At 62.5% G+C, this 57,671-nt stretch carries 46 protein-coding genes, 1 pseudogene and 1 riboswitch (1 of these 48 running past the window's edge); of the genes and pseudogenes, 21 read left to right on the top strand and 26 right to left on the bottom strand.

All coding sequences use genetic code 11. The features are described from left to right. Window positions 1-40, top strand: the end of a protein-coding gene (locus D0550_RS00235; RefSeq protein WP_161965558.1) for a LytR/AlgR family response regulator transcription factor. It extends 344 nt beyond the left edge of the window; 40 of the gene's 384 nt are visible here — the last part of the coding sequence; the start codon falls outside the window, past its left edge; the stop codon is at window positions 38-40. 246 nt (window positions 41-286) lie between these two features. On the opposite strand, the gene D0550_RS00230 is transcribed toward D0550_RS00235, so the two are convergent. From D0550_RS00230 to D0550_RS00220, 3 genes are all read right to left on the bottom strand, one after another. Beyond that, window positions 287-529: a hypothetical protein gene (locus D0550_RS00230; protein ID WP_116807087.1), complete on the bottom strand. Its 243-nt coding sequence runs from the start codon at window positions 527-529 to the stop codon at window positions 287-289. A gap of 220 nt (window positions 530-749) precedes the next feature. Next, window positions 750-1,004 (bottom strand): EF-hand domain-containing protein, encoded by a 255-nt coding sequence (locus D0550_RS00225; RefSeq protein ID WP_116807086.1) that lies wholly within the window; start codon window positions 1,002-1,004, stop codon window positions 750-752. A gap of 55 nt (window positions 1,005-1,059) precedes the next feature. Next, window positions 1,060-2,703: a M28 family peptidase gene (locus D0550_RS00220; protein ID WP_116807085.1), complete on the bottom strand. Its 1,644-nt coding sequence runs from the start codon at window positions 2,701-2,703 to the stop codon at window positions 1,060-1,062. A gap of 115 nt (window positions 2,704-2,818) precedes the next feature. Here D0550_RS00220 and D0550_RS00215 point away from each other — a divergent pair, with 115 nt between their 5' ends. After that, window positions 2,819-3,328, top strand: coding sequence for a C40 family peptidase (locus D0550_RS00215; RefSeq protein ID WP_116807084.1), 510 nt, complete (start codon window positions 2,819-2,821; stop codon window positions 3,326-3,328). 36 nt (window positions 3,329-3,364) lie between these two features. On the opposite strand, the gene acs is transcribed toward D0550_RS00215, so the two are convergent. The 5 genes from acs to hrpB are packed head-to-tail and all read right to left on the bottom strand — an operon-like array spanning window position 3,365 to window position 9,521. Further along, window positions 3,365-5,392, bottom strand: a complete 2,028-nt coding sequence (gene acs / locus D0550_RS00210; RefSeq protein WP_116807083.1) for an acetate--CoA ligase — start codon at window positions 5,390-5,392, stop codon at window positions 3,365-3,367. 12 nt (window positions 5,393-5,404) lie between these two features. Beyond that, a complete protein-coding gene (locus D0550_RS00205; protein ID WP_116807082.1) occupies window positions 5,405-5,839 on the bottom strand; it encodes an HIT family protein in 435 nt (144 codons plus the stop codon). Between the two features lie 8 nt (window positions 5,840-5,847). Further along, window positions 5,848-6,117: a DUF4404 family protein gene (locus D0550_RS00200; RefSeq protein WP_116807081.1), complete on the bottom strand. Its 270-nt coding sequence runs from the start codon at window positions 6,115-6,117 to the stop codon at window positions 5,848-5,850. Window positions 6,118-6,153: 36 nt separating this feature from the next. Next, on the bottom strand, window positions 6,154-6,927 hold the full coding sequence (locus tag D0550_RS00195; protein WP_116807080.1) for a DUF4412 domain-containing protein: 774 nt from the start codon (window positions 6,925-6,927) through the stop codon (window positions 6,154-6,156). 47 nt (window positions 6,928-6,974) lie between these two features. Further along, complete coding sequence (gene hrpB, locus D0550_RS00190) at window positions 6,975-9,521, bottom strand: ATP-dependent helicase HrpB (protein ID WP_116807079.1); 2,547 nt, start codon at window positions 9,519-9,521, stop codon at window positions 6,975-6,977. Between the two features lie 52 nt (window positions 9,522-9,573). Here hrpB and D0550_RS00185 point away from each other — a divergent pair, with 52 nt between their 5' ends. The 6 genes from D0550_RS00185 to D0550_RS00160 all read left to right on the top strand — a co-directional run bounded on the left by D0550_RS00185 (window position 9,574) and on the right by D0550_RS00160 (window position 18,886). Continuing rightward, entirely contained in the window at window positions 9,574-10,827 is a 1,254-nt protein-coding gene (locus D0550_RS00185; RefSeq protein ID WP_116807078.1) for a serine hydrolase domain-containing protein, read from the top strand. Window positions 10,828-11,027: 200 nt separating this feature from the next. Continuing rightward, window positions 11,028-12,218: an efflux RND transporter periplasmic adaptor subunit gene (locus D0550_RS00180; RefSeq protein ID WP_116807077.1), complete on the top strand. Its 1,191-nt coding sequence runs from the start codon at window positions 11,028-11,030 to the stop codon at window positions 12,216-12,218. After that, on the top strand, window positions 12,215-15,394 hold the full coding sequence (locus D0550_RS00175; protein ID WP_116807076.1) for a multidrug efflux RND transporter permease subunit: 3,180 nt from the start codon (window positions 12,215-12,217) through the stop codon (window positions 15,392-15,394). The genes D0550_RS00180 and D0550_RS00175 overlap by 4 nt, the downstream gene beginning before the upstream one ends. Before the next feature lie 8 nt (window positions 15,395-15,402). Next, window positions 15,403-16,809, top strand: a complete 1,407-nt coding sequence (locus D0550_RS00170) for an efflux transporter outer membrane subunit (protein ID WP_161965557.1) — start codon at window positions 15,403-15,405, stop codon at window positions 16,807-16,809. Window positions 16,810-16,835: 26 nt separating this feature from the next. After that, window positions 16,836-17,525: a heavy metal response regulator transcription factor gene (locus tag D0550_RS00165; RefSeq protein ID WP_116807074.1), complete on the top strand. Its 690-nt coding sequence runs from the start codon at window positions 16,836-16,838 to the stop codon at window positions 17,523-17,525. After that, window positions 17,522-18,886, top strand: coding sequence for a heavy metal sensor histidine kinase (locus D0550_RS00160; protein ID WP_116807073.1), 1,365 nt, complete (start codon window positions 17,522-17,524; stop codon window positions 18,884-18,886). The genes D0550_RS00165 and D0550_RS00160 overlap by 4 nt, the downstream gene beginning before the upstream one ends. Window positions 18,887-18,889: 3 nt before the next feature. On the opposite strand, the gene D0550_RS00155 is transcribed toward D0550_RS00160, so the two are convergent. The 4 genes from D0550_RS00155 to D0550_RS00140 are packed head-to-tail and all read right to left on the bottom strand — an operon-like array spanning window position 18,890 to window position 23,893. After that, window positions 18,890-20,587, bottom strand: coding sequence for a phosphate ABC transporter substrate-binding/OmpA family protein (locus D0550_RS00155; protein ID WP_116807072.1), 1,698 nt, complete (start codon window positions 20,585-20,587; stop codon window positions 18,890-18,892). Window positions 20,588-20,627: 40 nt separating this feature from the next. Continuing rightward, entirely contained in the window at window positions 20,628-21,485 is an 858-nt protein-coding gene (locus tag D0550_RS00150; RefSeq protein WP_116807071.1) for a hypothetical protein, read from the bottom strand. Beyond that, on the bottom strand, window positions 21,482-23,137 hold the full coding sequence (locus D0550_RS00145; RefSeq protein ID WP_116807070.1) for an AAA family ATPase: 1,656 nt from the start codon (window positions 23,135-23,137) through the stop codon (window positions 21,482-21,484). The genes D0550_RS00150 and D0550_RS00145 overlap by 4 nt, the downstream gene beginning before the upstream one ends. Before the next feature lie 18 nt (window positions 23,138-23,155). Beyond that, complete coding sequence (locus D0550_RS00140; protein ID WP_116807069.1) at window positions 23,156-23,893, bottom strand: PspA/IM30 family protein; 738 nt, start codon at window positions 23,891-23,893, stop codon at window positions 23,156-23,158. Window positions 23,894-24,054: 161 nt separating this feature from the next. On the opposite strand from D0550_RS00140, the gene D0550_RS00135 reads away from it, so the two are divergent. Then, entirely contained in the window at window positions 24,055-24,951 is an 897-nt protein-coding gene (locus D0550_RS00135; protein ID WP_116807068.1) for an acyl-CoA thioesterase, read from the top strand. Here the strand turns inward: D0550_RS00135 and D0550_RS00130 are convergent, their stop codons facing one another. After that, complete coding sequence (locus D0550_RS00130) at window positions 24,952-25,815, bottom strand: pseudouridine synthase (RefSeq protein ID WP_116807067.1); 864 nt, start codon at window positions 25,813-25,815, stop codon at window positions 24,952-24,954. A 143-nt stretch (window positions 25,816-25,958) separates the two neighbouring features. On the opposite strand from D0550_RS00130, the gene D0550_RS00125 reads away from it, so the two are divergent. Together D0550_RS00125 and D0550_RS00120 are read left to right on the top strand one after the other, a co-directional pair. Continuing rightward, window positions 25,959-27,380 (top strand): GMC oxidoreductase, encoded by a 1,422-nt coding sequence (locus D0550_RS00125; protein ID WP_116807066.1) that lies wholly within the window; start codon window positions 25,959-25,961, stop codon window positions 27,378-27,380. A gap of 10 nt (window positions 27,381-27,390) precedes the next feature. Then, window positions 27,391-27,864, top strand: coding sequence for a hypothetical protein (locus D0550_RS00120; protein ID WP_153066984.1), 474 nt, complete (start codon window positions 27,391-27,393; stop codon window positions 27,862-27,864). Between the two features lie 3 nt (window positions 27,865-27,867). On the opposite strand, the gene D0550_RS00115 is transcribed toward D0550_RS00120, so the two are convergent. The 4 genes from D0550_RS00115 to D0550_RS00100 all read right to left on the bottom strand — a co-directional run bounded on the left by D0550_RS00115 (window position 27,868) and on the right by D0550_RS00100 (window position 34,558). Next, window positions 27,868-29,631 carry a hybrid sensor histidine kinase/response regulator gene (locus D0550_RS00115; protein ID WP_116807064.1) on the bottom strand — a complete coding sequence of 588 codons (1,764 nt, stop codon included), beginning with the start codon at window positions 29,629-29,631 and terminating at the stop codon, window positions 27,868-27,870. Window positions 29,632-29,658: 27 nt separating this feature from the next. Then, window positions 29,659-30,291 (bottom strand): response regulator transcription factor, encoded by a 633-nt coding sequence (locus D0550_RS00110; protein WP_116807063.1) that lies wholly within the window; start codon window positions 30,289-30,291, stop codon window positions 29,659-29,661. 143 nt (window positions 30,292-30,434) lie between these two features. Further along, the gene (locus D0550_RS00105; protein ID WP_161965556.1) at window positions 30,435-31,751 is read right to left on the bottom strand and encodes a tetratricopeptide repeat protein; all 1,317 of its coding nucleotides are present in this window, start codon (window positions 31,749-31,751) and stop codon (window positions 30,435-30,437) included. Window positions 31,752-31,840: 89 nt separating this feature from the next. Further along, complete coding sequence (locus tag D0550_RS00100; protein ID WP_206605999.1) at window positions 31,841-34,558, bottom strand: serine/threonine-protein kinase; 2,718 nt, start codon at window positions 34,556-34,558, stop codon at window positions 31,841-31,843. A gap of 327 nt (window positions 34,559-34,885) precedes the next feature. On the opposite strand from D0550_RS00100, the gene D0550_RS00095 reads away from it, so the two are divergent. Next, a complete protein-coding gene (locus D0550_RS00095; RefSeq protein ID WP_116807060.1) occupies window positions 34,886-35,983 on the top strand; it encodes a Gfo/Idh/MocA family protein in 1,098 nt (365 codons plus the stop codon). 1 nt (window position 35,984) lies between these two features. Here D0550_RS00095 and D0550_RS00090 read toward each other — a convergent pair whose 3' ends face one another. The 5 genes from D0550_RS00090 to D0550_RS00070 all read right to left on the bottom strand — a co-directional run bounded on the left by D0550_RS00090 (window position 35,985) and on the right by D0550_RS00070 (window position 43,442). Then, a complete protein-coding gene (locus tag D0550_RS00090; protein WP_116807059.1) occupies window positions 35,985-37,502 on the bottom strand; it encodes a DHA2 family efflux MFS transporter permease subunit in 1,518 nt (505 codons plus the stop codon). A 60-nt stretch (window positions 37,503-37,562) separates the two neighbouring features. Then, window positions 37,563-38,777: an HlyD/EmrA/EmrK family protein gene (locus tag D0550_RS00085; RefSeq protein WP_116807058.1), complete on the bottom strand. Its 1,215-nt coding sequence runs from the start codon at window positions 38,775-38,777 to the stop codon at window positions 37,563-37,565. A 23-nt stretch (window positions 38,778-38,800) separates the two neighbouring features. Continuing rightward, window positions 38,801-40,213 carry an efflux transporter outer membrane subunit gene (locus tag D0550_RS00080; protein ID WP_116807057.1) on the bottom strand — a complete coding sequence of 471 codons (1,413 nt, stop codon included), beginning with the start codon at window positions 40,211-40,213 and terminating at the stop codon, window positions 38,801-38,803. Further along, entirely contained in the window at window positions 40,210-40,707 is a 498-nt protein-coding gene (locus tag D0550_RS00075; protein ID WP_116807056.1) for a MarR family winged helix-turn-helix transcriptional regulator, read from the bottom strand. The genes D0550_RS00080 and D0550_RS00075 overlap by 4 nt, the downstream gene beginning before the upstream one ends. 74 nt (window positions 40,708-40,781) lie before the next feature. Then, window positions 40,782-43,442 carry a glycosyltransferase gene (locus D0550_RS00070; RefSeq protein ID WP_116807055.1) on the bottom strand — a complete coding sequence of 887 codons (2,661 nt, stop codon included), beginning with the start codon at window positions 43,440-43,442 and terminating at the stop codon, window positions 40,782-40,784. 138 nt (window positions 43,443-43,580) lie between these two features. On the opposite strand from D0550_RS00070, the gene D0550_RS00065 reads away from it, so the two are divergent. From D0550_RS00065 to D0550_RS00050, 4 genes are read left to right on the top strand one after another with little or no spacing between them, the layout of a single operon-like run. Then, complete coding sequence (locus tag D0550_RS00065) at window positions 43,581-44,255, top strand: outer membrane beta-barrel protein (protein WP_116807054.1); 675 nt, start codon at window positions 43,581-43,583, stop codon at window positions 44,253-44,255. A 25-nt stretch (window positions 44,256-44,280) separates the two neighbouring features. Further along, window positions 44,281-44,970: an ABC transporter ATP-binding protein gene (locus D0550_RS00060; protein ID WP_116807053.1), complete on the top strand. Its 690-nt coding sequence runs from the start codon at window positions 44,281-44,283 to the stop codon at window positions 44,968-44,970. Further along, window positions 44,967-47,522, top strand: a complete 2,556-nt coding sequence (locus D0550_RS00055) for an FtsX-like permease family protein (RefSeq protein WP_116807052.1) — start codon at window positions 44,967-44,969, stop codon at window positions 47,520-47,522. Before D0550_RS00060 ends, D0550_RS00055 begins: the two co-directional genes overlap by 4 nt. Further along, entirely contained in the window at window positions 47,522-48,598 is a 1,077-nt protein-coding gene (locus D0550_RS00050) for a lipocalin-like domain-containing protein (protein WP_116807051.1), read from the top strand. The genes D0550_RS00055 and D0550_RS00050 overlap by 1 nt, the downstream gene beginning before the upstream one ends. 6 nt (window positions 48,599-48,604) lie before the next feature. Here the strand turns inward: D0550_RS00050 and rraA are convergent, their stop codons facing one another. The 4 genes from rraA to D0550_RS00030 all read right to left on the bottom strand — a co-directional run bounded on the left by rraA (window position 48,605) and on the right by D0550_RS00030 (window position 52,607). After that, a complete protein-coding gene (gene rraA, locus D0550_RS00045) occupies window positions 48,605-49,087 on the bottom strand; it encodes a ribonuclease E activity regulator RraA (protein WP_116807050.1) in 483 nt (160 codons plus the stop codon). Window positions 49,088-49,149: 62 nt separating this feature from the next. After that, a complete protein-coding gene (locus D0550_RS35255; RefSeq protein ID WP_174842458.1) occupies window positions 49,150-51,288 on the bottom strand; it encodes a hypothetical protein in 2,139 nt (712 codons plus the stop codon). Window positions 51,289-51,464: 176 nt separating this feature from the next. Beyond that, window positions 51,465-51,551: riboswitch (cyclic di-GMP riboswitch) on the bottom strand. A gap of 153 nt (window positions 51,552-51,704) precedes the next feature. Further along, window positions 51,705-52,040 carry a hypothetical protein gene (locus tag D0550_RS00035; RefSeq protein WP_116807049.1) on the bottom strand — a complete coding sequence of 112 codons (336 nt, stop codon included), beginning with the start codon at window positions 52,038-52,040 and terminating at the stop codon, window positions 51,705-51,707. Window positions 52,041-52,307: 267 nt separating this feature from the next. Continuing rightward, window positions 52,308-52,607 carry a hypothetical protein gene (locus D0550_RS00030; RefSeq protein WP_116807048.1) on the bottom strand — a complete coding sequence of 100 codons (300 nt, stop codon included), beginning with the start codon at window positions 52,605-52,607 and terminating at the stop codon, window positions 52,308-52,310. 186 nt (window positions 52,608-52,793) lie between these two features. On the opposite strand from D0550_RS00030, the gene D0550_RS00025 reads away from it, so the two are divergent. The 5 genes and pseudogenes from D0550_RS00025 (at window position 52,794) to D0550_RS36710 (ending at window position 57,665) form a co-directional block, all read left to right on the top strand. Then, window positions 52,794-53,183, top strand: coding sequence for a hypothetical protein (locus D0550_RS00025; RefSeq protein WP_116807047.1), 390 nt, complete (start codon window positions 52,794-52,796; stop codon window positions 53,181-53,183). 192 nt (window positions 53,184-53,375) lie between these two features. After that, window positions 53,376-54,791 carry a circularly permuted type 2 ATP-grasp protein gene (locus D0550_RS00020; protein WP_116807046.1) on the top strand — a complete coding sequence of 472 codons (1,416 nt, stop codon included), beginning with the start codon at window positions 53,376-53,378 and terminating at the stop codon, window positions 54,789-54,791. 1 nt (window position 54,792) lies between these two features. Next, window positions 54,793-55,740: an alpha-E domain-containing protein gene (locus tag D0550_RS00015; protein WP_116807045.1), complete on the top strand. Its 948-nt coding sequence runs from the start codon at window positions 54,793-54,795 to the stop codon at window positions 55,738-55,740. 296 nt (window positions 55,741-56,036) lie between these two features. Further along, a complete protein-coding gene (locus D0550_RS00010; RefSeq protein WP_116807044.1) occupies window positions 56,037-56,846 on the top strand; it encodes a transglutaminase family protein in 810 nt (269 codons plus the stop codon). 133 nt (window positions 56,847-56,979) lie between these two features. After that, window positions 56,980-57,665, top strand: a pseudogene (locus D0550_RS36710) (proteasome-type protease). Window positions 57,666-57,671 lie beyond the last annotated feature (6 nt).

The raw sequence follows: 57,671 nt of genomic DNA, 5'->3' as shown, positions 1-57,671 counted from the left end.
CAAGGTCAGAGAGGTGTTAATGCAGATCGATGCGGCCTGAATCATCCGCTTGGGATTTGTGCAACTCCGTAATCGCCGAAGAAAAGCGCAGCTGAATCACGGAACATACTCAGGATCCTGCGCGTCTGGTCGTGCGTTCTGACGCAACTGAATCAAACCCTGCGCAACTCGTTACATGGACCTCCCCAGGACGATGGGGGCACCCGCTGAGAACCCATCGGACACCATGCCGACGGCTGCGCACTTCAAAGGCCGCGCCTCGTATGAAGCGCGGCCTTCTTTTCATTCAACGTTCGCGATCTTCGTGGCTGATGTTCCGGCTCCACTCGGCGCGGCTGCGCGAGGAGTCGTATTCGACGGCAGTCTCTGAATGAGTGCTGCGACATTCGTCCTGCCAGCGCACGACGACGTAGCGGCCGGTGCGCAATTGCCACACGTCGCCACGCAAATCCACGTCGCTGTCTTTGAGTCGGACCGGATCGCCGATACGCAGGCTGTTGCGCATCGACTCGCTCATTTCGCTGCTCATGATGTCTCCTTACTCACCGCTATCGGCACGAGCAGTGCAGTAGGGTAGGGGCATCGATGTTGATGTTCGACTAGGGGAAAGCAGTAAGCCCCCGGTTTGTGCGGGGACTGAGCATTACGTCACGTGGCTGGCGGACGGCGCGTGTGAGCGCAGTCACAAATGGCTGGCGGTGGCTTTTTAACAAAATGCGTTGTCGCGCAGGTGCGCGAGCAAGCAGCGGTCAGCGCGAGTCGGTCCACCAGCCCATGAACTCCTCGAAGCTGATCGAGCCGTCGCCGTCGGCATCGGTGAGCTCGAAGGCCAGCAGGCATTCATCTTCGGACAGATCCTGATCCAGGGCACGCAGCAGTGCGCTGAATTCCTGGTTGACGATCCAGCCATCGCCGTTGCTGTCGCAGACGTCGAAGCTTTGCTTCAGCTCGCGCAGATCGCCTGCGTCCACATCGACGTCCTTGACGTCATCCAGGTCTGCCATGGCGCGTTCATCCTTAGTTGCTGGCGATCACGGCCAGCTGGCCGCGGCGCGGATCTTACTTCACCGTGTAAAATTTCTCCGCAAAGAAATCACCGTTCGACCAGCGGGGTGCGGTGGTGGCATTGGCGATGCTGAGCGCGATACGCAGGTCGACGCGCGCCAGGTCGGCAGCGGTCGGGTAATCGATCGGTAACGTTAGATCGTCGCTCGGCTGGTGATAGTGCGTGGCCAGATACTGCCGGCGCAGCTCGTCCAGATCGGCGCTGGGATTTCTGGGCTGATAGCCCGCGCTCAGCACCAGCGCCGGAATGCCGCGACGGATGAATGAAAACTGATCGCTGCGAATGAATCTGACCAGCTCGGGTGCAGCATCGGCGCTGAGCCGATAACCCTGCGCGGCAGTAGCTTGTCTTGCTGCCGATCCTAGCGTCGAATGCTCTGCGCCCAGCGCTACGAAATCGAATACCGGCGCGAACGGCAGCGGCATGTCCACATTGAGGTTCGCGACTATTTTCTTTTCATTCGCCTGAGCCTGACGCGCAAAGAAGTCCGAGCCCAGCAGGCCCTTTTCTTCAGCAGTGACCGCGGCAAATAGCACCGAACGGCGCGGCCTCGCATTTGATTCATGCAACGCGCGCGCGATCTCCAGCATGATGCCGACACCCACAGCGTTGTCGTGCGCGCCGTTGTAGACCGAATCGCCATTCACGGCCGTGCCACGGCCGAGGTGATCCAGGTGTGCGGAGATGACGACGTACTCGTCCTTCAGTTGCGGATCCGAGCCGCGTAGCACGCCGAGCACGTTTGCGCTCTCCGTCTTGCGCAGGCCAGTGGTCGCCGACAAAGTCATCATGCCCGGCAATTCGAATCCTTGTGGCGTGCCGTCCTCGGACGCCGCCAGTGCCTCCGGAAAACTACTCTGCGCCGTTTCGAACAGCTGGCTGGCCGCATCGTGGTTGAAGCGAAAGCGCAGCTTCAACGCGGGGAAGGCGTTTTGCGGCTGGCCCGCTTCGTCGAGCCAGCGCATCTGTGGGATCCAGCTCATGGCCACGCGACGTTCCCAAGGCGTGCGTTTTTCGCAATATCCGCGTTGGAAATCGATGGTGATTACGCCGACGGCGCCACGCTCGACCAGTGTGGTCAGCTTGCGCTCCTCCCACGAGTAGTACGCTCGCTTCTCGTTGGAGAACTTCGCGGGCGCGCCGCTGAAGATGACGGCGATGCGGCCTTTGACGTCGATGTCTTCGAAGTCGTTGTAACTGAGCTCGGGCGCGTCGATGCCGAAGCCTGCGAACATCATCGGGGCGCTCAATGTGGAGCTGGCCGAGATGAAATCGGCATTGGGCAGGTAATGAGTGCCGTACTCGAACGCATAGGTATCGTCGTTACGCACCAGCGCTGCAGAGGAGCCAGGCAGCACCGGAGTCGCCTCCAGCAGCGGCACCTTTTGCAGATAGCTCTTCTCGTCGTCGCCGGCGGGCTGCAGGCCGGCCTGACGGAATTGTGACGCTACATACGCCGCGGCGATGTCGTAGCCACGAGAAGCAGTGGCGCGGCCTTCCAACAAGTCGGCTGCAAGAAATTCCACGTGACTGCGAATGGCGTCAGGCTGGACCTCGTTCCACGGGTTGCCGCGCTCGGCCGCTGGTAGCGGGCCGGCGACGATCAACGACAGCAGGAGTCCAAGCGATCCGCGCATGATGTCTCTAAGTAATGGCGACGGGGCGCAACAGTATCACCGTCCTGGCGAATTCATGCGAGGTTCAGTGCTTGGCACTTAGCTTCGAAGTCCGGCATGCTTCGACGGTGTCACCATGAACCGCTGCTTAGCATCTAGTCTTTACGTCGCGCTGGCCGCAGCAAGCCTGCTCACCCTACAGGGATGCGCTGTGCCGCAGCCCTATGTGCCGACGACGCCCACGGGGTCCTCAGTCCGGCCGCCGGTCGCTCCTGCGGCCACGGTGGGCAATGAGGTGGCCATTCGTGCGATCTCCCTGCTCGGTGCGCCCTATGAGTGGGGCGGCAATGGGCCGACGACCTTCGATTGCAGTGGACTGGTGCGCTTCATCCACGATCAGCTCGGCATAAGCACGCCGCGGACCGCGGCGGAGCAGTACTCGGCCGCGACGCCGGTGCCATTGAAGAACCTCGAGCCGGGCGATCTGCTGTTCTTCCGGATCAAAGGCCGCATTTCGCACGTGGCGATCTATACCGGCGAGGGGCGTTTCGTGCACGCCCCGCAAACGGGCAGGCCGGTCGAGCTGCGCATGCTCGACGACGATTTCTACCGCCCGCGCCTGGCTGGCGCGGGGCGGTTGTTCTGACAGTGCGCCGCGCCTGATCGTCAGGCGCGTGCCAATTCAAGGCTGCTCGGCTTTCTTTTTCTTTTTCTTCGCCGGGGCCTTTTCAGGCGCGGTTTGCTGAGCGGCCGCGAGTTCTGCGGCGGGACGATTCATGCGCTCGCGAACCAGGCTTTCGACCACGCTCGGATCGGCCAGCGTCGAGATGTCACCCAACTGATCGTGCTCGTTCGCTGCGATCTTGCGCAGAATGCGGCGCATGATCTTGCCGGAGCGGGTTTTCGGCAAACTCGGCGCCCACTGAATCAGGTCGGGTGTCGCGATCGGACTGATCTCCTTACGCACCCAATCTCGCAGCTCCGTTCGCAGCGCCTCACTCGGCCTGGCGTCGGCGATCAAAGTCACATAGACATAGATGCCCTGGCCCTTGATGTCGTGCGGATAGCCGACCGCCGCCGCTTCGGCGACGCTTTGATGCGCGACCATCGCGCTCTCGATTTCCGCCGTGCCCAGACGATGACCGGCCACATTGAGCACGTCATCGACGCGGCCCGTGATCCAGTAATAACCGTCTTCATCGCGCCGCGCGCCGTCGCCGGTGAAGTAGCGTCCAGGGAATGTTTTGAAATACGTTTCGATGAAGCGCTGATGATCGCCGAACACAGTGCGCATCTGCCCGGGCCAGCTGTCCGTGAGGATGAGATTGCCTTCGCACGCGCCCTCGAGCGTATTGCCCTCGTTGTCGACGATGGCGGGCTTCACGCCGAAGAACGGCAGCGTCGCCGAGCCTGGCTTCTGATCGATCGCGCCAGGCAGGGGCGAAATCAGCACGCCGCCGGTTTCGGTTTGCCACCACGTATCCACGACCGGGCAACGGCCATCGCCGACGACGCGGTGATACCACTCCCACGCCTCGGGATTGATCGGCTCGCCGACCGTGCCGAGCAAACGGATCGAGCTGCGCGACCATTCCTTCACCGGCTCTTCGCCTTCACGCATCAACGCACGAATCGCGGTCGGCGCGGTATAGAACAAGGTGACTTTGTGCTTGTCGACGGCCTGCCAGAAACGGCCGCTGTCCGGATAGTTCGGCACGCCTTCGAACATCACGGTGGTCGCGCCATTCGCGAGCGGGCCATACACCACGTAGCTGTGACCGGTGACCCAGCCCACGTCGGCGGTACACCAGAAGATATCGTCCTCGCGCAGATCGAACACCAGCTCGTGCGTCATCGACACATAAACCAGATAGCCGCCGCTGGTGTGCAGGACGCCTTTGGGTTTGCCCGTCGAGCCGGAGGTGTACAGAATGAACAGCGGATCTTCCGCATCCATCACTTCCGGCGCGCATTCCTTCGGCTGCGGCTCGACCACGTCGTCGAACCATTGATCGCGCGCGCCATACATCGGAACGCGAATGCCCGTGCGCCTCACGACCAGCACATGCTTGACGCAGTCGGTGTTCGGCATGGTCAAAGCGAGATCCACATTGGTCTTCAGCGGCACGCGCTTACCGCCGCGAAGACCTTCGTCCGCAGTAATCACGACAGTCGAGCCGCAGTCGGCGATGCGGCCAGCGAGCGAGTCCGCCGAGAAGCCACCGAACACCACCGAATGAATGGCGCCGATGCGGGTACACGCGAGCATCGCGACCGCGGCTTCGGGAATCATCGGCAGATAGATGGTGACGCGATCGCCTTTCTTCACGCCGAGCGCCTTCAGTGCATTGGCGCACTGACACACGCGCTCATACAACTGACGATAAGTGATGCGCTCGGACAGCTTGGGGTCGTCGCCTTCCCAGATGATGGCAGTCTTGTCGCCGCGCTTGGTCAGATGCCGGTCGAGGCAGTTGGCGGAGACGTTGAGCTTGCCGTCGTAGTACCAGCGGATCCGAAAATCGTGCTCGTCGAAGCTGGTGTCTTTTACCTTCGCGAACGGCTGAATCCAGTCGAGGCGACGGCCGATGCGCGACCAGAAACCGTTCGGATCGCGAACCGATTCCTGATACAGCCGCTGATAGTCCGCCAGCCGCAGGTGCGCGAGTGCGGCGAAGTCCTCGGGAACTTTATATATCTTCTGGCTCATGGGGACCGCTGCTTATTGGCGTGGTGGCAAATTGGCGAGTGCGGCGCGAACTTTCTCGGCATGCTCTGCCAGCACGCCCTTGTCGGCCCAGTCGCGATTGTGAACGCGGATCTCCTTGCCGGTGTAGCAGGGAAGAATGTGGAAGTGGATGTGGAACACGGTCTGGCCGGCGGCCGGCTCGTTGAATTGAATGATGCGCATGCCGTCGGGCTGGAACGCCTGTTGCACGCCTCTGGCGACGTGTTGGGTCGCTTTGATCAGGTCGGCGAGCGCGGCCGGCGCGATGTCGAAGAAGTTGCGGGATTCGACTTTGGGAATGACCAGCGTGTGGCCATCCGACTGTGGCATGGCGTCCATGAAAGACAGTGCCGTCGCATCCTCATAAACTTTGAACGCAGGAATTTCGCCGCGCAGGATTTTCGCGAACACATTGCTCTGATCGTACATCGCGCCTCCTAGATACCGGCTTTGGCCAGCGCGTCGATCAACTGGCGCACGGCGGTGCCGACGGCCGGATGCTCGGCTTCGAAACTCACGGCGAGCTGTTCCAGACGCTCGGTGAGCGGATGATCGCCATTGTCCAAAGAGGCCGCGCCCAGCAGCCGCGTCAAATCGCTGAGTAACTGCATGAGCGACTCGCGGGTGCTCGCGTCGATCGCATCCCGATCGAGGCGCTCGAGCTTGGCGTGCAGGGCAAGGATGTCTGGTCGAATATCTTGATTCACTGAAGCTCTCCTTTGAGCAGCGTCACGCCCGACAGCTTAGCGCGGCGCCATCATGTCTTTTTTGGTATATCCGGCCGGGATCTCGAACAGCGAGGCGGCGAGCGTCTGCGAGCTGATGTTGCTCAGACTGGTCTCGTTCTGCGGCTTGCCGTCCACGAAGTGCCGGCTCACCACCGGAATGCCGCCGAGCGCCTCGAAGTTCTGCAGCTGTTTCTGCACCATCTGTTTCATCCAAGGTGCGTCCATGCCGGCCATCATGTCCTGCAATAGCGCCGACATTTTCTGCGCCGAGTTCATCAGCTCGGCCGAGCCTTTCAGTGCATTGGCCGGCACCACGCACAGCTCGTCGGTGAGTACGCCGGCTTCGCGCACTTCGACGTAAGTACAGCTGTAACCGTTGATCTTGTCGTTGCGTGAGGTGCGCTTGATTTCCGTCGGCGCCTCTTGCGCGCCCGGAATGCGAGTGCCGAGCATCTTCTCCATCTGTGCGCGCTGCTCCGGCGTCATGGTCTTCATGCGCTCCTGGAGCATTTGCAGCGCCGGGTTGAGCTGCTCGGCCATGCGCTTCATCGAGGCGCGATCCATGGCGACGTAGCTCTTGTCCTTGTGGCTGATGGCGTAGATGGTGTCGTCCTTGAACAGCACCGTCGACTCGTTGGCCTGCGTCTCGACGCGCATCATGCCGCCCTGCGCCCAGGTATTGACGGTAGTGGAGCGGCCGCCCGACAAGTCGCGGCTGACGGTCTCCATTTTGGTGCCGGCGTGCGCCGTCAGGGCCAGGAACAGCAGCGGGAGTGTTCGGACGAGCATGGCGCCTCCTCGAGGGAATGGGCTGATTCTACCCGCTTGTGGGCGGGTCAGCGCGGCCGCGGCTTGGCGCGCGCGGTGGCCTGGGCGGTGAGGGGATCGTCGGGCCAGTAGTGCTTGGGATAGCGGCCTTTGAGCTCCTTTTTTACATCCAGGTAGCCGCGCGCCCAGAAGCTCACCAGATCGCGGGTGACCTGAACCGGGCGGTGGGCCGGCGACAGCAGTTGCAGTGTCAGGGGCACGCGGCCCTCGGCAACCGTCGGTGTTTCATGCAGGCCAAAGACTTCCTGCAGCCGAACGGCGACAGTCGGTGACTCCTCGGTGTAATCGATTGGAATGCGCGAGCCGCTCGGCACGAGCAGATGCGTGGGCGCAAACATCTCGAGGCGCTGCTGCGCGTTCCAGTCCAGCAATGACATGAGCATGGCGTGCAGATCCAGGCGCGCCAGATGATCGCGACGGCTCATGTCCGTGAGCCACGGGGCCAGCCAGACATCGAGATGTTCCATCAATGCCGCATCGCTCACATCAGGCCACGGCGCAGCTGCCCGCTCGTCGAATCGTTTCGCAAAGATCAGACGGGTTTGCAGCGCGCGAGCCGGTTTCGTCCACGGCAGAGCGGCGAGCCCGAGCTCGCGAACGCCTGCCAGCATGGCGTCAAGCATGCGCGCGGCATCGGGCTTGTCGATTCGACGTTCGTATAATTTCAGCGCGCCGAGCCAACGCTCATCCTGTGCGACCACGCTCTGTTCGCGTGAGTCCCACTCGAACCGCTCGCGATGCTCGATATGCGGGGCGAAGTCGGCTTCGAGCAGCTCGCGAGTCAGAGGCGCCGCGAGTCGAATCATCGCTTCGCGATCGCCGGCATCGAGATCGGCGACCACGAGAAATTCCGCCTGCGACAAACTTTGCGCCGGCGGCAACTGCGCGCCGCGGCCGCTCGATAGCAAATATCGTCCGCCGGCGCCGCGAGACTGCGCGATACGATCGGGGTAGGCCAGCGCGAGCAAGCGACCGACATCGCAGTCGCCCAGCTGCGAGCTATCCCTGCGCGGCTGCTCGAGCTGGCGGCCGAGCAGATCGATACTGCGCAGCGCTCGTTGTTTCGCGCCTTGATCGACAAAAACACCGTTGGGAAGACTGCGCTCACCGCGCAATGCTTCGACGCGAAACCGCAGATCGACGTTTCTGTCCTGGCCTTGAGTGCGCAGCAGGTCGCGCTCGCCCAGCACCGCTGCAATTTGCAAAGCTGTCGTCTGCAATCCCAGCTCCGCGCCACGCACGATCATGTGAGCGAGGCGAGGATGGGTTGCCATCCTCGCCAGCGCACGACCGTGTTCGGTCACACGGCCCTCGGCATTGATAGCATCGAGAGAACGAAGCAGATCACGAGCTTGCGCGAACGTTGCCGATGGCGGCGGATCGAGCCAGCGCAGCGCGGCGGGGTCCGCGATTCCCCAATTGGCCAACTCCAATGCCAACGGCGCCAGATCGGCGCCAACAATCTCTGGCGCGGTCTGCGCCGGCAATGCCGAATGTTCGACTTCGCTCCACAGCCGAAAGCACACGCCTGCTTGAATGCGCCCCGCGCGGCCACGACGCTGATCCGCAGAAGCGCGAGAAATGCTGCCCAGCTCCAGGCGACTCATGCCGGTCGCCGGATCAAACCGTGAGCGTCGCTCCTGACCGCTGTCGACGACGATGCGCACTCCTTCGATCGTGAGACTGGTCTCGGCGATGTTGGTGGCCAGCACGATTTTGCGTTCACCGCTGCGGCTGGGCTGGATGGCGGCGTCCTGCTCTTGTGGAGAGAGCTCACCAAACAGCGGCAACACTCTCACGCCCGGCGGCAACGATGTTTCTTCCAGGAAGCGCTGCGCGCGGCGAATCTCTCCCTGGCCAGGAAGGAAAGCAAGTACATCTCCGGGCTCATCGTCGATGGCGCGCGCGATCGTGCGAGCAACGATTTGAGCCATATCTTCATACTGCGGACGAGAGCTGCGCGCATCGAGCCGTTCGCGATAGTGCGTCGTGACTGGGAACGCGCGGCCTTCGGCGGTGACGATCGGCGTATCGCCGAGCAGCTTCGCGACTGCTGCGCCGTCGAGCGTCGCCGACATCACTAACAGACGCAGATCCTCGCGGATCGTCTCCTGCGCATCGAGACAAAGTGCCAGGCCAAGATCGGCATTCAGGCTGCGCTCGTGAAATTCATCGAAGATCACCAGCGCCACGCCTTCCAGCGTCGGGTCACGTTGCAGCCAGCGAGTGAGAATGCCCTCGGTGACGACTTCGATGCGCGTGTCTTTGCTCACCTTGGTTTCGAGTCGGGTGCGAAAGCCAACGGTGCGACCGACGGGTTCGCCGAGTGTCTGCGCCATGCGAGTGGCGACGGCGCGAGCGGCGAGCCGTCGGGGTTCGAGCATCACGATGCGAGCATCGCCCCGCCAACGCTCGGGCAGGAGCGCCAGCGGCACGCCAGTCGACTTGCCCGCACCGGGCGGGGCCTGCAGGACGACGTTGCGGTGTTCAGCCAACGCGTGCCGCAGGTCGGGCAGCGCTGGTTCGATGGGCAGAGGGACAGCTGGACGGTTCACGGCGCCATTATCGGTCGACTACACTCGGTCCTCCAATCCTCAGGAGGGACCCATGGAACTCGCACGTCGCGTCTTTTGTTCGATGCTGCTCGCGTTCGCCGTCGGCAGCGTCGGGGCAGCCGATCTGGGCACCGCGCGTCCCGAAGCCGTCGGCATGTCGACGCAACGGCTCAACCGGCTCACGACTGAAATGAAAGCAGTCGCTGAGCGCGGCGATGTTCCGGGCGTCGTGACCATGGTGGCGCGCAAAGGCAAGGTCGTGCACCTGGAAGCGGCCGGCAAGCGCGAGCTGGAAGGCGGCACGCCGATGCAGAAGGACAGCATCTTCCGCATCTATTCCATGACCAAGCCCATCACCGGCGTCGCCATGATGATCCTGTTCGAGCAGGGCAAGTGGCAGCTGAACGATCCGGTGTCCAAATATATTCCCGAATTCGCCGACCTGAAGGTGGCCAAGGTCGATCCGGCCAGCGGCACGGTCACGACGGTGCCGAGCAATCATCCGATGACCATGCGCGAGCTGATGTCACATTCGGGCGGCCTGAGTTACGGCATCTTCGGCGCCACCGCGGTCGACCGGCATTACGTCGAGAACAGAGTGTTCGACATGACCCAGCCGATGCAGACCTTCATCGAGCGCCTGGCCAAGGCGCCGCTGCTGTTCCAGCCCGGCGAGCGCTGGCATTACAGCGTGGCGGTGGATGTGCAGGGCTATCTGGTGGAAAAACTCTCCGGCCAGCCGTTCCCGGAATTCCTGCAGCAGCACGTGTTCGGGCCGCTGAAGATGGTCGATACGGCATTCCATGTGCCTGCTCAAAAGCTGAGCCGGCTGGCCGAGTTTTATTACCGCGACAAGGCGGGCAACTCGGTGAAGCACCCCGGCATCGCCGATTATTCCCAGCCGCCGGTGTTTCCATCGGGCGGCGGCGGTCTGGCATCGACCGCCAGCGACTACATGCGCTTCTGCCAGATGCTGCTCAATGGCGGCGTGCTCGACGGTCAGCGCATTCTGTCGCCGCTGAGCGTAAAGCTCATGCGCACCAACATGCTGCCCGAGTCGGCGCGCACCATGGGTCCGGGCACGGGCTTCGGCCTGGATTTCGCGGTGGTCGAGAATCCGGCGGCGTCCGGTGGCTACGGCGGCGAAGGCACCTACTTCTGGGGCGGGTACGCGGGTACCTGGTTCTGGATCGACCCGGTGTATCAGCTGATTGTGGTCGGCATGATCCAGCAGCGCGGCGATGACACGCCCGATCTGCGGGCGCTGTCACGCTCGCTGACCTATCAGGCAATTGTCGAAGAGTAGCCGGGCGGTACGTTTATCGGGTCAGGGACAGCTCGTCGCGCTGGTCGTGCGGGCGAGCTGTAACTCATTGCCCATTCAGCAATTCCTGACCCACGCCGGCCGCTGTTCCTGACAACTTCGTAAGCTGCGGGTCAGGTTCCGGAGCCGGCGCCTGGGCTATGTTGCGAAGGGCCTCCTTAGAGGCTTGCTTGCCCATCGCCATGTCCACCCGATTCCCCCAATCCCGCGGCGCCCTGCTTGGCGCGGCCGTGTCCGTTGCCGTCGTCGTGCTGATCGCCTGGAGGCTGCTGTCCGGCTCGCTGACCGCTGCTCCGCCGGGCGGACCACCGCCGGTGCCGGTGACCGTCGTAACCGTCGAGCAGAAGGATGTGCCGCAAGTGGCGGCCGGCATCGGCACGGTGCAGTCGTTGCACAGCGTGACGCTGCGCCCGCAGGTCAGCGGCATCGTCACAGAGGTGCTGTTCGAGGAAGGTCAGCAAGTGAAGCGTGGCCAGCTGCTGGCACGCATCGACGATCGCTCCATTCTCGCCAACCTGCGTCAGTCCGAAGCGGAAAAGGCGCGCAACGAAGCGCAGCTCAAAGCCGCCAATCTGGACAAGTCGCGTTACGACAATCTGCTCGCCCAGGAGGCGATCTCGCGCCAGACCGTCGAACAACAGATCGCGCTGGTCGAGCAGCTCGAAGCGGCGATCCGCGCCAACGAAGCGACCATCGCGGCTCAGCAGGTGCAGTTGTCGTTCACCAAGATCACCTCGCCGGTGAACGGGCGCGTCGGGCTGCGTCGGGTCGATCCGGGCAATCTGGTCCAGATCGGTGACGCCGCCGGCCTGGTGACCGTCACTCAGGTCGATCCCATCTCCATCATCTTCACCTTGCCGCAGGAATTGTTGGGCCGAATCCAGGGCTTGCCGAGTGGCACTGCGCACGTCGGTGCGTACGATCGCGACGGCGGTGTGGTGCTCGCCGAAGGCAAGCTCACCACCATCGACAATCAGGTGGACGCGAGCACCGGCACGATTCGGTTGCGCGCCGAGTTTGTGAACAGAGAAGGCAGGCTGTGGCCGGGTCAGTTCGTGACGGTCCGCTTGCAGACGGGCGTGAGTGGCAATGCGCTGGTCGTGCCCACTCGCACGGTGCGACAAGGGCTGGAAGGTCCGTTCGTGTTTCGGGTGCGAGAGGACAAAGCTGAAGTCGTGCCGGTGCAGATCGGCTATAGCAATGATGAAATCACCGTCATCACTGCAGGCCTCGCCAAAGGCGACAGCATCGTGACCGATGGTCACTCGCGCCTGACGCCGAATGCGGCGGTGAAACTGGTCGATAGTCCGAACCCTGCGGCGCTGGTGTCCGAGGCGTTGACGCCACGGCCGCAAGGGAGCGCCGGACGATGAGCGACAACCAGCCGGTGCCCAGCAGTCGGGCGCAGACGCATCTCACGCGACCGGGCCTGTCCGACTGGTTCATCAAACATCCGATCGGCACCACGCTGCTCACCATCGGCATCGTGTTGTTGGGCATCGTCGCGTTTCCATTGCTGCCGGTCGCGCCCATGCCGGAAGCCGAGCTGCCGACCATGCAGATCAGCGCCAACCTCCCTGGCGCGAGTCCGGAGACGATGGCGTCCGCTGTGGCAACGCCGCTGGAAGTGCAACTCAGCTCGGTGCCCGGCATCAGCGAGATGACTTCTTCGAGCTCGCTCGGCAGCACGCAGATCACATTGCAGTTCGTGCTGAATAAAAACATCGACGTGGCTGCGCAGGAAGTGCAGGCGGCAATCAACGCTGCCTCCGGCCGGCTGCCGTCGGATCTTCCCAACCTGCCGACGTGGCGCAAGGTCAATCCGAACGACAGCCCGATTCTGGTCGTGCGCATGCAGTCCGAGCTCATGACGCTCACCGAGCTGAGCGACATCGCCGAGACGGTGATCGCGCGTCAGCTGAGTCAGATCGATGGGGTCGCCGAGATTCCCATCAACGGTCAGCGCAAGCCCGCGATGCGCATTCAAGCGGCGCCGGAAAAACTCGCCGCGCTGGGCCTGACGCTGGCCGATCTGCGCCAGTCGATTCAGCAGGCGAGCGTGAATCAGGCCAAAGGCGCCTTGTTCGGGGCGGATCGCGTGTCGACGCTGCAGACCAACGATCAGATCTTCACGCCGCAGGATTACGACAACCTCATCGTCGCGTATCGCGGCAACGCGCCGGTGTTCCTGCGTGACGTAGCGAAAGTCACCTTCGGTGCAGAGAACGAATACGTGCAGGCCTGGCAGAACGGCAAGCCGGGCATCATGTTCATCATCCGTCGACAGCCCGGCGCGAACATCGTTGCTACCGCCGATCGCATTCGCGAAGCTCTGCCTCATCTGCGTGAGTTGCTGCCGGCCAGCGTCGAGCTCGATGTCATCAACGATCGCACGCGCACCATTCGCGCATCGTTGCATGAGGTCGAGGTCACGCTGATCGTGACGGTGTTGCTGGTCATCGTCGTGATGGGCGTGTTCCTGCGACAGCTCTCGGCTACAGCAATCGTCGCGGCGGTGCTCGGCGTCGCGCTCATATCAACCGTAGGGGCCATGTATCTACTTGGCTTCAGTCTGAACAATCTCACCTTGGTGGCGCTGGTGGTCGCCGTCGGCTTCGTGGTCGATGACGCCATCGTGGTCGTAGAGAACATTCATCGACATCTGGAGGCGGGCGATTCCATGCTGGATGCGGCGCGCCAGGGAGCGGCGGAAATCGGCTTCACGGTCGTGTCCATCAGCTTTTCGTTGATCGCTGCGTTCGTGCCGCTGCTGTTCATGGGGGGCGTGGTGGGACGTTTGTTCCGTGAGTTTGCGGTCACCATGACGGTCGCGATCCTGCTCTCGGTGGTGGCGTCGCTCACGCTGGCGCCCATGCTTGCGTCCCGCTTCATGAAGCCGATGAAGCATCACGAGGCGGGCAATCTGTCGCAGCGCTTGATCGCTCAATACGACCGCGGCCTGAAGTGGGCGCTGGCGCATCAGCGCACGGTGCTGGTCGGCTTTGGTGCCACCGTCGCACTTGCTGTCGTGGGCTACGTCTTCATTCCGAAAGGTTTCTTCCCGCTGCAGGACACGGCGTTCATTTTCACGACCACCAAAGGTGCCGACGATGTGTCCTACGAGGACATGAAGGCCAAGCAACAGCAGGTCGCCAACATCATCGCCCAGGACCCGGCGGTGCAGGGGGTGGCGCACGTGGTCGGTGCCGGCTTCGGCAATTCGAACATGGCGAGCGGCCGTATCTTCATCGTGATGAAGGACCGCGGCGATCGCGACGTGTCCTCGGAACAGTTCATAGATCGGATTCGTCCGCAGGTGTCGGGCGTGCCTGGCATTCAAGTGTTCATGCGCACCGCGCAGGACATCAACCTCGGCGCAGGCGGCGGTCGCGCTCAATATCTTTATGTTCTGAAAGGGCCGGAAAGTCGTGAGCTCGGCGAATGGGCGCGACGGCTCGCCGAGCAGCTGCAGGGCTCGCCTCAGCTGCGCGACGTTTCGGATGATCTGCAGCTCGGTGCCGCGATCACTCGCTTGAACATCGATCGTGCTGCCGCCGCGCGCTTCGGCTTGCGTGCCGCGGATATCGATCAGGTGCTGTATGACGCCTTCGGCCAGCGACAGATCAGCGAGTACCAGACCGAGACCAATCAATACAAGGTGATCCTGGAGATCGATCCGAGTCAGCGCGGGCGCGCCGACAGTCTGCAGAACTTCTATCTGCGCTCGCCGTTGACGGGCCAGATGGTGCCGCTGTCTTCGGTGGCGCGCATGGAGCCGCCGGGCTCCGGGCCGCTGGCGATCACGCACGATGGCATGTTTCCGTCGGTCACGATCTCTTTCAATCTGGCTGCCGGGGTGTCGCTGGGGGAGGCGGTGACGCTGATCGAGCGCACCAAGGCCGAGATCGGCATGCCGAGCGCCATCACCGGCAATTTCCGCGGCACCGCTCAGGAATTCCAGAAGTCGCTGGCCACGCAGCCGCTGCTGATTCTGGGCGCGCTGATCGCCGTCTACATCATTCTCGGCGTGCTGTACGAAAGCTTCGTGCATCCGCTGACGATTCTCTCGACGTTGCCTTCGGCGGGCGTCGGCGCGGTGCTGGCGTTATGGCTGGCGAAGACGGACTTTTCCATCATGGCGCTGATCGGCGTGGTGTTGCTGATCGGCATCGTGAAGAAGAACGGCATCCTGATGGTGGACTTCGCGCTGGAGCGTCAGCGCAAGAGCGGCTTGTCGCCGCTCGACGCCATTCATGAGGCCTGTCTGGTGCGATTCCGTCCCATCATCATGACGACGCTGGCCGCCATGCTCGGCGCGATCCCGCTGATGCTCGGTTTCGGCACCGGCTCGGAGCTGCGTCAGCCGCTCGGTGTCGCGATCTTCGGCGGCCTGGTCATCAGCCAGATCCTGACGCTGTTCTCGACGCCAGTGATCTATCTGGCGCTCGATAGAGTGTTCCATAGGAAGTCCCGCGAGGCTCAGCCCGAGACAGCCCTGCTTCCGCAGCCGGAGACGGCGGCGCTTCCTCAGCCGGAGCCTGCGCGATGAGGTGCCGCGTGTTGCTTCGAGTGACATCTGCCGTCGCGCTGGCGGTCATGGCCGCTTGCAGCGCGCCGGTAAAGCAGCGGCCCGCCAGCGATGTGCAGTCGTCGTGGATCGACGAGCAGCGCCCAACGACACCCGCCGATGACGCGGCATTGACGTGGTGGAAGGCGTTCGATGATTCGACCATCGATCAGCTGGTCGATCTCGCTCAACGGCACAATCTCGATTTGCGTGTCGCCGAGGCGCGCGTGCGACAGGTGCGGGCTCAACGTCGTGCGGCGCTGGCGAACCTGGCCCCACAGGTCGATGGCTCGATCGATGGGGATCGTTCTCGCGGGCGCCGGTTCGCCGGCAACGCCATTGGCGGGGTGCTGGAAAATGCGAGTGCCGCCGCCAACGCGAGTTGGGAGTTGGATCTGTTCGGACGACTGCGGGCGGAAGCTCGCGCGGCGGATGCGCAATTGGCCGCTGTGCAGGCGGATCGCGACGGTGTGCGTCTGACGTTGATCGCGGAGGTCATCCGCAACTATCTCGAGTTCCGCCTGTATCAGGTTCAAGCCGAGCTGGCGCTGCGAAATGCGCAGGCGCAGGAGGAAACGGTTCGCATCACTCAGGCGCGCTTCAACGAAGGACTGGGCAGCCGGCTCGATCTGGAACGCACCGTTTCGGCGCTGCGTACGACTCGAGCGCAGATTCCGCAATCGCGCGAGCTGGCCGAATCGGCGCGTCACCGCTTGATCCTGCTGACGGCATCGACCCCAGATGGGCTGAATCCGCTGCTGCCGGCCCCGACCGGCGACCCGGGCGCTTTGCCCGATAGCGACGCGGAGCGTGTGTTACTTACGCCCGCCGACGTGATCTCACGGCGGCCGGACGTGCAGGCGGCGGAACGCCGCTTGATTGCGGCTGCGGAGCAACGAAACGTGGCCGCGGCTTTGCGTTACCCGCGGATTACCCTCGCTGGCCTGTTGGGTGTGCAGGACAGACGCGTCGAGGACCTGCTCCACACCGGAGCGCGCACCTGGTCGGTGGGGGCCGGGCTGCTCGTGCCCTTGATCGATTTCGGCCGCATTCGCGCGGCTATCGACGCCGCGGACGCGGTTCAAGAGCAGGCCTATCTGACGTACGAGCAAACCGCACGGACCGCGCTTCAGGAGACACAGACAGCGCTGGTTCTGTACACACAGGGTAAACTTCGACAACAGGAGCTGTCGCAAGCCGCCGAGTCGGCACGACGAGCTGCCCAGCTTGCACGTCGCCAGTACACTGCCGGTGCGCTGTCCCTGCTCGAAGTGCTGGATGCCGAGCGCAGCGTTTACGCAGTGGAACTGAATGCGGCGCAAGCCACCGCGGATGTGTCCATCCGGCTGGTGAATGTTTACGAATCTATGGGCCTGGTGCCACCGACCGGAGGTTAGCTATTTCTCGCCGTAGCGACGATGCCATGAAAGTTCTGATCGTAGAAGACGAACCGAAGACGGCCGATTATCTCGAGCGTGGTCTGCGTGAGCAGGGCTACGTCGTGGACGTTGCGCGCGACGGCCTCGATGGCAAGCACATGGCACTGGAATACGAGTACGACGTGATCGTGCTCGACGTGATGTTGCCCGGCACTGATGGCTTTACCGTGTTGCACGCATTGCGCGAGCATCGCCAGACGCCGGTAATCATGCTCACGGCGCGCGATCGCGTCGATGATCGTGTGCGCGGTTTGCGTGAAGGCGCGGACGATTACCTGGTCAAGCCGTTCTCGTTTCTCGAGCTGGTGGCGCGTCTGCAGGCGCTGACTCGTCGCAGCCGCGGCCAGGAAGCCATGCAGTTGCGCATCGCCGATCTGCAGATCGATCTGCTGGCGCGCAAGGCGTGGCGCAATGGTCAGCGTCTGGATCTCACCGCGAAAGAATTTGCGTTGCTGGCCGCGCTCGCGCGCCGCAAAGGTGAAATTCTTTCCAAGACCACCATCGCCGAGCTGGTGTGGGATGTGAATTTCGATAGCGACACCAATGTCGTCGAAGTCGCGGTCAAGCGGCTGCGGAGCAAGCTCGACGATCCGTTCAAGCCGACGTTGCTGCACACGGTGCGTGGCATGGGCTACGTGCTGGAAGTGCGCGACGAGCAGAGCGAGGACGCATGAAGCTGTCGATCAGCAAGCGTCTCGCCGCGATGTTCGCCGTCGCCAGCTTCGTCATGCTGTCGGTGCTGAGCGTCGCTATGCATGGATTGCTGAAGCGCGAGCTCGAGCGCCATCAAAGCAATGAGCTGCAGGCGCGCTGGACGATGTACAAGCCCATCATCATGCGCAACGACGAGGTGGCGTACTGGGAATATGTGCGCACCAAGTTCGACAATTCCATTTCCGAGAACAATCGCGTCAGTCTCTGGGTACAGAGTGACGACAAGCGCTTCGTCTACGGCTCGGCGCTGACCGACGCGCAGCGGCAGTCGATGGGCACGCAGGGCTTCGGGCAGGTCATGCTGCCGGGGCATGAGGCGCCGTTGAAAACTTACTCGGCGGAAGTCGAAGGTCGCGGCGAGCGTCCGACGGTGCGCTTGACCGTGGGTATCGATTCGACGCCGTTCGTTGAAACGTTGCAGGCCTTCACCGTCGGGCTGATCGCTTTGACAGTGGTGGGTGCATTGGGCGCAGCGGGCCTCGGATACTACATAGCTCGCGTCGGCATGCGACCACTGGATCGACTGTCGGACGAAGCGCGGGAATTGTCGCCAGGATATTTGTCGCGACGCTTGCAGACCGACACGCTGGCGCCAGAGCTCTCCGAGCTTGCCGATTCTTTCAACGGCGCGTTGTCGCGACTCGAGACGGCGTATCAGCAACTCGAGGCGTTCAATGCAGACGTGGCGCATGAGTTGCGCACGCCGCTGGGCAACTTGATCGGTCAAACTCAGGTCACATTGTCGCGTGAGCGAAGTCTCACGGAACTAAAAGAAGCTTTGCACTCTAACCTAGAGGATCTGGAACGGCTGCGTGCCATCGTCAACGACATGCTGTTCCTGGCCCGGGCGGATCGCGGTGAGCGCGCACCGAACCGGGTCGAGGTGTCGATTGCGCAGGAAGTGTCCCACGCCGTCGAGTACCTGGAGTTCATCTTTGAGGAAGCTGGCGTAAAAGTGCGCATCGAAGGCGATGCCCAGGCCAGTATCGAGACTTCCCTGTTTCGGCGCGCTGTAACCAATCTGTTACAGAACGCCGTCCAGCACGCCCCGCGCGGTGCCGAGATTGTCGTGTTTGTTTTGCAACAGCCAGGGGCGATTCGCGTCTCGGTGCAGAACACCGGCTCCGGTATCGCGCGGGAGCACCTTTCCAGGCTGTTCGACCGCTTCTATCGCGTCGACAGCTCCCGCAGCGGCAGCCGTGAGAATCACGGCCTCGGCCTCGCCATCGTGCGTGCGGTGGCCACCATGCACGGCGGCACCGTCTTCGCGGAGAGCGACGACGGCGCCACGACGATCGGTTTCACCGTCGCGTCGGCGTGATGATCACTCCAGCGTAAACCACTGCACTTCGACGCGGCGGTTCAACTCGCTGTCGGGACCGGCTGGCTCTTCCCAGCCGCGGCCCACAGCTTCGATGCGTGAGGCATCGATATCCTTGTGACGTGCCCGCAGTGCTTCGCTAACAGCCAGCGAGCGTTGACGGGAAAGCTCCATGGCTTTGAGCGCCATGCTCTTCACCAGTTGTTCGCCACCCTGATCGCGGAATTCGTTCACGCGCGCATTATCGACATGACCGCGCAACAGCACGGTCGAGCCGGGGCTGACCTGCAGGAAGCGCTTGATGGTGTCGAGATACTCCTGGTTCTGAGGCGCGTTCTTGTCGAGCTGGGCGGAGTTCGCTTCGAAGAAGAAACGAATGTCCTTGCTCAGCAGCGGATCGCCTTCGAGCGCCGCCTGCGTGGTGCTGCGGATTGGCGCGATTGCGATCCGCTGATCGGCGAACAGCCCTTTCTTGGCCAGCGCATCGAGCGCGGTGACAGCGGCGAAGCGAGCGGCGTCGGTGGGATTGCGAATCACGCTGCCGTACGCCAGCACCGACGATTGGAAGATGCCGCCAAACGAGCCGGCGGAGTCGATCGTGCCGGAGAAGAACGCGCGATTCTCGGGAAGATTCGCGAGATGCACGCGTGACAACTCGTCGCGAGCGTCAGCTTCGGTCCAGTCAAAGGCTTTGGCAACGATGCCGATGTTCGCCGCCGGCTGATCCCGCAAGCGACGGTTGCCTTCGAGGATGCCGTGCACGAGTCCGCGAACCATGTCCGGATTGGCGCGAGCAAAGCCGCCGTTGACGGCGAGTACGTCGGCGATCACGAGCAGGTTGCGGTTGGAGACGAGCACCTTCGCGGCGCCGTTCGAGCCTTCGACGACGTCATCGGTAAACGGCGTCCAGCCGACGCAACCGTTCAAGCGCTGCGAGCCGCTCAGTTCGTGCTCGTACGCTTTGCAGGCGATGGAGGCGTCCTCATAGAACACGAGGCCGAGCTCGCTGGAGGAGGGCTTCGAGTCGAGGTCGCGCAGCACGGTGACGGGCACGCCGGCTTCCTGGGCCAGATAGCGAATGAAGAATTCACTTTCGTTGAATTGAGAGGCGGCGAGCACTTTGCCCGCGAGCTGATTGACCGAGGCGACGCCGCGGTCGACGACGACCATGTCGGCGCCACGTGAGTAGCCGATCTGCACCGGAACTACAGCGTCGAATTGCCGGCCGAGCACGGCAAGGGCGTCAGTCGTGGTAGCAGTGGCGGCGAGTCGTCCGTTGTTCAGCGCTGACCAGGTCTCGCTCTCGCTTTTGGTGATCTTCACCTTGAAGCCATATTCCCTGGCGAAGATGGAGTCGGGATTCGGCTCCATGCCGCCGTTCGCGACGATCAAGCCGCCATACCCGGCGTATTCGCTGATATCGATTTGCAGCACACCGTCTTTGGGGACGTACGTGGCTGCGGCTTCCAGTGTGGGCGTGCCGGTGACGGGCTCGATGGGCGCGGGCGCGCCGCCGTCGCTGGAGCGCGCTTTGCCGGCGCTTTGCGATGTCGGCGTGCCGGAATTGTCTGCAGACTCGCCAGCCTGCTTGCCCAGCCACAAATACACGCCCAGGCCGATGATGCCGACCAGCAACAGCAACGTGATGAGATTGCCCGCGGCGGAGCCGCGTTGGGTCGGTCTGGATCCTAGCTTGCTCATGTGTGAGTCCTTGCTGAGAGCTTTATTTATTGCACCGTCACTACTGCGCCACGCGCTCCCGCCGACGTTTCGTCGGGCTCGCACGCGGTTGGAGCAAATCTGCCGGCGGCGGCTCATCGGTGAGCCCTTCGAGTCCGGCGAACAACTCACGCTGGTCTCTTAGCCAACGATTCGCTTCGTTCAACGACGCCGACAACGCATCGAGCGACGAGGCGACGCTGTGCTCGTCCGTTGCCAGCAGTGCCTGCTCGCGGACCAACGAAACTTGCTGGCGCAGTCGCTCCAGTTCAGCCTCGACCAATTCACGCCGCCGCTGAGCATCCGTGTGACCGGCGCGACGAGAGCGCAGCACTGCAAGCTGCTGTTCCAGGCTGCGCTTGAGTTCATCGCCGATGGAGTCATGCGACAGCCGATCGATGACCCGGCGCTCCTGCTCTTCGAGCGCGCGTTTGTCACGATCGGCGGCATTGATCACCTGCAGGATCGACGCACGAGCGGCAAGCAACTTCAAATGCAGCCACGCCATCTGCCGCACATCGCTCTTCTGCATCTCCGTTGCGCCGGTGCGTGAGAGCAAATCGACGATTTCGCGCGCTTGCGATTCAATCGCCTCCTGACGGCGGCGAGCGTCTTCATCGAGGTGATAGCTGAGCGCGTTGTAGCGCGCGACCCAGTCTTCACCTTTGCCTCCGGCATCGACCGTCCGTCGGAAACGTTCGTTGCGTGACAACGTCCACAGATACAGGCCTTCCAAACCGATGCCGATCAACCACAAGCCTGGATTTACGAACGCGCCGAGCAATGCAAACGCGGCAATGCCGAACCAGTTAGGCGGCACGGGCATGCCAAAAGGACGGGCATTGAAGGCCGCGGCGAGATAGGAGCGTGAGCCGCTCATGGTGTCGCGTTGGGCTCGGCGTATTTATGGAACGCCGGCGGTACGAAGGCGAGGTCGGTGGCTTCGCGAACCGAGATTCGCATCTGGAATTCCAATACGTCGGCTGGCACCGGATTTTGATATCTGACGAGGCATGCATCCACCGCCGCGCGCGGCTCCAGGTTTTCCGTGCGAACGCGGCGATAAGCTTTGACGACGAGCGCTTCGGCGGCGCCCGGCGTCAGCAGCAACGGCATGCGTGCTTGAAGGGCAGTGAGATCAGCCTCGTTCAATTGCAAGCCGTAGCGCTTCGCGAGCGCTCCGATCAACGCGGCACTTTCGGCGTGGGTGCTGGTAGGCAGCAGCGGCACTTTCACATCGACACGGCCAGGGCGTTTCAAATCGACTTCGATCAAGTCAGGGCGCGACGATGCCAGGATCCACAACACGCGGCCGCGATTCGACGAATCCGACATCTCCTGCGCGATCATCGAATAGAGCCGGCCCGACAAACCGCTGTCGCCGCTGCCCGAGTCGCGCCGGCCGAGCGTCTGGTCGGCTTCGTCGATGAACACCATGCAGCGGCCGAGCGCGCGAATCAGCCGGAAGATTTTTTCCAGGTTGCCTTCGCTCGAGCCGACCCAGCGGTCGCGGAAATTCTTCAGCTTGACCACCGGCACGCTGGCCTCGCCCGCGAGACATTCGACTAGAAACGTCTTGCCGGTGCCGACCGGGCCGCACAGCAGATAGCCCATGGGCAGCGCCTTCAGATCGCCTGTCTGCCACAGCTTGATGTCCTGACGCAGCCAGCGCTTGAGCGCTTCCTGGCCGTGATAAGCATCGAGCGTGCGAGCGGATTCGATGAATTCCACCAGGCCGGCGGAGTCGCGCTCCACCAGCTCTTTTTTGATGCGAGTGAGATCGGCGCTGGTCAGCGCCTGGCCCGAGTGATCGCGGATCTTTACCAGACTTTCCAGCGCCGAGATCGTTACGCCAACCAACGCTGCGCCGATCTGCGCGAGATTCGCGTCCGGGGTAAAGGCTTTCGCTTCATGCGTGCGCAGCAGGGTCAATGCTCGTTCGATCTCCGCCGAATCCGGCAGCGGCACGCGAATGCGCGAGGCATGCGTGCTGAACGCAACGAGCGGCTCGACATCATTGAGGTTGTCGGCGATCAGTATGCTGGTGAAGGGCAGATCGGCGAACGGAGCTTCGGAGGACCATTCGCGCAGCACGCTCGTGAGACTGCCGTGCTCGAAACCAGCGCCATCGGCGGGCACGATGTGGTCGACACCGCGCAGGATCACTGCGACGTTTTCTTTTACTTCGCGGCCGAGCGCTCGCAGATTGCCCAGATAACGCAGATAGCGACTGATGTATTGAAGTGCCGGCTGCGGCTCGCGCGGCAGGGACTTCAGATCCGCGCCGCTCCACTTCTCGATCGCTTCTCCGCCGCGCGCAATGCTGAGGCCGTTGCCCAGGTCGTACGAGAGCACGACCTGGAAGCTCGATAACAGATGATTCTCGAGATAGCCGGCGAGCCCGACCAGCTGCGCGCCGACGGCAATCCGATCATGCACGTTGCCGTACAGAATGAATTGCCCGTGCGCGCCGCTTTCGTATGCGAGCGCAAGCTCGTTCGCCCAAGCCGGTGCGCCATGCGGTGCTGGCATCGACGTGGCGTCCGTTCGTTATGTTTCCGACTGCGCACCCATCGTGCGAGTCGCAGGCGCGGTGGGTGTGCTGCCTTCGATCGAAATGCCCTCGCGTGCGGCGAAGTCGGCCAGCGCCTGATCGGCGAGCGCATCCATTTCGGCTTGCTGCACTTCGACGCCGCTCATGTCGATCGAGTCCTTGGCGACGCGTGCGCGGCCGGCGGCTTTGGTGCGCTCTTCCTCGACCATTTCGTGCAGACGATTGAGTGTGTCGCCCGAGCCGCCGATGCTGGTGATCATGCCCGAGGCCATTTCGTGGATCTCGGCCATGGCCTGGTTCATGCGCATGTCGTTGATGGCGCCCTTCAGGCTTTCGATCTTGGCGCGCGCGGTCTGCACCGCCACGTCGCGGGCCTTGATGAGATTCTTGTAAGTGCCTTCGGCCTGTTCCAGCTGCTTGCGGTTTTCTTCGAGCTGCGACTCGATGGTCTGCAGGCGCAGGGCGTACTGGCCGGCAGCCGACTTATTGCCGGCCCGCAGGTGGGCGGCCGTCTTGGCGCGCAGGTCTTTCTGTTCGGCTTCGAGCTTGCGCACCTGGCCCATGATCCGCTCGCACAGGCCGGCATGGGTGGCCAGGCCTTGATTGAAGTTTGCGATCTGTTTGCGCAGGTTCTCCTGCTCCAGTTCGAGCAGGGCCTCGGGATTGCGTTTCTCGATGCCCGAGATGAAGAGGGAGAAGAAGCCTTTGATCAGGTTCCCAAGACGGCTGAACATGCACCCTCCGAGGTTTCTTATTGGCCCGACACCGTAAAAATTGCGCAAAGCCTAACCAAATTAGCAGATTCCGAGTAGGGATCGGGGGTGGGCGGCCGCTGCCCGCCGGTGAGTGGCCCGCCGGCACCGGTGAGACACGGGCCGATGCTACACTCGGCGCCATGCCCACCCCGAATTCGCCGCCCCCGGCTCCGAAGTCCCTGCATGAGGTGCTGGAGCTCGAACAGCTCGACACCAATCTGTTCCGCAGCCAGGTCAACCAGATCAACATCAATCGCACGCTGTTCGGCGGGCAGATCCTGGGCCAGGGCCTCAAGGCCGCCCAGCACACCGTGGCGGCCGATCGCGTCTGTCACTCGTTGCACGGCTATTTCCTGCTCCCCGGCGCCAGCGACATTCCCGTGATCTACGACGTGGAATTGACGCGCGATGGCGGCAGTTTCTCGACCCGACGCGTCGTGGCCCGGCAGCGATCCCGACCGATTTTCCATATGGAGCTGTCGTTCCAGCGCCATGAGGAGGGTCTGGAGCACGAGGTGGCGGTCAGCGGCGACGTGCCCGATCCGGAAGATCTGATGGACGTGCGCCAGCTGGTGGATAAGTTCGGCGACCGTCTGCCGCACGGGGCAACCGCGCTGCTCTCGCAACAGAGCATCATCGAATTGAAGCCGGTGAACCCGGAGATGTTCATGCTCCGCAAGCAGTCGCTGCAGCGGGCGCAGTACTGGATTCGTTCCGCATCCCCACTGCCGGACGATCCGCTCACGCAGCTGGCGGGGCTGGCCTATCTATCGGATTACTTCCTGGTCTCGACCGCGCTGCTGAAACATCCGGTAGCGATGCAGAACAAGGACGTGATGCTGGCGAGCCTCGATCACGCCATGTGGTTCCATCATCCGCCGCGCGCGGACGAGTGGATTCTGGTCGAGGCGGTGAGCCCGTTCGCCGGTGGCGCCCGCGGTCTGACGCGAGCGGAGATGTTCAGCCGTGACCGCAAGCTGGTCGCGGCGGTCGCGCAGGAAGGCTTGATGCGCTTGATCGATAAGCCGCCGCGCTGATCAATCGCTGCCGAGCGTCGCGGCTCGCAGCTTCTCGACATCCTTTTTTCCGAGCAGCTTGGCCTGACCCGGCTTGAGATCGCCCGCGCGCAGCGGGCCGATCGCCACTCGTTCCAGCTCGCGCACTTTCAGACCAACGCGCGCGAGCATGCGACGGATCTCTCGATTCTGCCCCTCGCGTAAGGTCACGCTGAGCATCGTGCGATCGCCGCGCGCACGGTCGACAAAACGTTTGATGATGCGCACGGACTCCATCGCTGCGCGCTTCGACGTCTTCGTTCCGTCCGATGCCGGGTTGACCAGATACATGCCGGCGCGCAGCTTCTGCAGCTGCTCATCGGAGGCGAGCCCCGTGGTCAGCACCCGATATTCCTTGGTGATGCCGAACTTCGGATGCGTGAGCTGATACGCCAGATCGCCATCGTTCGTGATCAGCAGCAGTCCGGTGGAATCGCCGTCCAGTCGGCCGACGGGAAACAGGCGCTCGTCGCGGCGGATCGACGTGGGCACCAGATCGATCACGTTGCGACGACCTTCGGGATCGCTGGTGGTCGTGATTACGCCCTTCGGCTTGTTGATCAGGACATAGATAAAGGCGCGCGCCTTCGATGCTGCCTGAGTCGTGCTCGAGTCCGCGCTGTCTTCCGGAATGGGCAGCTCGATCACTTCGCCATCCAGCGCGACCACGTCGCTTGCAGGGTCAACGAAGCAGGGCAAGGTCTGCACGACGCGTCCGTTCACCTGAACGCGTCCGGCGACAATCATCTCTTCGCAATCGCGCCTCGCGCCGAGGCCGGCGTCGGCCATGGCTTTCTGTAATCGGACGCCTTTCGAGGCGCGTTCGGATGCTATGCTTTTGGACATGAAATAATTTCAGTGCGTTGCCTGATGGGGACAAGCTTACACGCAATCCCCCATGAAGCTGTCAGGCATCCACGCAAATGTTGCACGTCGGGGAACTTCTGGGCCGCATGTCGGTTTGAAACCGATGCGCGTTCGGAGGACGGATGGTTCAAGAGCATTTCGATGTCGTCGTGGTCGGGTCGGGGTTCGGGTCGTTGTTTTTTGTCGAGGGTTACCTGAGCAAGCGACCGGCGGCGAAGATCCTGATGCTCGAGCGCGGCACTTTCAATTCGCACGCGTGGCAGCTCGAACAGAACCTGAACTCGCCGATCCTGCCGAGCTCCACGTTTCGCACCGACGCGGCGAAGAAGGTCTGGAACTTCACCATCGGCGTCGGCGGCGGCACCAACTGTTGGTATGCGCAGACACCGCGCTTTCATCCGAGCGATTTCCGGATGCGCAGCAAGTACGGAGTGGCGCAGGACTGGCCGCTCGACTACGACGAGCTGGAGCAGTACTACCTCGCCGCTGAAACCAAGATGTCGGTGGCCGGCTCGCCGCAGATGGGCGAGATCCTGCCGCGCTCGGCGCCATTTCCTCAGCCGCCGCACAAGCAAACCGCGGTCGACGCGATCATGCGTAAGGCTCAGCCGCAGTTCCATGTTCCCATCGCGACGGCACGCGCCAGTGTCGCAGACGCCGGGCGCCCGCCATGCTGTGCCTCGGCTCGATGCAATCTGTGTCCGGTCAACGCGAAGTTCACCTTCGAGAACGGCTTCACGAATCTGCGCGAGCTTCCCAATGTCGAAATTCGCACCGAATGCGAGGTGACGCACTTCGATCATGCCAATGGCAACGTGAGCGCGGCTGTCTATAAACAGGGTGGGGCAGAGCATCGAGTCACGGGCGACCTGTTCGTGCTGGGCGCGAATGCGATCCACAGTCCCGCCATCCTGATGCGCTCCGGCATCGATCATCCATTGACCGGTGTGGGCATTCACGAACAGGTGGGCTACCACCTGGAAGTGCTGCTCGACGGCTTGGACAGCCTCGACGGCGGCACGATCACGACGGCGTTGAACTACTCGCTGTACGACGGCCCGTTCCGTAAGGACTACGCGGGTGCGTTGATCTATTTCGACAATCGTTGGCCGCATGGCTTGCGCAAGGAATATGGGCGTTGGCGTCAGCTCACGCCGCTGGTGGTCGTGGTGGAGGATCTGCCGCAGGATTCCAACCGCGTCGTGCTCGATAGCGACGGCGTGCCGAAGGTGTTGCACGCGGATGTTTCCGACTACGCCAAGCGTGGCCTGCAAGAGTCGCTCACGAATATCGAGAAGGTGCTCGAGCCGTTGCCCGTCGAGCGCATCGATTTCAAAGGCATGCGCGACACCGAGTCCCACATCCAGGGCTCGCTGCGCATGGGCACCGATCGTGCGTCGTCGGTGATCGACGCCAGACAGATGCACCACGATGTGCGCAATCTCGTGGTGGTCGGCTCGTCAGTGTTTCCGTCGGGGCCGAATTCGAATCCCAGCCTGAGTGTGGCCGCGCTGTCCCTGCGCAGCGCCGCTTTGATTGCGTGACGAGATGCCGATGAATCAGACCAGCAAATTCTCTCCCAGTCGCCGCAAGCTGCTCATTGCCGGCGCCGGCGGCACTGTTGCGCTGGGAATCTTCGGTGCTGCCTCGTGGGGGCAGCTGTCCAATTATCGTGCGACCTGGGTCGAACGGGTGGTCAGAGAGAACCTGCCCGGGATCGATCTGGATGGGGCGTCATTGCAGACGTTCATCAAAGACATCCTGGCGAGCGAACGTATGCTGCGTAAGGAAGTGAAGGTGACCGTGTTCGCCGATCGCTTCGTGCCCTGGTTGCCTGCGCACATTTCCAAAGCGCGCAACGGACTGGAAGGGCTGGAGCGGTATGTGCTGACTGAGTATCTGATCGGCAGCAACTTCTTCCGCGTGCCCGATCCGAAGCGCGAAACGATCGTTTACAGCGGCATGATGGTGGCCTGCCGGAATCCATTCATCTACATGGACGCCGCCTTCGGCAACGCCTCGGGCTGACGATCAGGCGCGCTGCTTCTTCGCGAACTCGTGATTGAGCAGGGCGCGCAGGCGAACCGCTTTCAGCGGCTTGTGCATCATCGTCAGGCCAGCCGCGCTGACCTTGCGGAGCTGCTCGGTTGCCGTGTCGCCAGAGATCAGCACGGCGGGAATGCCATCGCCCAACTTTGCGCGCAGCTCGCGAATCGCGTCGATGCCGTTGCGATCGCCGCGCAGGCGCAGGTCCGCAATGATGAAGTCCGGCACGCGACCGTTGATGCTGCCGAGGGCCTCATCCGAATCCATGGCGGTGATGCATTTGCAGCCCCAGCTTTCCAGCAGGCTCTGCATGCCAAGGCGCACCGACTCTTCGTCGTCGATGACCATGATGAGCTTGCCGCCGATCAGGTTCGGCACCTTCTGCTCGATGGTGGCGGCGCCCGAGTGAATCTTGTTTGGATCGGCGAGCGGTACTTCGATGCTGAAGCGCGAACCGCGACCCAGCGTCGAGCGCACGTTCAACGGGTGTTCGAGCAGGCTGACGATACGGCGCACGGTCGCCAGTCCCAAACCCAGGCCGCGTGAGCGATCGCGCGCCGGATTGTTGAGCTGGTAGAACTCTTCGAAGATGCGCTCGTGTTGTTCGTGTGGGATACCGATGCCCGAGTCCCACACTTCGATGCTCACGCCATTGCGGCGCTTCCGGCACGCAACGATCACGCCGCCTTTCTCGGTATAGCGGATCGCGTTCGCGACCAGATTGGACAACACGCGGAACAGCAGCGTTGGATCGGTGTACAGCACGCCGCGCGAGCGCCGCACGACCAGCTTGAGGCCCTTTTCTTCGGCTGACTTCGTGAACGTGCTGCGCAGACGGTCCAGCACCAGATTCGCCGGCACGATTTCTTTCTTGACCTCGACCTGACCGGCATCGAGCTTGGAAATATCCAGCAGGTTGTCGAACAGCTGTTCCAGCGATTCGGTCGCCTGCAGGATCTGATCGATCATGCGGCGGCCTTGTTCGTCGACCTTGCCATTGCGCAGGGCGGTCGCGAACAGGCCCAGCGAATGCAGCGGCTGGCGCAGATCGTGATTCGCGGCGGCGAAGAACAAAGATTTGGAACGGCTGGCGGATTCGGCACGCGCGCGCGCCTGATCCGCCAGTGCATATTGTTGCTGTAGCTGACCGACGAGCTGCTCGTTCTCATAACGCAACCGGATCTGCGCCACGATCACTCGCGCCTGGCGATCGCCGAACAGCAACAGATAACCCAGCACCGCAAACCACATCACGCCGAGTGCGGCATTCCCATAACCGCCGAGCATGATGTAACGAAGCGCCAGCAAGCCAAACACCGGAGCGGTGAATGCATGGAGCGCCGGAGGAAAGTGAGCATGTGTAATCACGCTGATCGTGGCGCGAGCCGCCAGACACGCCGCGATCAATGCCAGCGTGAGCGATTGATCCGAATTCACCAGCACGAATGCCGAAGAGCCCCACACGCAACCTGCGATGGCGGAAGCCACTGTAAAACGCCAGCCCCACGCACTCGACGCGGTCGCGCGATCGCCAGAGTTTCGATAGCTCGCGGTGAGCAGGAGAGTGGCGAACTGCACGAGCAGTGTCGCAATCGACCAGCTGACGATTCGCGTGTGAGACGTGTGCGGCCAGGTGATGACCGCAATCATGGCGACCATGAGCAACGCGGAGCCGGAGACTGCTAGCGCATTGCCATACAACATTTCCACGCGCTGTTGCTCAACGCGTCGCAACAGTGCGGCGTCCATGGGAAGACGAATTGCTAGAGGAACGAGTTAGCGCGCGTTCGCGTAAGCAGGTGACGAGGGCAGGAAGCCGCGCTTCTGCGCGACCAGCACTGCTTGAGTCCGATTGCGCACATTGAGCGCTTCGAACACCGCGCTCACGTGTGCCTTGACCGTACGTTCGGCAACATCCAGCGCACGCGCAATCTCCTTGTTGGAGAAGCCGCGGCCCAACATGCTGATGACTTCCAGCTGGCGCAGCGTCAGCCCGTTGGGCTGTTCGGTGGCGGTTAGATTGGTCGTCTCGGGCACGAACACTTCACCGGCGAGCACCTTGCGGATCGAAGCGATCATCTCGTCGGCGGTAAAGGACTTGGGAATGAAACCGGAAGCGCCGGCGGCCACTGCGCGGGTCGCGACGGCTTGCTGGTCGTCGCCGGAAATCATGATGCAGGCAGTGGTCGGGAAGCGCTCGCCGATCACTTTCAGTGCGTTGAAACCATCCTCGCCCTTGAGGTGGATGTCGAGCAGCACCAGTCCGATGTCACCGTCCGTTTGCAGGCTCTGCAGTGCCTCGGGCACCGAGGACACGCTCAGCACTCCGGCATCCAGGTCGCTCTGCTCGAGCACCGCATGGAAACCGGCGCGAAACAACGGATGGTCATCGACGATGAGGATTTTCATGATGCTGCTCCCCGGAACCAAGAATCCCCCGACTGGACACGCCGGAGCATGGGCTCGGCGTGCGGCGGTCCATCGCCGGGATCTGGGTTATGTAGCCTCCCGATCCATCCCGCAGGCATCGTACGTGCGGGCTAGGGGGAGGTTCAATGCCCATTGGTGCAGGGTGGCGAAACATTCGCGGCTTCCAGCCAGCTTAGAATCAGTTTTGCGACGGCGCTCTCGGCGCCTCGGGCCGCCACCACGACGGGGTAGGCCTTGGCCAGCCGTTCCCGGGCCTCGACCGATGAGTGATCAATCAGATACAGGGCCCGGCCGAGCACGGCGCTGGTGATCGCGTATTCGACGCTGCGTTCGCCGAATTCCGCTGCCCACGTCGGCAGGGCGGCGCGAGCCAGCCTGTGTGCCTCCTCGGCCCCCTCCTTGATCTCGACCAATGACCGGGCGAGCCAGGCTTCGGCCTCGGCGATGAAGGCGTGTTTGGCCGGGAGGTGGCCCGCCTTCACGTTGTGCTCGTAAATGGCGAGGGCGGCCCGGAACGACTCGGCGGCGGCGCCGAAATCCTTCAGATCGTAGCTGACGCGCCCGATGCGGGCGTGGTCGTTGCCGACATACGGATGTTTCCGATCGCGCACTTCGATGTTGAGGGCGAGGGCTTCCTGCAGCACTTCCTTCGCGCCCTTCAGGTCGCCCATGGCTCGCAGCACCGAGCCGAGATTGGCGAGTACATCGACCAGGTCCGGGTGACGCGGCCGTTGCACGTCCTCACGGATGATGCGGACGGCGGTGGTCATATCTTCCTTGGCTTCCTGCAGTTTGCCGGCCGAGGCTTTGACGGTGGCGAAATTGATCAAATGCAGCGCGTACTTCAAATGTCGGTGGCCAACCTGACGGCGGTCCAGATCCAGCACCTTTGTATAGATGTCCGCGGCGCGCTCGTAGTTGCCACGTGTCTGTTGCACTCGGCCCAAGGCATCCAGGAGTCTCGTGACATTCGGATCCGTGCATTCCAGATGCAGTGTCTCGAGAATGTTCAGGCCGCTCTGCGCCGATTGTTCAGCAGCCGCGAACTCTCCAAGTTGCAATTGCGTGACAGCCAGTTCATTGAGATTGAGCGCGACCGGATAACTGCTGCCGCCGAATACGCGACTGTCGATCGCGAGCGACTTGCGTACTTCCGCTTCGGCGGCGACGGCGTCGCCTGACTGACGTAATGCGCAGGCGTAACTATTGAGCGACCGGGCGGTGTCCGGATGATCCTCACCGAAAAAGTGACGGCGGAGGTCGAGCCCGCGCTCGATGAGCTTTTTGCCGTCTTCGAGGCGTCCGCGATGTAACAAAGCCAGGCCCAGGGCATCGAGGATGGCGCCGGCTTGCTCGGGCTGGTCCCTCAAGTCGATTTGTAGCGCGCCTTTCGGGGGCTCGGGCAGGGAGGTGGAGTCGTCCGCGATCAAAATGAACATGGAGGGTCTCCTAACATTCAGCCGCTCAGAAGGAACGCATGCTACGCATGCGCTGCGCGGCGGTGCCATCGCTCTTATGTCACAGTTTGTTATTTCTGTTTCAGTCGGGCAAAGAAGGCCTGCGCGGCCTCGGGCCGGCGCAGCTGGTTATAAAGATCTTCGATCCAGCCGCGCACTTCCTGTGCCGATACGACATCTGCAGAAACCTCCGAGTGCATGAGAATCGGATAGCTGGTGGCAAATGCGCGCTCGGCCTCCGGAGTGTTGCCGAGTCGTGCCCAAACGCGGCCGCGAAGGGCGCTGGCGGCGGCGTAGCCCGAGCTGTCTTTGCCGTATGACACGGCCCATGTTTCTATTGCTCGATCGAGCGTCGTACCCGCCTCTTTGAGTCGCTGCAATTCGAGCAGCGTCCGGCCCAGCCGAGTCAGGGTGGTCGCGATGTAGCCATGCCCGGGCGGCAGGGTCTTGCGATAGATCTCCATGGCTTCGCGCAGGTGTCGTTCAGCTGTCACATAGTCGCGCTTGCGCAGCGCCACGCGGCCGAGACTTTCCAGATCGTGGCCGACATACGCGTGATTGGGGCGAACCTCGCGATCGCGCGCGAGCATGGTTTCGAAAATCTTCTGTGCTTCGTCCAGCTGCCCCTCTTTCATGAGATAGCGGCCGTAGTTGCTCATGGCATCGATGGTTTCGTGATGATTCGGGCCCAGCACGCGGTCGAAGCGATCGATGGCCTGTCGATACAAGGGGCCGGCGGCTTGCAGATCGCCCTTGCCTTGTAGCACCGAGGCGAGATTCTGCAGGTGGCGCGCATAGAGCGGATGGTCTGCGCCCCGTGCCTGCTCGTCGATCGCCAGCGCTTCGCGCGTCAGGCGCTCGGCAGTTTCGAAATCCTTCCGGTCCATGGCGATCACCGCCAGATTGTCGAGCGGGTCGGCGACCATTTCGTGAGATTTGCCGAGGCGCGCGATACGAATGTCGAGGCAGCGCTGAAACGATTGTTCAGCCGCGGCCAGGTCGTTCTGGCGATGCTGGATGAAGCCGAGCTGACACAGGTTGAGCGCCGTTTGCAGACTGTCGGCGCCGGCATGTTTGCGCGCCAGCGCCAGGCTCTCGCGCGCCAATTGCTCCGCTTTCGCGAGGTCGCCGCGCTCGCCATAGACCCGATTCAAGCTGAACAGACTACGGGCGACGTCGAGGTTGTCTTCGCCATACGTGGCGCGCCGGATCGACAGCGCCTGTTCGATCAACGGCTGCGCTTGATCCAGCTGCCCCAGCCCCAGATACACCGTGCCGATGGTGTCCATCAAAGTGGCTTGCAGCTCAGGCTGGCCGCGCAGCTTGTTTGCGATCCGCTGAGCGCCCGCATCGAGAATTTCTTTCGCCGTGATCCTGTCGCCCCGCGCCCGAGCGGGATCCGCCAGGGTGAAGGACTCGACCAGAAACTCGGAGACAGCTTCGGAGCGCGCCCGTTCAGCTTCGGCGATCGTTCGTTCTTTGGTTGCGACGTCGCGTTCGCGCGCCACGCGCTTCGATTGCACCAGCGTGGTGACCGAGAAGCCGATCAGCAGCGCCAGGAAGGCTGCGCCCAGGCCGAGCGCCGCACCGTGACGTTTGATGAATTTGCTCGAGCGATAGCTCCATGAATCGGGACGTGCGATGACTGGCAGTCCGCGCTGCAGGCGATCGATATCGGCGTTGAGCTGTTCCACCGATGGATAGCGGCGCTCCGGCTCCTTGCGCATCGCCATTGCGACGATGTTGTCCAGGTCGCCGCGCAGCTGCCGCTGCAGTCGGGCAGGTGTCGTGGCTCGCTGAGCGGCGACCTGCTCGATCGCACTGTGGGCGGATTCGCGAGCGACGCCAATTGCCTCGCTGGGGGAAGGTGGGTCGTCGTCGCAAATCGCCCGTTCCAGCTCGGACAGGCGCATGCCACGAACCGAGAAGGGTTTGAAGCCGCACAGCAGTTCGTGAAGCAGCACGCCGAGCACATAGATGTCGCTCGCGGTCGTGATCAAATCGCCGCGCACCTGCTCGGGGCTCGCATGGCCCGGCGTCATCACCCGGATGTCCGCTTGGGTGACCTCCATGGTGTGCATCATGTGCCCGCTGTCATCGAGCCATTTGGCGATGCCAAAATCGAGCAGCTTGGGGGTGCCGTCGGCGGTCACCAGAATGTTCGAGGGCTTCAGGTCCCGATGCACGATCAGATTCTGATGGGCGCGGTGCACGGCCGAGCAGACCGCCTGAAACAACTTCAGCCGCGCCTCGATGCTGAGGCCGCGTCGATCGCAGTGGATATCGATGGGCTCGCCATCGACATATTCCATGACGATGTAGGGTGTGCCGTCGTCAGTGGTGCCGCCGTCGAACAGGCGAGCGATGTTTGGATGATCCAGCGTGGCCAGAATCTGCCGTTCCTGCCGCAGCCGCCGCAGGATCTGCCGTGACAGCAAGCCCCGGCGCACCAGCTTGATGGCAACTTGCTGCTTGAATTGCGCATCCGCGCGTTCAGCCAGGAACACCTGGCCCATGCCGCCTTCGCCCAGGCTGCGCACCAGACGATAGGCGCCGACGCGTTGGCCGGCGAGATTGGGGCGTTGTGCGGCGTCGAGCTCCTCGTCGTCCTCGGACGAAGCGCTGCCGAACCAGTTCTGCCGCGAGTCGGCACGGGAGTGCAATTCGGCCACGGCGCTTTCATATAACTGCGAATCGGTCGCGCACGCCTGCCGCAGAAACGGCAGCCGATCCTCCTCGGGCAGCTGCTGTGCTTCGTCCACGAGAGCGGCCAGGGACCTGGGATGCACGGTCATTTCAGTAGCTGCATGCTGCGTGGACTTTGGTCACCTTGCTCCGGCGTCCGCGGCTGGTGCACACTCGTTCGCACCCTTCGCTGGAGCTGAATCATGTATCACACGATGCTGTCTGCTGCGATGACCTTTGTGTCCAAGGCCCGGCGAGGGGCGAAGTCTGCTCCCCGTTGCGGGAGCTGTCACCGGCCTGTGGAGCTGTAATTGTTCAGGAATAGCCCGGCCGGGCGATGCTACGCCGAACGCGCACGTATAGATACGTTCGCGGGGCGTGCAGGAGCATGGTTCAGGTTGTAAGCTCCGGTTCAAAAGGAGTGAGCAACCATGCAGGAACTTTCACGCCGTCATTTCATGCAAGGCGCGGTCGCTGCCACCATCGCGGCGCCCTTTATCAGCACCGCCGCCACACGCGAGAAGACCGGCTCCGGTAAGAAACTGGGCGTGGCACTGTGCGGGCTGGGCACGCTGAGTACCAACCAGATCGCGCCGGCCCTGCAAAAGACACAACATTGCCGACTCGCCGGCATCGTCACGGGCACCGGCAGTAAAGCCGACCAATGGCGTAAGAAATACAACCTGCCGGCGCGCAGTGTCTATACATACGACACCATGCATCGCATGGCCGACAACGACGACATCGACATCGTGTACGTCGTCACTCCCAACGCGCTTCATTTGGAACATACGGTGGCAGCGGCCAAAGCCGGCAAACATGTGTTCTGTGAGAAGCCGCTGGAAATATCGGTGGAGCGCTGCCAGCAGATGATCGATGCCTGTAAGGCGGCGGATCGGATGCTCGGTACCGCTTACCGCTGCCGGTTCGAGCCACACCATATCGAATGCATTCGGATCGCACGCGAACAGGAGTTGGGGCCGGTGCGCATCATCGAGTCGGGCTTCGGCATCGACGTCGGTGCGGCGGATCAGTGGCGGGTGAAGCACGCCCTATCCGGCGGTGGTGCGTTGATGGACGTTGGTATCTATGCCTTGCAGGCGACGCGCTATCTCACGGGCGAAGAGCCGGTGTTGGTGTCGGCGACAGAAACGAAAACCGATCCGGTGAAGTTCAAGGAAGTCGACGAAACCGTGACCTGGACGGCGCAATTCCCGGGCGGCGCGATCGCCTATTGCACGGCCAGTTTCAAAGTCCACGGCATCAAGAACTTTCGCGCGACCGCGGATCGCGGCTGGTTCGAGCTGGATCCTGCCTATTACTACGGCGGCATCAAGGGCGTGCGCAGCGACGGCAAGCCGCTGTCATTTCCCCAGGTCGACATGTTCGCGGCCGAGCTCGACGACTTCGCTCGCTGCGTCATCGAGAAGCGGCCCACCATCGTGTCCGGCGAGGAGGGCATGCAAGACGTGAAGATCTTGTCGGCCATCTACGAATCCATTCGCACCGGCCGGGCCGTGAAGATCTGAGCTAGTCCGCTGCGGCGTGCGCCGCGCCGCCAGTGGCGGGCCGGCGCGCCAGCCAGACCAGTGCAATCATGGCCAGCGTCAGCCACGACGAGATCCAGAAATAGTCGATCGAGGACAATAGATAGGCCTGGCCGACCATTTGTTGGTTGAGCGCCGCCAGCGCGGCGCCATCTGACATGCCGAGCGAATGCATTTGTGTCAGCGCCTGCTGCATGGGGGCGTCATAGACGCTCGAGCTGTTGGCAAGATGAGCCTGATGGAACGCCTCGCGACGATCCCAGAAGGTCGTCGTGATGGAGGTGGCGAAGCTCGCGGCAATGGTACGCAGGAAGATCGCAAGGCCCGACGCCGCCGGCACGCGCTGCGGCTCGATGCCGTCGAGCATGATGGTGAGAATGGCGACGAAGAACGTGCCCATCGCCAGGCCCTGAATCAGCTGCGGGATGATGAAGTCGATGATCGCGGCGTCGGCGGTCAGCTGCGCTCGCATGTAGTAAGAAACAGCGAAGGCGACGAACGCCATCGAGGTGAGCCAGCGGGCGTCGTACTTCGCCAGAAAGCGCGCCGCCATCGGCGAGATCATCACCGCGATCAAGCCGCCGGGCGCGGCCAACAATCCCGCCCACGTCGCCGTGTAGCCCAGTTGCGTCTGCATCCACAGCGGCAGCAACACGATGTTGCCGAAGAACACGGCGTAGCCCAGACACATCGGGATCAGCGCGAACGTGAAATTGCGATGCTTGAACAACGACAGGTCGACGATGGGATGCTTCTCGGTCAGTTCCCAGATCAGCCAGGCTGCGAACGCGATCACCGAGACGATGGTGAGCGTGACGATGAACGGCGACGAGAACCAATCTTCGTCCTTGCCCTTGTCCAACATGATCTGCAGCGCGCCGACCCAGACGACCAGCAGCGACAGACCGATGGTGTCGACGGGCAGCTTGCGCGTCGGTGTCTCACGCTTGCGCAGATAGATCCAGGACACGGCCACGGTAAACGCGCCGACCGGGATGTTGATATAGAAAATCCAGGGCCAGGTGGCGTTGTCGGAGATCCAGCCGCCAAGCATCGGGCCCATGATGGGCGCGACCAGCGTGGTCATGGACCACAGCGCCAGTGCCAATCCTTTCTTGCTCGGCGGAAACAACAGTAGCAGCAGCGCCTGCGAGCCCGGCACCATCGGGCCGGACACGGCGCCTTGCAGGACGCGGAAGAAGACCAGTGATTCCAGATTCCAGGCGACACCGCACAGGAACGACGCGACGGTGAACGCCAGCACGGCGGCAACGAACGTCCGCACGATGCCGAAGCGTTGCATGAGCCAGCCAGTGAGCGGCACGCTGATACCGTTGGCGACGGCGAATGACGTAATGACCCATGTACCCTGATCCGCCGACGCGCCGAGGTTGCCGGCGATGGTCGGAATGGAAACATTGGCGATGGTCGTATCCAGCACCTGCATGAAGGTGCCGAGCGCCAGCGCCAGTGAGGTCACGGCGAGTGCGCCGCCCGTCATGGGGGCGGGCGCGAAGTCATTCGCAGTGTTTGTGCTCACGGGACGTTCCTCGCCGGCTGATTACCGGCTGGCCTGGCGCGTGCCGGCGGAGTCGGCCGAGGCGACCGCGTCATACGCTGTCGAGTTCTGATGAATGATCTCGGCGATGCGTTGTTCGATGCCCGTATCTTCACCCGCGCTCTTGCGTACCGGTTGCGGCGTGTTGCGAACCTGCGTGGCCACCAGCGGGCCCGATGTGTCGCGCACGTCGATCTTCGCGTGCGTCGACAAGCCGACGCGCAGCGGGTTGTGCTTGAGCTGCTCGGGATCGATGGTGATACGAACCGGGACGCGTTGGACGATCTTGATCCAGTTGCCCGATGCGTTCTGCGCCGGCAGCAATGCGAACGCGCTGCCACTGCCCGCAGCGAGACCGGCGACGGTGCCCTGGTATTCGACGTCGTTGCCGTAGATGTCGGCATGCACGCTGACCGGCTGGCCGACGCGCACACTCTTCAACTGGCCTTCCTTGAAGTTGGCATCGATCCAAACGTCATCCAGCGGCACGACGGCCAGCAGCGGCTGGCCCGCGTTCACATGCTGACCCACCTGGACGCCGCGCTTGGCGATCGTGCCGGCCACGGGGGCTCGAATGGTCGTCCGACGCAAAGACAATGACGCATCACGAAGCCTGGCAGCGGCCGCCAGTACGTCGGGATGATCTTCGATCGTCGTGCCTTGGATCTGCGCGAGCGTGGCCTCGAGCTCCCGCTGCGCGGCTTGCAGCGATGCGCGTGTCTGCGCAATCGTGTCCTGCGCGTGAGCCAGTTCTTCGCCCGACACGGCGCCGTCGGAAACCAGCGCCTGGCGACGAGCATAGTCACTCTGCGATTTCTTCAGATCGGTCTGACGCTGGGCGATCTGAGCGCGCAATTGATCGGCCTGGGCGTGAAGCGCGCGAACCTGTCGAACTGTGCGTGCCAGATCTGCTTCAGCAGCGGACACGGCGATGTTTGCATCGGCTGGATCGAGCTCGACGAGCACCTGGCCGCGCTCGACGCTTTGTGTGTCATCGACGTACACACCCAGTACGGCGCCGGGCACTTCGCTGGTGATCTGTACGATGTCGCTGGCGACGTAGGAGTCATCAGTGCTTTCGTAGTAACGCGCTACCGTCCACCAGTAGATCGCGTAGCCGACAGCGGCGACCGCAACGACGGCGCCGAGGATGAGCAGAGCCTTCCGGCGGGTACCGTTGCCGTTACCGTTGGCAGCAGGAGCAGTTGTATCGCTCATAAGATTCCGTGTGGAAGTAACAATCAGCTGGCGGCGGTGAAGTTGCCGCCGACGGCCAGCAGCAGAGACACACGAGCGAGCGCCTGTTGATGAAGAATGTCGACGAACGTGGTGCGCGCGTTCAGTACCTGGGTTTCGGTCGTCAGCACGGACAGATAATTCGCCAGTCCCGCTTCGTAGCGCTTCTGCGCCAGCCGATAGGCTTCTTCGGCGGCAGTGAGCGTGGAGCGCGCCTGCTGTAGCTGCTGCGCGCTGTAGTTCACCTGACTCAGCTGATCGGCGACCTGCTGAACGGCAGAGAGCACTGCGCCGTTGTAGGAGCTGACGGCTTCGTCCTGCAGCGCCGTGGCCGCGTTGAATTCCGACTTCAACCGATGCGACTCGAACAGCGGCAGGCTGATCGCAGGGCCGATGCCGAAGGTGCGATTGTTGGCTTGAAACAAATTGCTCAGCCCGATGGCCTGGAAGCCGGCGAACGCGCTCAGATTCACGTTCGGATAGAACGCTGCGCGAGCGGCAGCTCGCCCCGAGGTAGCCGCTTCGACTCGCGCGCGAGCCGCGAGAATGTCGGGACGCCGACCCAGCAGATCGGCCGGCAACTCGTTGGGGATCGAGAGCGCGGCTTCGAGATTCAGCGTGGGTTTGCCGATTCGCTCGTAAGCGTTCGCGCCTTCACCCACCAGCGCAGCCAGGCGATGCACGGCAACTTCTCGCGCCGCTTCGGCCTGCAGTCGCGCCAGCTCGGCCTGTGGTACCGCTGTTTCGGCTTCGCGCAGCTCGACATTCGTATCGAGTCCGGCCGCGATACGCTTGCGCGTGATATCGAGAATTCGCTTTCTCTGGACCACCGATTGCTGCGCGATGTCCGCGCGCGCGATGGCGCGATTCAAATCGAGATACGTTTGTGACAGAGCCACGGTCGTCGCCAGTCGGGCGGCCTCCGTGTCGAGCCGCGTGGCCTCTTCCGTCGATCTGGCCTGATCGATGAGCGCGGCCTGCTTGCCCCAGAAATCCAGATCCCAGGACAGATTCACCAACAACTGACCGTTCCAGAATGTGCCGCCACCGAACGGCGGCGGATAGATATATTGTTCCGGCCAGTGGACCCGTTGTTCTGCACCGTTCAATGTCACGCCGGGCGTGCGCTGTGCCGTAGCCAGCTCCACTTGCGATTGCGCCGCTCGCAGGCGAGCCAATGTTTGCTGCAGATTGGGATTGTGTTCGAGCGCGGTGGTGACGAGCTGATCGAACTGCGGATCGCCATACTGTTCCCACCAACGATCGGCTACCACGGGGGCCGTGGTCGTGCCGAGGCCGACACTCTGGTCGGCGATCGAATGCACCTGTGGCTGGGTTTTCGGCGGAGTCACGCATCCGCTGAGCGCCGTAACGATCCCGAGCAGCAGCGCGCTCGAGCGGCAAGCTGCCATGGTCATGACGCTTTCTCCTTGTCCGACGCCGCGGCGGAATAGGGCACCAGCTCTTCCAACCGGCCGATCAGACGTCTCAACATCGATTGCAGCATCTTCACTTCTTCACGCGTGAAGCCGTCCAACGAGGTATTCAACGCGTCACATGCCGTAGGAACCAACGTATCGAGCACGTCAGCGCCCGCAGCAGTGAGGGAAAGCTCGACGACGCGTCGATCATCGGCGCTGCGCCGCCGCTCGATCAGCTTGCGTGCTTCGAGCTGGTCGACCAGGCGCGTCATCGCGCCGCTGTCGTGATGCAAGTCCCGACAGATATCGGCGATCGTGACCGCCAGCCCGTCACGCAAATACATCAGCACGACCCACTGCTGCAGAGTGAAGCCCTGTTGCTCGAACAGGCCTTCGATGCGTTCCTGCATCAGCCGCTGGGAGCGTTTGACCAGATAGCCAATGCTGTCGCGCAGGTGGAAAGAGTCGGGGCGGTAGTGAGATCGGGGCATTGCTTGCCTCGGCAATAACTGCCTAGGCAGGGATTATAGGAAGCCGCTGCTGCCCAACAAGGCGCTTTCAGGAACTAGTCAGCGGAATCCTGGGCACGAAAGGACGCGGTGGCAGCGTCCGTGCTCAGCGGCGGACGGCCCAGCCAGCGGGCCGGTAGAGACAGGGCGCTGATGAGCGACATGACCAGCGCGGCGGCGTAAGGAATTGCCTGAATGAGCAGCACCGCGACCCAGAGTGAAACATCGGGCGCCTTCAATTCTTCGGGAATGCCGACGACCCAGCCGGGCGCGATCGTGTACTGACCCGTCAGGCCGACGGCCGCCAGCACCAGAACGATCATCCAGGCCGTTTCGGCGCGTGCCGCCGCGAGGCCTGCGAGCAGCGCGTGTGGTTGTTTGTCCTTGGGCGTGCGGAAGAACGGTTGATTGCGTGTCAGCAACCCTTGGACGACGGCGACGCTGACGACGTGTGACAAAGCCAACCCCGCCAGCGCCGCGGCCAGGGTCTGACGGATGTTGGCGCCGACGCGGGCTGAATATAGATGCGCCAGCTTGGCGATCTTGAATGCAAACAATGCCAGCGGCAGCACCGAGAACATCATCAATGGCGGATCGAAGCGATGGGGGGCGAGGATCATCGCGGCGGACCACGCCACCGCAAACAGATTGAAGACCAGGTTCAGCCCATCCATCATCCAGGGCAGCCACCCGGCAATGAAGTGATAGCGCTGACCTTTAGTGAGTCGATCGTCAGGTCGCAGCAGTACGTCGGCGTGAGAGCGCAGGATCTGCACCGCGCCGTACGCCCAGCGGAAGCGTTGTTTCTTATAGTCGGTGAACGTCTCGGGCATCAGTCCGCGCCCGAAGGTCATCGGCAGGTATTGCGCTTCATAGCCGTGCTCGAACAAGCGCAATCCCAGTTCCGCATCCTCGGTGATGCACCACTCGGCCCAGCCGCCCACGCTCTGCAATGCCGAATGTCTGACCAAGGTCATGGTGCCGTGTTGAATGATGGCATTGCGCTCGTTGCGCACGACCATGCCGATGTGAAAGAAGCCGCGATACTCCGCGTAGCACATCGCTTTGAACGCGTTCTCTTCGGCGTCACGGTAGTCCTGCGGCGACTGCATGATGGCGAGCTTCTCGTCCGCAAATGCGGGCACGAGCGTGTGCAACCAATGCGGATCGACCTTGTAATCGCTGTCGATGACCGCGACCACCCGAGCATCGGCAGCCGTGTGTTTGAGCGCGAAGTTCAGCGCGCCGGCTTTGAATCCCTTGAGCGGCGCGACGTGAAAGAATTTGAAACGCTCGCCGAGCTTCCGGCAATGCTGCTGCACCGGCTGCCAGGTAGCGGGCTCGGGCGTGTTGTTGTCGACGACGATGACTTCGTAGTCGGGATAATCCAGAGCGGCGAGCGCGTCGAGCGTCTCGATCAGCATTTCCGGCGGCTCGTTGTACGCCGGCACGTGGATGGAGACCTTGGGCAGCGCATGCGTATCGAGTGCTGCCAGGTCGAAGGGGCGTTTGCGCGGCTTGCCCCAGCGTGCCTCTGCCCATTCCAGCGCTTCCGTGATCAGAACCGCGATGACGCCGAGCATTCCCAGAATCAGCACGGTGCCGATCAGAATGCTGGATACGGTCAGGTAGCGCCGCGAATAGTCATAGATGATCCAGACCAGCGTCGTGGCGACGCCATACACGACCACGGCCAGCAAGCTGCGTCCACGGGTTCCCAGCGCGAGGCTGTGCACGTAGAGCATGGCCAGGATCAGGGTCGAAATGCCGACGGACACGGCGGCGAGCGTTTGCCACTGTGGAATGCGCACGATGGGCTCGACGAACGCAAACTTGGGTTGCCGATGGACGTCATAGACGCCCCAGTACGCCTCGACCGCGCCTTGATACCGCGCCTTCCAAGGCTGATCGAACGCTTCCATCAAGTAGTAGACGTAGCCTTCCTGCCTCGCCAGCTCGAGGAAGCGCCGAAGAAACATTGCCTGATTGCTCGTCGACGCGACCGCGCCGCCGCGAGTGCGTCCGTCCGATGGCCAGCCAACCTCGGCGATTACGATTGGCTTGCCGGGATAAGCGCGCTGCAGCTGTTCCATGCACGAGATCACGTACTCGATGGCGTGATCGACCGGGATGCCTTCCCAATACGGCAACAGATGCACCGCCAGATAGTCGACGTGCTCGACCAGCTCGGGATATTTCAGCCAGACGTGCCAGGGTTCGGCGGTGCTCACCGGTTGCGCTACCGCTGCACGCACGCGATCCAACTGTTCTGTCAATTGCGCAACGGTGAGATCGCCGCGCAGGATGGACTCGTTACCAACGATGACGCGGATGACATTGGGATACTTGTTGGCCAGCTCGATGGCGGCGGCCGCTTCCCGATCGTTGGTGGCCAGCCTGCGATCGAGCCAGGCTCCGACCATGACTTTCAAATCGTGGCGGGCGGCGAGCTCGGGAATCAGCCCCAGACTCTTGAGCGTGGAATAGGAGCGAACGGCCGTAACCTTGCCGGCCAACAATCGCAGGTCGCTGTCGATCTGTTGCTCGGTCGGCAGCTCCTGGACGAATGGATCCTGCCCCGCCTGGAATGGCGAGAACGCCATGCCTTGCACCCGCGCCGGCCAGGGCGGCTCGGCAGTCGGGCGGTTCATGTAGGCCCACAGGCCGAAGGTGAGCGCCGCAAACACGGCCGCAACCAGAAAAGCCGACCACTTCATTGTGACTCGATTGACGACGTGGGGGCGAATAGCGTGGTTGAGGGCAACGTTCAGGCAACGAACCTGCGACATGTTAACTTAGCCGGCGCGACGCACGGCCGAAGTCGGCACGCTCGCATCCGAAGGAGTCTTTAGGCTATGTATCGGCACATTGGTAAGTCGTTCTTTCCACGGCAGTTTTCCCTGCGCAACTGGATGCGGGCTGCACTCGGCCTGACGCTCCTGGCGGCAGCTGCCACGGCCTCCGCGCAGCAGGCGAAGAAGGACTATGCGAGTTGGGAGATCACCCCTTTCTACGGATACATGGGCGGCGGCCGGTTCGAGGATTCGACCACCAATACCGACCGCGATCTGGATGAGGACAACAGCTACGGCATCATCTTCGATGCGGCTGCGGATCACTGGCGCCATTACGAGCTGATGTACGTCAAGCAGAGCACCACTCTCGAGGGCACGGTGCCGGTGAGTCTCGACGTGGAATATCTACAGATTGGCGGCACCGTCATGTACGAAGATGCCGAAACGGTCTTTCCCTATTTCGGCATGACCTTGGGCGCTTCGCGCATGAGCCCGGGCGGAGCGGGGCTCGATAACGAGACCAATTTTGCGTTCTCGATAGGCGCGGGATTCAAAGCGCCCATCAGCGAACATTTCGGCGTGCGCTTCGATGCTCGCGCGTTCCTCACGACGCTGAGCACCAGCGGCAGCATCTTCTGTGCGTCCGATAACGGCGTCGGCACATGCGCGATTCGCGCCAAGTCCAGCAGCTTCGTGCAGTACCAGGCGGCACTCGGCCTCACCTACAGTTTTTGATCGCGAGGATCACTCTGCGCTCGCGATGCTGCAGGTCGAAAACATCAGTAAGTCCTTCGCAGGAACGCCACCGCGGCGCGTGCTCGGTGGCGTTTCGCTGCAGCTCGCGCCGGGTGAGTACGTCGCCGTCATGGGCGAGTCGGGCACGGGTAAATCCACCCTGCTCAATCTGATCGCCGGGCTCGACACGCCCGAGGGCGGCCGGATCTGCCTCGATGGTCAGGACATCGGCGCGCTCGACGACGATGCTCGCACGCGACTGCGTCGGGCGCGCATGGGCTTCGTGTTTCAGGCGTTTCATTTATTACCGCACTTGAGTGTCGAGCGGAACGTCGCCTTGCCGTTGGCGCTCAATGGTCAGCGAGGCCGTGAAGCTGCCGATCGAGTGCGTGAGTTGCTCAAGGCGGTGGGTATGTTGGAACGTGCCAACGCCGCACCTTCGCAACTCTCCGGTGGCGAGATGCAACGTGTCGCCGTCGCGCGCGCGTTGGCGCATCGTCCGGCGCTGGTGCTGGCCGATGAGCCCACCGGCAATCTCGATGCGGAATCTGCGGCTGAAGTGCTCGAGCTGCTGGCCACGCAACTCAAGCGCGACAATGCCGCCGGCATTCTGGTGACCCATTCGGAGCTGGCCGCCACCACTACCGATCGCATCCTGCAACTCTCCCGGCAAGGATTGGCGCCGCGCGCTGCCGCTTCCTCACGTCCAACGTGATTGCGCCGCTGCTCATCGAGGCCGCGATCACCGGGCCGATGCGGCGCTCGCCTGGACGCACCTTGCTCGCTGTTCTCGCCATCGCGCTGGGCGTGGCGCTCGGGCTGGCCATCTATCTGATCAATCGTTCCGCCGCCGATGAGATTTCCCTGGCGGCGCGCAGCTTGTATGGGCTCGCCGATCTCGTCGTCGAAGGCGGCGCGGATGGGTTCGATGAAAACTTATATCCGCGCATAGCGCGCGTTCCTGGAGTCGCGGTTGCCAGTCCCGTCGTCGAGGTCGAGGCGAAAATCGTCGGCCGTCGTGGTCCGCTAACGTTGCTGGGGATGGACGGCTTCAAGTCGAAGCTGCTGCAGCCCGCGTTCGCTGCCGCGGTGGTTGGCGGCGGCGCCGAGGAAGAGCGGTCGGGCGGCGCTTCGGAGGATGCGGAGCCTGAGAATCAGTTCAACGATCGTTCGCTCTTGCTGAGCGCCAGTGCAGCTCGCGAGTTGCAGCTGAGCCCGGGCGATTTCGTCGAATTCCAAGTAGGTGTGAAGCGCGAGCGTTTGCGTGTGTCGGGTGTGCTGCCGCCGGCGGCGCTGCAGGACTTTGCGGGGGTGGTCGATATCGCAACCGCTCAATGGGTGTTCGAACGTCTCGGCAAAGTGTCGCGGATCAATCTGCGGCTCGCGACGGGTTCGAGTCCGGAGCAGGTGAAAGCAGCACTTGCGGACATGTTGCCATCGACAGTGCGAGTCACGACGCCGGGTCAAGCAACTGACGACGCTCTTCGGCTCTCGCGTGCGTATCGTTCCAATCTAACGGCGCTTGCGTTGGTGGCGTTGTTCACCGGCGGGTTCTTTGTGTATTCCACGCAGTCGTTGGCTGCGCTTCGTCGGCGTCGCGAGTTCGCGGTCATGCATGCGATTGGCGTGACTCGCACCGAGCAGCTGATCCTGATGCTTTCTGGCAGCGTGATCGTCGGTGTCCTTGGTGCAGTACTTGGCATCGTGCTCGGTGTGATGATCGCGAGAATCGGATTGAGCGCGCTCGGGGCGGACCTGGGCGCGGGCTACTTTCGCGGCCTCGCGCCGGGGTTGAATGTTCACATCGTTGAAGTTGCCGTGTTCTCGTTGCTTGGCATTGGCGTGGCCGTTGCCGGTGCGCTACGACCGGCACTCGATGCGGCTCGCGTTCCGACGGCCAGCGCGCTGAAGGCGGGTGATATCGCCAGCGGCGAAGTGCGTCCGCATGGCTGGATGGTGCTGACGCTCGGAGTGCTTGCGGCGATCGCCGTGAGTCTGCCGCCGATCGCGGGATTGCCGTTACCCGGCTTCGTTGCTATCGCGCTGTTCCTCATTGGTTGCGTGGTCGCGATGCCTTCCGTCGTCCGCTTCGTGTTGCGCCACGCGCCGCGCTGGCGTCGCATTCCCTATGAGATTGCCATCGCGCAGATCGCCGGCACTGCGCGCTATGCGACGCTGAGTGTGTCTTCCATCATCGTCAGCTTCAGCTTGATGGCATCGATGGCCATCATGGTCACATCGTTCCGAGATTCGCTCGATCAATGGACGCAGAAAGTCCTGCCGGCGGATTTGTACGTGCGCGTAGGATACGTTGGGCAGTCGTCGTATCTGGATGAGTCGCTGGCCCGGTCGATGGCGCAGGTGCCGGGTGTCGAGCATGTTGAGTACAACCGCCTGGCTCGCGTGCAGCTATCGGCCGATCGCCCGGCCTTGGCCCTGATCGCGCGATCTCTGAATCGAGATCATCCCGATAAAACGTTGTGGATGATGAGCACCGCGACCAATGACATTCCGGCAGGCGCGGTGCCGGTGTGGATCAGCGAGGCGGCGTCCGATCTGTTCGCGATCGAGGCGGGCGATGAGATCAGGTTCGAGCTCGCGGGCAAGCAGGTTGTCGCCTCCGTGCGAGGGGTGTGGCGCGACTATGAGCATCAAAACGGTGCCATCGTCATGGGGCGCGATGAGTACGTGGCTCTAACCGGCGACCACGCAGTCAACACCGTCTGGTTCTGGCTCGACAATGGCGCTGACATCGGCAAGGTTGGCAACGCCATTCGCGATCTGCTGCCGCCAGGCATTGACTACGACATGCGGACACCGGGCGAATTGCGCAAGATGTCGCTCGCGGCGTTCGATCGGACGTTTGCGATTACCTACTTGTTGGAACTGGTGGCGGTGACGATCGGTTTGTTCGGCATCGCCGCGGGCATTAGCGCGCAAGTACTGGCTCGACGCAGCGAGTTTGGCGCGCTCAGACACCTCGGCTTTACGCGCGGGCAGGTTGCGACGATGCTGGCGATCGAGGGTTCGGTGCTGGGTGCGCTTGGCGTGATCGTCGGATTGATTGCGGGCACGGTCATCAGCTTGATCCTGATCTATGTGGTGAACCGGCAATCGTTTCACTGGAGCATGGATTTGAGCGCGCCTGTTGGCTTGCTCGCCGGATTGAGCGCGGCTTTGATCGCTGCCGCTGCGTTGATCGCGGTGGTGAGTGGCAGACAGGCGATGGGCGGCGAAGTCGTGCGCGCGGTCAAGGAGGATTGGTGATGCGACTGTCGCGTGGGCTGTGTTTGCTCGCTGTGGCGACGCTTGTGGTGTTTGGTGCGCGTGCCGATGCGGTCTATCCCGCCGTCGTTCCTGGTTATCAAATCCAGTTTCCCCGCGACGAGGGCAGTCATCCTCAGTTCAAGACGGAGTGGTGGTATGTCACCGGCTGGCTCGAAGGCACAGCGAATCAGCCGATCGGTTTTCAGCTGACCTTCTTTCGCTCGCGCACCGGCATCGACGACGACAATCCTTCGCGCTTCGCTCTGCGCCAGGCGTTGTTCGCTCACCTGGCGATCAGCGATCCAAAGCGCGGCGTCTTGTTACATCACGAGAAGTCGGCGCGCCCGGGTTTCGGTCTGGCCGAAGCGGCCGAAGGAGCGCTCGATGTTCATATCGACGATTGGCAGCTGCGCAGGGAAGGTGACGGTTACATTGCCATCGCCAGGGCCGATGACCTGCAGCTCGACTTGCAGCTGCAGCCCCAGGCATCGCCGTTGCTTCAGGGCGATCATGGCTTCAGTCAAAAAGGCCCGAACCCAAGCTCTGCCAGTTACTACTACAGCCTGCCTCAGCTCGCCGTCACGGGCCGCGTCACCATCGACGGCAAAGAACAAGCCGTGCGCGGCGTTGCCTGGTTCGATCACGAGTGGTCCGGCGCGATCGTCGATGAGCGCGCACAGGGTTGGGATTGGGTCGGTTTGAATCTCGACGATGGCGGCGCACTGATGATGTTTCAAATGCGCGGCGCTGAAGACAGCGAGCTGTGGGCGGCCGCCAAGTGGCGGGCTGCCGGTGCCAGCGAAGGCGTTTCATACAAACCAGAAGCCGTGGAGTGGCAGCCAGTGCGTTACTGGCGCTCCTCACGCACGGGAGTTCGCTATCCGGTCGAGTGGCAGGTGACCGTCGGCGATCGAGTCATCACCTTGAAGCCGCTCATGGACGATCAGGAGAACGACGCCAGTGGCAGCACCGGCACCATCTATTGGGAAGGTGCCGTGCGTGCATTCGAAGGAGACAAGCCCATCGGCCGCGGTTATCTGGAGCTGACGGGCTACGGCAAGAAAATACGCTTGTGACCGCCGTTACTTGACCAGTTGACGGCGCGCGACGATGACGCCGTCCTCGTCCGCATACAGCCAATCGCCAGGACGAAAAGCTACGCCGCCGAAGCGAACCACGATGTCGCGCTGACCTTCGCCGCGCTTGTCGGTCTTCAGGGGATGAGTGCCGAGCGCTTTGACGCCGATGGGCATGTCGGCCATCGCGGCGGAGTCGCGGATGCAGCCGAAGACGACGATGCCTGCCCAGCCATTGTCGACGGCCTTCTGGGCGAGCATATCGCCCACCACGGCACGACGCATGGAGCCGCCGGCATCGATGACCAGCACGCGGCCGTTGCCGGCTTCAGCGGTCAGCTCGCGAACCAGCGAGTTGTCTTCGAAGCATTTGATGGTGGCGATCGGGCCGCCGAACTGGATCTGTCCGCCGAAATCGCCGAACAACGGCTCACAGATGTCCAGCTCGTCGCTGAATTGATCGCACAGGTCGGCAGTTCTGATGTCCACGGCGCAGCCTCGTCAGGAGAAGACGGGGCAGTTTGCCGCAGACCCGAGGGTCTGCGCGAGTGCTACTTCTTCTTGCCGAGCAGGCGCGACAGCAGCGAGTTGCTCTGCGGCAGCTTGCGTACGCCGCTCTCGGACAACTCGACTTCGCGCGCCTCTTCCAACAGCTCGTCGGCCAGGCTCTTCTTGAGCTGCTTGTGCTTGCCGGTGTTGCCTGCGCGAGTCGGCTCGGAGCGTTTGGTTGCGGGGCCGGCGGCTTTGGCGGCAACCCTGCTGTCCAGCGCTTTGTGAACGCCGGTGGAGTTCAGCTTGAACGCACCGGTCGCATTGGGCTTGAAGGCGCCGGTTGCGCCCGGCTTGAACGTGCCGGTGGCGGAGCTCAGCGCGCCCGTCGCGTTCGGACGGAACGCACCGGTGGCATTGGGGCGAAATGCACCAGTGGCCGACGTATCGACTTCCATGGTGATGGTCGGCACGACTGGCGCGCGACTGGCGCGGGCGTTGTTGAGCTCGACGACGTTGTTCTTCGGCTCTTCAGGTTCGGCGCGACGCGGTTGTGGCGCATCTTTGAAGCGCAGCTGCTCGGCGGCGCTGATGCGCAGCACCGACGGCGATGCGAAGAATGTTTTGAGATAGCCAGCCACCGCTTCGGCAGACACGGCTTCTTTGAAAAAGCCCAGGCGCAGCGAGTGCACGATCTTGCCGCTGCCCGCCGTGGCGACCGAATACAAGCGATACGCCTCGAAGATATCGAGGTGCGGCATGGTGTCCAGATTCACCGGCTGCTCGGACGCGGCGAGCTGAATCGCAAACCACTTTTCCTGCGCGTTGTCGTTCAGCTCTTCGCTGGTCAGCGCGCGGATCGTTTGCGTGCTGTCGAGATTCGGATGCGCATTCGAGGTATCGCGCACTGGCGCTGGCGGAACCTGCTTGGGAGCCGGCGTTGCCGCTTTATTCACCACGGGCGGTGCGACCGGTTTTGCCGGCGGCTCAGCCTTCTTGGCAACGGGTGGCGCTGCGGGCTTCGCGGCAGCGGGTTTCGGCGCAGCGGCGGGTTTGGCTGCAGCCGCTTTGTTTGTTACGGCGGGCGACGGTGAAGCAGCAGCGGGCGCGGCGGACTTGGCCGGCGGCTCGTCGTAGAGGTCGAGCTCGAAGGTATCGACATCTTCGATCTTCAGGCCTTTGCCGACGTGATACGGCTCGTTCGATCCTTTCGCCTGCTGTGCGGCAGCCGGCGTCGGTTCAGGATCGGAGAACGTAAGAGCGGGCACGCGCACGCTCCGCGCTGTATCCAGCTTCGGCGGCACAGCGACGGGCGCGGGCGGAGTGGCTGCCTTGCTTTTAGCAGCAGCGGCAGCGGCTGCGGGCACCGGCGCGGTGGTTTTGATTTTGAGCTTGCTGGTATCGAGCGCGGCAAACTTGCCACTCAACAAACCAACAGCGAGCGGTTCTTTCGACGGTGTCGGCGCAGGAGCGGCGGCGAGCGGTGTGGGAGCGGGATCGTCGTTCCAGCTCATCTCATCGAGGCCGGGGGCTTCGGTGAGCGCTTTGATCTTCGGCAACGACGCCGACGTGACTGCAGCTTTGGTTTCTTCGTCCGGCTCCCACGTCATCTCCACGACTTCGTCGCTCGGAGCTTTCGCGGCTGGCTTCGCCGGTTGAGCGGGCCTGGCAACGGCCTTAGCAGGCGCGGCTGCCGGCGGCGCGAGGACCGGAGCAGGAGCAGCCTTCGTCGGAGCGGGAGCTGCAGCGACAGGAGCAGGCGCAGCTTTCGGAGCTGGCGCTGCGGCGACGGGAGCGGGTGGCGGTGTGTTGACAACAGCAACGGCAGGACGCGGAGCAGGCGCCGGCGTCGAGGCGGGCAAGTAGCCGCGCGCGAAGCGGCGATCCTCATCGCTCAGGCTGGTTGTGAATGCGGTTGGATACTGCTGACGAACGACAGTAAGAACGCGTTCAGCATGCGCTTCGTTCGTGAAGAAGCCGAGGCGCAGACGATGCCGCGTGCGTCCATCCTCGACACGCGCGACCTGATAAAGCTTGTAATTCTCGAGACCGGGAATGTTACGACCCGTCGTCGGCACCGGTGCGATGGAGGCGCACAGATTGATGACGAACAGCTGCGTGCCGCTCCCTGCGTTTTGGGAGACGAGCGGCGGCTGTGAGCTTTCCGGCTCGACATAGACCTTGCTGGTATTGTCTTCCACGTTTCTTCCCCGACCCGTTGCGCCGCTGATCACCGCCCGCGTGCGGTGGACGCGCTTGCGGCTGAACGATTCATTTCGGCGGGGGGAGTGAGCGCGCTTATGCGCATCGCGCTCGTTCACGGCGGTTTCGCTGTTGTCTTTTGTGGCGAAACCGTTGCCGCATTATGTCGCGGCCCCGTGGCAACCCCGCTGTCTTAGGAAATGAATCCGTTAGACCGGAAGCTTTGCGTCCTCGCCTTTCGGCGAGTTTGCCCAGGAAATCTAACAATCGTCTTGGAACGATTCGATCATCGGCACGCTCAAGGCATAAGTCAAGCAAGTCCGGTCGCTTTCAGCAGACAAGGGGTTTGGCGACAAGTGAGATGCTGCGTTTGCCTTGAGGTTATGTCTCATCTGGTCCGTTGTTGGCGGTTTTGTTACACCGCCATGCGCGTCCACGCTTCTTTGCTCGCGCTCGCGGGCTCGCCCGCCATGATGCGCGGCGCGAGCTGAGAAACGATATGAACCTGCGCAGCATCGGAAAGGCCGAGCGCGCGTAGCGCACCTTCGAGGCCTTCGATCAGCTGACGACGCTCGTTCTCCGTCGGACAGCTGTCACGCGCCAGCGCAGCGAGCTCATCGCCCACGCTTTCCAATGTCTCGGCGATCGAGGGCGCGAACTCGCTCAAGTCGCCCCGCAGCCGCGCGGCAAATCGAAACGAGTTGTATGCGCACACGTACGCGCGATGTCTGAGCTTCAAGTTCTTCAACATTCCCACCGCATGGGTCTCCCGCACGAGGTCACGGGCGAAAGTGTGAAGGGCGACACGAATTGGACGGTGTGCGCTGGATCGCAAAACGCCGTCGCATTTCGGCGTTGCATTTACGCCTCATTACGGATCAAGCACGTACGCCCAAACTATTTTTCGCCGCAAAAAATTTACGCACTGGCCGTTGACAAAGAGCAACTGTCATGATGCTGGGCGCGTCGCGAAGGATGCGCCACGAGGACAGCGGGCGCGCGCGGGTGGCCGGGCTACTCAGGCGCGGCCGACATTGCGATCCGTGGGCGAGTGGAAATATTCGCTTTCTTCGGCGAATTGACGCATCAGTTTGCGCAGCTCCTCGATCCGGCCCTCGGCAGTGCTGATGGGCTGGCATTCTTCGCACTCTGGATCCGAACAGGGTTGCCGCGAGTACAACCAGTACTGCACGGCGCCCGCCAGCAGACCGTCGGCGATGTCCCAGATGTCGGCCTTGTCATCCGTGTCGGCGATCCGGTTGCCCAGGTCGACGGCCTTGCCGAAGGCTTCGCTGAAGGGGTTGTCGGGTTCCTGCATGGGGGGGTCACTCGAGCGTCTGGCGCCCGTTGCTCTCATTGAAGATGGCCCCATTGTAACGGCGTTGTGCCCCCTGACGAAGACTGTCACCGCCTTGAACCCAGGCACGCTGACTGGTCTACTGTCATAAAGCACTCGCCGATACCGTAGCCCGCTGCAAGCGGGCGAATTCATTAGAGGTTTCACATGGCCGAAGATCGTAATCAGGACCCGCAGATGGACGCCGAGGGGCTCTACCAGGAAGACAATTTCACCGACCGCAAGGTGGGTGCGATTCGTCGCCTTTCCCCGGTGCGCGCCGATGGCTCCGCCGATCCTGCCCGCCCGGTGCTGTTCATCGGCCAGGCCGAGATCATGACCAACATGGGTCCGGTGCCCATCAGCTTCGAGATCGAGGGGCAGACGCTGGCTGACGCGGTCATCGGCTTCGCGCCGGCGGCACAGGCCGCGATCGAGCGTACCGTCCAGCAGATCCAGGAAATGCGTCGCCAGCAGGCCTCGCAGCTCGTGGTTCCGCAGGGTCCGGTGCCGGGCATCACCGGCGGCCGCGGCGGCGGCAAGATCCAGATGCCTTGATGATCCATGGGGCGCGTGGCGCCCCATGATCGTGCGTGGGGCCCGTCATTCGGGCCTTACGTGGTGCGTCCCGCCGCGATTTGCGCAGAAATCGCCCATAACTGGCTGCTTTCGCGGCTGGCACGTTTTTCGCTCCATCCCGACTCCAAGCTCGAGCCATGGCATCGCTGCCCGGCTACAACAGAGGTCTGGATGTCGGCGATTCCGTACGATGAAATGCATGCCAGCGACGGCGAGGTGCGAGAGCACTACAGAACCTTCGCTTCCTGGCTCGCGCGCACCCCGAGCGAGCGCGTTGCGCACAAGCGCGCCGAGGCCGACACGTTGTTTCATCGCGTCGGCATCACCTTCACCGTCTATGGTGAGGAAGCCGGCACCGAGCGGCTGATTCCTTTCGACATCGTCCCGCGCATCATTCCGGCCAACGAGTGGAAGCATCTCGCCGCCGGCTTGAAGCAACGCGTGCGTGCGCTGAACGCGTTCACCAACGATATCTATCACTCGCAGGAGATCCTGCAGGCCGGCCGCATTCCGGCCGAGCAGGTGCTTTGCAATGGTCAGTATCGACCGGAGATGCAAGGCATCGACGTGCCCGGCTCGATCTATGCGCACATCGCGGGCGTCGATGTGGTGCGTGCCGGCGAGGGTGAGTTCTACGTTCTCGAAGACAATCTGCGGGTGCCGTCGGGCGTGTCATACATGCTCGAAGACCGGCGCATGATGATGCGACTGTTTCCCGAGTTGTTCGCGCTGCATTCGGTGGCCCCAGTCGAGCACTATCCGGATTTGTTGCTGGAGAATCTGCGCAGCGTTGCGCCGTCGGGTGTGAACGATCCGACCGTCGCGCTGCTGACGCCGGGTGCTTACAACAGCGCGTACTTCGAGCACGCCTTTCTGGCGCAGCAGATGGGCATCGAGCTGGTCGAGGGACAGGATCTGTTCGTCGACGATGAGTTCGTCTACATGCGTACCACTCGCGGTCCGCAGCGCGTGGATGTGATCTATCGACGCATCGATGACGACTTCCTGGATCCGTTGGTGTTTCGGCCGGATTCGATGTTGGGTATTCCAGGATTGTTGGCCGCCTATCGCGCGGGGCGAGTGACGATCGCCAATGCGATTGGCACAGGCGTCGCCGACGACAAATCCATTTATCCCTATGTGCCGGAGATGGTGCGCTTCTACCTCGGCGAGGAGCCGTTGCTGTCGAACGTGCCGACGTACGTTCTACGACGCAAGGAGGATTTGGCATACACGCTCGCGCATCTGTCGGAGCTGGTCGTCAAGGAGGTGCATGGCGCAGGTGGGTACGGAATGTTGATTGGGCCGGCGGCAAGCAAGGCGGAGTTGGAGGCGTTCCGGCAGCGGATCCTGCGCTCGCCGGAAAGATACATCGCCCAACCGACGCTCGCGCTGTCGGCGTGCCCGACGTTTGTCGATGCGGGTATCGCGCCGAGGCACATCGACTTGAGGCCGTTTGTGTTGTCGGGGCGTGAAGTCACATTGGTGCCGGGTGGCCTGACGAGAGTGGCGCTCAGAGAAGGGTCGCTGGTGGTGAACTCGTCGCAAGGCGGCGGGACGAAAGATACGTGGGTGCTGGAGCGCTAGCATGCTGAGCCGCACCGCCGATCACCTCTACTGGATGGCTCGCTACACCGAGCGGGCCGAGAATCTCGCTCGCATGCTCGACGTCAACTCGCGCATGTCGTTGCTGCCACAGGGCGCCGAAATCCTCGAGCAAGGCTGGATCGCGACCCTCACCATCATCGGCCTGATGGATGCGTTCCGGCAGCGGTATGACGCGGTGACCTCGTCGAATGTCATCGAGTTCATGTCATTCGATCGCGACAACCCGATGAGCATCTACAGCTGCATGCGCGCCGCTCGCGAGAACGCGCGTGCCGTTCGGGGCACGCTCACTTCGGAAATCTGGGAGACATTGAATGCGACCTGGCTGGAAATGCGCGGGACCAGCCTGCGGTCTTCCACTGAGGCAGAAGTGGGCAATTTCTTTGAGTGGGTGAAATATCGCTCGCATGTGGCGCGGGGCGTCGTTCAAGGCACGATGTTGCGCGATGAAGCGTGGCACTTCACCTGGCTCGGCACGTATCTGGAGCGCGCCGACAGCACCGCTCGCATTCTGGATGTGAAGTATCACTTGCTGCTGCCTCGCGGCGAGCAAGCAGGCGGCGCGGCGGACTACTACCAGTGGAGTGCGCTCCTGCACTCCGTCTCCGCGTTCGAAATCTATCGCCGCGTTTATCGTGACCTGATCACTCCCCGACGCGTCGCCGAGCTTCTCGTCCTGCGCGATGACATGCCACGCTCGTTGCGTCGCTGCATGTCTCAAGTGCACATGCATTTGCAGTCAGTGCGCAACGCGCAGTCGGCGGAGACCGAACGGCGGGCCGGTGAATTGCAGGCGTCGCTGCACTTCGGCCGCATCGAGAGCGTGTTCGAGGTGGGGCTGCACGAATATCTGGTGCGATTCCTCGGTCGCACGCGCGATCTGGGCGATCGAGTATCACGAGACTTCCTGGTGTCGGCCACCGACTAGGGCCTGTGAACACTCATTTGATGGGCTGCGTTGCGCCTCCAATCGCCTGCAGCAAGGCGCAAAGCGCAGCCCGTATGTCGATACGGGCAAGCTTTGTAACGCAGCGGCAGGCGATTCGAGGCGCAACCCATTCAATGAATAAATATCCTTTGATGGGACGAGCTATTGCGGTTCAGGACGTCGTTGCTCCTCCCTTGTGTGCAGAGAGCACACGGCGGTCGTCCCGCCTAGCCCTGAACCGCAATAGCTCGTCGCAGCCCATCCAATGAGTGTTCACAGGCCCTAGGAGCGCGCGCATGCAGCTACATATCCGACACGAAACGGTCTACCGCTACGGCGAGCCGGTAAAGCGCAGCGTGCAGAACCTGCGACTGACGCCTCGCCGCGATTCCATGCAACGTGCGCTCAGCTGGAGCATGGCTGCGCCCGGGCGTTATCGCTCGCAAGTCGATGCTTACGGCAACATCGTCCATTTGCTCACGCTCGATGAGCCTCATCGCGAGATCCGCATCATCGTGAATGGCATCGTCGAAACCGAGGACCAGCCTGCGGTGTCCTTGCCTGACGAGGGGCAACTCTCACCGCTGGCATTTCTTGCCGAGACGCCGCTCACTCGTCCGGACGAAGCCATCACCAGCTTCGCGCGCGCTCGCCTGCAAGCGGGCGGTGACGTGCGCGACAAACTGCTGGCTCTGGCGGAAGCGGTGTGTGAAGAAGTTCGCTATGAAAAAGGCGCCACCGACGTGCACGAATCGGCTTCGCGGGCATTCGCGCGCGGTGCGGGGGTCTGCCAGGATCATTCGCACATTTACATAGCCAGCTGTCGTAGTGCAGGGATTCCAGCACGCTATGTCAGCGGTTACTTTTACGCCGGTAAAGACGGCGAAATCGCCAGCCACGCGTGGGTGGACGTTTGGACCGGTCATGACCAGGGCTGGATGTCCATCGACGTGACTCATCGCACGCCCACCGATGGGCGGCATTGCCGGCTGGCCGTAGGTCGCGATTACCTGGATGCCTGTCCGGTCCGCGGCGTCCGTCGCGGCGGTGGAGCCGAAGAAATGCAGGTCGCGGTGAGGATCGCGGCAGCCGCGCAACAACAATAGAAGTGACTGATGACTGATGAATACTGAGTAGTCAGAAGCCGAAGCCTCCCTGGCCGGGCGGCGCAGAAATGAGCTATCGTTGTGCGCTTCACCACTCTGACCATTCATTAGTCATTAGTCACTAGTCACTTCTATGACGTATTGCATAGGCATGCTGCTGGATGCCGGCCTGGTGTTCCTTTCCGACTCGCGCACCAACGCGGGCGTGGACCAGATCAGCACGTTCCGCAAAGTGACCATTTTCGAGCGCCGCGGCGAGCGCATCATGGTGCTGCTGACGGCCGGCAATCTGGCGATCTCGCAGGCGGTCGTGAATGTCTTGCACGAGCATGAGCACGAGCCGGGCATCAAGGGCATCTGGAGCGCCAAGAACATGTTCGAGGCCGCGCTCGCGGTCGGCGAGGCGCTGCGTGAGATCCACAAGCGCGACGCCGAAGCGCTCAAGGATCATCACATCGAGTTCAATGCGTCGCTGATCTTTGGCGGCCAGATCGGAACCGAAGAGCCGCGGCTGTTTTGTATCTACGCGGCCGGCAATTTCATCGAGGCGACGGCGGAGACGCCATACTTCCANATCGGCGAATCGAAATACGGCAAGCCGATCCTGGATTCGAGTCATCTTCACGCAGCACCAGTTCTTGGCGCAAGGGCGCGAAAATTTGCGCACTTCATTTTTCGATGGACTCGACCATCCGCTCCAATCTGTCGGTGGGCGTGCCGCTGGACCTGCTGTCGATCAAGCGGGATGAGCTGAAGATCCACAGTCACGTCAACATCGACGAAGACCATGCGTACTTCCTGNNTCTTATACACATCTGACGCTGC

This window comes from Steroidobacter cummioxidans (assembly GCF_003104955.1).
This window is presented reverse-complemented; position numbering and strand designations above follow the sequence as displayed.

Coding starts and splice junctions, on each gene's coding strand:
- D0550_RS00230 (WP_116807087.1), bottom strand. CDS start 529: ATGAGCAGCGAAATGAGCGAGTCGATGCGCAACAGCCTGCGTATCGGC.
- D0550_RS00225 (WP_116807086.1), bottom strand. CDS start 1,004: ATGGCAGACCTGGATGACGTCAAGGACGTCGATGTGGACGCAGGCGAT.
- D0550_RS00220 (WP_116807085.1), bottom strand. CDS start 2,703: ATGCGCGGATCGCTTGGACTCCTGCTGTCGTTGATCGTCGCCGGCCCG.
- D0550_RS00215 (WP_116807084.1), top strand. CDS start 2,819: ATGAACCGCTGCTTAGCATCTAGTCTTTACGTCGCGCTGGCCGCAGCA.
- acs (WP_116807083.1), bottom strand. CDS start 5,392: ATGAGCCAGAAGATATATAAAGTTCCCGAGGACTTCGCCGCACTCGCG.
- D0550_RS00205 (WP_116807082.1), bottom strand. CDS start 5,839: ATGTACGATCAGAGCAATGTGTTCGCGAAAATCCTGCGCGGCGAAATT.
- D0550_RS00195 (WP_116807080.1), bottom strand. CDS start 6,927: ATGCTCGTCCGAACACTCCCGCTGCTGTTCCTGGCCCTGACGGCGCAC.
- D0550_RS00185 (WP_116807078.1), top strand. CDS start 9,574: ATGGAACTCGCACGTCGCGTCTTTTGTTCGATGCTGCTCGCGTTCGCC.
- D0550_RS00180 (WP_116807077.1), top strand. CDS start 11,028: ATGTCCACCCGATTCCCCCAATCCCGCGGCGCCCTGCTTGGCGCGGCC.
- D0550_RS00175 (WP_116807076.1), top strand. CDS start 12,215: ATGAGCGACAACCAGCCGGTGCCCAGCAGTCGGGCGCAGACGCATCTC.
- D0550_RS00165 (WP_116807074.1), top strand. CDS start 16,836: ATGAAAGTTCTGATCGTAGAAGACGAACCGAAGACGGCCGATTATCTC.
- D0550_RS00160 (WP_116807073.1), top strand. CDS start 17,522: ATGAAGCTGTCGATCAGCAAGCGTCTCGCCGCGATGTTCGCCGTCGCC.
- D0550_RS00155 (WP_116807072.1), bottom strand. CDS start 20,587: ATGAGCAAGCTAGGATCCAGACCGACCCAACGCGGCTCCGCCGCGGGC.
- D0550_RS00150 (WP_116807071.1), bottom strand. CDS start 21,485: ATGAGCGGCTCACGCTCCTATCTCGCCGCGGCCTTCAATGCCCGTCCT.
- D0550_RS00145 (WP_116807070.1), bottom strand. CDS start 23,137: ATGCCAGCACCGCATGGCGCACCGGCTTGGGCGAACGAGCTTGCGCTC.
- D0550_RS00140 (WP_116807069.1), bottom strand. CDS start 23,893: ATGTTCAGCCGTCTTGGGAACCTGATCAAAGGCTTCTTCTCCCTCTTC.
- D0550_RS00135 (WP_116807068.1), top strand. CDS start 24,055: ATGCCCACCCCGAATTCGCCGCCCCCGGCTCCGAAGTCCCTGCATGAG.
- D0550_RS00130 (WP_116807067.1), bottom strand. CDS start 25,815: ATGTCCAAAAGCATAGCATCCGAACGCGCCTCGAAAGGCGTCCGATTA.
- D0550_RS00125 (WP_116807066.1), top strand. CDS start 25,959: ATGGTTCAAGAGCATTTCGATGTCGTCGTGGTCGGGTCGGGGTTCGGG.
- D0550_RS00120 (WP_153066984.1), top strand. CDS start 27,391: ATGAATCAGACCAGCAAATTCTCTCCCAGTCGCCGCAAGCTGCTCATT.
- D0550_RS00115 (WP_116807064.1), bottom strand. CDS start 29,631: ATGGACGCCGCACTGTTGCGACGCGTTGAGCAACAGCGCGTGGAAATG.
- D0550_RS00110 (WP_116807063.1), bottom strand. CDS start 30,291: ATGAAAATCCTCATCGTCGATGACCATCCGTTGTTTCGCGCCGGTTTC.
- D0550_RS00105 (WP_161965556.1), bottom strand. CDS start 31,751: ATGTTCATTTTGATCGCGGACGACTCCACCTCCCTGCCCGAGCCCCCG.
- D0550_RS00095 (WP_116807060.1), top strand. CDS start 34,886: ATGCAGGAACTTTCACGCCGTCATTTCATGCAAGGCGCGGTCGCTGCC.
- D0550_RS00090 (WP_116807059.1), bottom strand. CDS start 37,502: ATGACGGGCGGCGCACTCGCCGTGACCTCACTGGCGCTGGCGCTCGGC.
- D0550_RS00085 (WP_116807058.1), bottom strand. CDS start 38,777: ATGAGCGATACAACTGCTCCTGCTGCCAACGGTAACGGCAACGGTACC.
- D0550_RS00080 (WP_116807057.1), bottom strand. CDS start 40,213: ATGACCATGGCAGCTTGCCGCTCGAGCGCGCTGCTGCTCGGGATCGTT.
- D0550_RS00075 (WP_116807056.1), bottom strand. CDS start 40,707: ATGCCCCGATCTCACTACCGCCCCGACTCTTTCCACCTGCGCGACAGC.
- D0550_RS00070 (WP_116807055.1), bottom strand. CDS start 43,442: ATGAAGTGGTCGGCTTTTCTGGTTGCGGCCGTGTTTGCGGCGCTCACC.
- D0550_RS00065 (WP_116807054.1), top strand. CDS start 43,581: ATGTATCGGCACATTGGTAAGTCGTTCTTTCCACGGCAGTTTTCCCTG.
- D0550_RS00060 (WP_116807053.1), top strand. CDS start 44,281: ATGCTGCAGGTCGAAAACATCAGTAAGTCCTTCGCAGGAACGCCACCG.
- D0550_RS00050 (WP_116807051.1), top strand. CDS start 47,522: ATGCGACTGTCGCGTGGGCTGTGTTTGCTCGCTGTGGCGACGCTTGTG.
- D0550_RS00035 (WP_116807049.1), bottom strand. CDS start 52,040: ATGTTGAAGAACTTGAAGCTCAGACATCGCGCGTACGTGTGCGCATAC.
- D0550_RS00030 (WP_116807048.1), bottom strand. CDS start 52,607: ATGCAGGAACCCGACAACCCCTTCAGCGAAGCCTTCGGCAAGGCCGTC.
- D0550_RS00025 (WP_116807047.1), top strand. CDS start 52,794: ATGGCCGAAGATCGTAATCAGGACCCGCAGATGGACGCCGAGGGGCTC.
- D0550_RS00020 (WP_116807046.1), top strand. CDS start 53,376: ATGTCGGCGATTCCGTACGATGAAATGCATGCCAGCGACGGCGAGGTG.
- D0550_RS00015 (WP_116807045.1), top strand. CDS start 54,793: ATGCTGAGCCGCACCGCCGATCACCTCTACTGGATGGCTCGCTACACC.
- D0550_RS00010 (WP_116807044.1), top strand. CDS start 56,037: ATGCAGCTACATATCCGACACGAAACGGTCTACCGCTACGGCGAGCCG.